This window comes from Paraflavitalea pollutisoli, from assembly GCF_029360705.1.
Classification (GTDB): Bacteria; Bacteroidota; Bacteroidia; order Chitinophagales; family Chitinophagaceae; genus Paraflavitalea; species Paraflavitalea pollutisoli.
This window is the reverse complement of sequence record NZ_JARKMX010000008.1, coordinates 1,560,003-1,617,673: the sequence shown is the minus strand read 5'-3', so window position 1 is coordinate 1,617,673 and position 57,671 is coordinate 1,560,003. Positions and strand designations below refer to the sequence as shown.

Sequence of the window (57,671 nt, the reverse complement as noted above, 5' to 3'; positions counted from 1 at the left end):
GGTCGATCACCACGACCGTGTTGTAATCCGCTACATACAGTTTGTTGCCGGATATGCCCAGGCCTTTGGGGCAATGGAGGCCTTGTAACCAGTTGGGGTTATAATGCTTGCCATCTTCGCTCAGCGAACCAATGCCGCCTTTCCCATCTGCTTCCCAGGGTTGACCATCGATCAGTGACACATACAAAAAGGGCTTACCGGCTGAATTCAGCGCAGGAAGCACCGATTCCGGTACCGCTACTACGGTATCTGTTTCCCAAATCTTTTCGAGTGAATGGGTTTGGGTCCGGGCACTGATGGCCAACAAGGACAACAGGGCAGCAAAAGTCATTTTCATGTTGTTAGGTTTTAAGTGGGCCTAAGATACGGTATGCAACCAAAAGTTCATCCCCTTTGTGCGCAATGGTTGAACCGGCACAAAGGGGATGATGTATAACGCGAACTGTAAAACGAACAATAAGAACCGGATCAGGAAATGAATTCCTTTTGGTAGCTGAGCGGACTTTTACCCGTGATCATTTTAAAATACTTGTGAAAGCTGGTGAAGTTGTTGAAACCGCTTTCATAGCAAAGCTGTTTGATGCTGAGGTTGTTTTCGATCAGCAGTTTACAGGCCTGGCCTACCCGGATCTCGATCAGGAATTGCGAATACGTTTTACGCGTCCTGGATTTGAAATACCGGCAGAAGGAATTGGGACTGATGTTGGCGACAGCCGCAATCTCTTCCAGTTGTATCTTGCGTTTATAGTGTTTCAGGGAGTATTCGTAGATGGCATTCACCCGGTCATTTTCGGCGTCGACCATATCGTGTTTGAAACCGATCGATGAAAGCGTAGTCAGTTGCTTGCAGTCGGCAATGACGTGTAATGCTTCCATCAATATGATGATACGTTCGGGGCCATCCGTCTTGAGGAGGCGTTCCAGGAGTTCTCCCACTTGTTGACGCGTTTTGCCCGTGATCTGCAGCCCTCTCCTCGATTTTTCCAGTACAGTACGGATGCCGACATTCTCAGGCAGGTGCAGGAACTGCTCGCCCCAGAAGTTTTCGCAAAAATGCGCTACGCGGATATCGGCCGGAGCAGGCATTTCTTCTTCAAAAAAGTTATCGTCAAACCGCCAGTAATGCGGCAGGTGAGCGCCTACCATGACGATATCGCCCGATTTGAACCGCTTGATACTGTCGCCGATGAATTGGGTGCCTTCTCCCTTTTTAAAGTGGATCAGCTCGATCTCGGGATGATAATGCCAGCGGTTGTTGATATAGGGAACCAGGTCGCGGCGTACGCTGAAAGAGTGGCGCGGGCCGGTAGATACTTTAAGGAGTTGCGGTCGCATGCAGTGTGTGTTTGGAGTTCGCGGTTTTTTAGTCGATCCGATCAGCGTAGTAACGCAGTCTGCCGGTCGGAAAATACGTTTTCGGAAAAAGAAAGCGCTATTTCCGGAAAAATGTTCGAAACTATTGCGGGGGAGGCGCCGTGGAATCGCCCTGTCGCAGCAGGTGGTAATGGGTGCCCGGAAAGGAGATACTCCTGGCATGAACAACCCGTCGCGGGCGTGAAAGAGGTAGGTTTTCAGTAAGGAAAACAGCAACCTGGTAATGGCAGTATACCATGGCAAGCAAATTTTGATGAACAGAATACAGCATTTACTATCCTGGTACAAATTGCCCAATTTTTCTCAAAGCGGTATCAGCGCATAATCACTTTATTTATGCAAACGTTTTCGAAAATCAGGACGGAACAGGATACTTATTTTCGTTGCAAAAACATCGATCCGGGACGTTTGGAAAGGATAAAACTCCTTGATAACAGGCTTTTTATATAATTTAACCATGCCAATCCAGCTTATTGAATTGACAACCTGATGGGGTTTTATACTTGCCGACATATATTTATTTGTACTAAAGAATATTGGCATCAAAAAAATTATGGAACATACACACAAATACCTCCAGATACATCCCGGCGACAATGTGCTGGTGGCTTTACAGGACCTGCCCAAAGGGACGCTGATACAACACAAAGGCAGGCAATTTCCGCTGACCGATCAGGTTGCTGGAAAACACAAGTTTACCCTGCAACCCCTCAACCCGGGCGATAAGATCTATATGTATGGGGTGCTCGTGGGCAAGGCAGATACTGCCATTCCCGAAGGTGGCCCCATCACCACCCAGAATATACACCATGCGGCAGAAGATTTTAGCCTCGGTCAGCGCCGGCTCACGTGGGATCAACCAGATGTTACCAAATGGGCCCATAGAACGTTCAATGGCTTCCACCGGGCCGATGGTACAGTGGGTACAGGGAATTATTGGATCGTGATCCCCCTGGTATTTTGCGAGAACCGCAATGTGGAGGTATTGAAAGAAGCACTGATCGATAAACTGGGCTACAGCAAAACAAAGGCATTCGAAGCTGATGTGGAAAAGCTCGTAAAACTGTACCAGCAAGGGGCCGATGATGTCTCCATACTGGCCACGCCCTTCGAAGAAGTATTTACCGAGCGGAAGCCGCAGCGCGTATTTCCCAATGTAGACGGCATCAAATTCCTCAACCATGACATGGGTTGCGGCGGCACCCGCCTCGATGCCAACACCCTTTGTGGCTTACTGGCTGGTTACATCACCCATCCCAATGTAGCCGGCGCTACCGTTTTGAGCCTCGGCTGCCAGCATGCCCAGGCATCTATCCTGCAGGACGAGATCAGAAAACGCGATCCGCAATTCAATAAGCCCCTCGTGATCCTCGAGCAACAAAAAGAAGGTACGGAGCAGCAATTGCTGAAAAAAGCCATCAAGCAAACGTTTGCGGGATTGATGCAGGCCAATGCCATCGTTCGTCAACCAGCTCCGCTGTCCAAATTGTGTGTGGGCCTCGAATGCGGTGGCTCTGATGGATTCTCCGGCATATCGGCCAACCCGGCACTGGGATATGTTTCGGACATCCTCGTTACGCTGGGTGGATCGGTGATCCTCGCTGAGTTTCCCGAACTCTGTGGGGTAGAGCAGGAGTTGAGCGATCGGTGTATAGATGAAGCTACCGCGCTGAAGTTTATGGACCTGATGCGTGTTTACAATGCGAAAGCAGAAGCAGACGGTTCCGGCTTTTATGCCAACCCTTCACCCGGCAATATACGGGACGGATTGATCACCGATGCCATCAAGTCGGCGGGAGCTGCCAAAAAAGGAGGCAACTCGCCCGTTACCGATGTCGTCGATTATCCCGAACGTGTTACCAGGCCAGGACTTAATCTTCTGTGTACGCCCGGTAACGATGTGGAGAGCACCACAGCAGAAGTAGGCTCAGGGGCCAATATCGTCTTGTTTACTACCGGGCTGGGTACACCTACCGGTAACCCTATCGCACCCGTTGTTAAGTTGTCGACCAATACGAAAACGTTTTCGAAGATGCCAGACATCATCGATATCAATTGCGGCACCATCATCGAAGGCACTGAGACCATACCCGAAGCGGCCGACCGCATCCTGGAGTATATGATCGAAGTGGCCAGTGGCAACGTACAACCCAAGGCGGTATTGCTGGGGCAGGATGATTTTATTCCCTGGAGAAGAGGCGTAAGTTTATAAAGCATTCTGTTATCTTCGTTCCCTCAAACAATAAACCAGATCAATATTCATGAGTAACACCGCAGTAAAGCCGACGCCCCTGATGGAACAATCTTTTAGATGGTTTGGTCCCAAAGATCCCGTTGGACTATGGGATATTCGTCAGGCAGGCGCAACAGGCATTGTAACCGCTCTGCACCATATTCCCAATGGAGAGGTGTGGCCGGTAGAAGAGATCATGCAGCGTAAAAACGAGATCGAGGCCGCCGGATTACGCTGGAACGTGGTAGAAAGCATACCGGTGCATGAGCACATCAAGATCCAGCAAGGTGACTACAAACAGTATATCGAGAATTATAAGATGAGCATCCGCAACCTTTCCCGTTGTGGTATAAAGATCGTTACGTACAATTTCATGCCCGTGCTGGACTGGACACGTACCGATCTCGCCTATACGGTCGAAGATGGATCGAAGGCCCTGCGTTTCGAACGTGCTGCACTGGTAGCGTTCGACGCATTGCTGTTGAAGCGTAAGGGAGCACGCGGTGAATATTCGGATAAAGAACTGGCCGCCGCCGTAAACCGGCTGGAGGGCATGAGCGACTCCGAAAAGACATTGTTGCAGCGCAACATCATTGCCGGCTTGCCGGGTTCCGAAGAAAGTTTCACCCTGGCACAGTTTCAGCAAGCCCTCGATACCTACGATGGGATCGATGCGCAAAAGCTGCAACAGCACCTGATCTATTTCCTGCAACAGATCACCCCGGTGGCAGAAGAGGAAGGTGTAGTATTGGCCATTCACCCCGACGATCCTCCCTATGCGATCTTTGGATTGCCCCGTGTGGTCAGCACAGCCGCTGATGTACAGGCCCTGTTCGATGCAGTGCCCTCTAAGGCGAACGGACTTTGTTTCTGCACCGGCTCATTTGGGGTACGCGCAGACAATGACCTGCCAGGCATGGTAAAGCGTTTTGGCGATCGCATCAACTTTATCCACCTGCGCAGCACGCAACGCGATGCAGACGGCAACTTCTACGAAGCCAATCACCTCGAAGGCGATGTAGACATGTACAGTGTCGTAAAAGAAATATTACAGGTGATGAATAGCCGTAACCTTTCCATACCCATGCGGCCCGATCATGGACACCAGATGCTTGATGACCTCAAGAAGAAGACCAATCCAGGTTATTCTGCCATCGGCCGCCTGCGCGGCCTGGCCGAACTGCGTGGTCTCGAATTAGGCATATCACGTAGTTTACCACGATAAATGAATGGAACGATGTAAAAGATCAAGGCGGCAGTAATGCTGCCTCTTTTTTGTGCCTTTTCGCCACAAAACATGGATACTGCGGCAGTACCTACCTGGCTTATCGGGATCTTCATAGCACCCACGGCCAGCGATACGATAACGGCCACCGACAATAAACCCGCCGTCACTACGAAAACCAGTCTCTTTTTCAACAAGTAATAAGTTTATGCTGCATCCTTAAGGATGAAGCTTGTCATGCAAATCTTTGATGGCTGCCGGCAGTCGGGTAGAAAAATTCACCATCAACGGACCATACACTTCCACGATGCGTTGGCGCTTACCAGCCGTCGTCAGTGACATCAGTGGAGGCGCCCGCGCCACCGGTATTCAGATGCAGGGCTTCTCCTCAGAATACATCATGGTACTCATCAACGGGCAACCCATGACCGGACGCAACAGCGGCAACTTCGATCTTTCGCGTATCAGCGTAACCAATATCGAACGGGTCGAGATCATCAAAGGTGCGTCCTCCTGCCTGTTCGGCAGCGACGCCCTCGGCAGGGCCATCAACATCGTCACCCGCCACGGCGCCAAACAACCCCAGGCAATGGTATCTATATTATATGGTAGCCTCAATACCGTCGATGCTATCCTGGAAGGGGAGACCCCTTTCTCACTACTTCACCCACTACCAGTCGGATATGAGCGTGGCCTGGCAACAGCAAAGCGGTCCTGTCAGCAGCGAAACCTTTACCCAAACCCTGCACCGCCTGGAGCAGCAGTTTGCCTGGGCAATGGAGGACCGGTTGAAATTTACCGGTGGATTGGGAGGAAGCGTCGAGATCATGAACACCAGTTCCTACAAGACCGGCAACAACATGGCGGCGGGATTTGCCTGTCTGCAAACCAAGTATAACCCGACCCCCACCACCGAACTGACTGGCGGCCTTCGCAATGACCGCCACAATACCTACGGCGGCAAGTTGAACCCAAGCATCGGCCTGCAGCAGAAGATCTACTCCCAATTTACCTTTCGGGTGTCAGCCGGTACCGGATTCAAGGCGCCGGATTACAAAACTCGCTACCAGGTATTTGTCAACCCACTGAGTAACTATATGGTTGTCGGCACCGAAGTGCTGGCAGCCACCCTTCAACAATTGGAGAAGGCCGGCGAGATCAGCGAGATCCGGCAGCACCTGCTCAGGCAGCAGGCCGGCATCAACCTGTCTTGCCGCGTCAACTACCGCGGCAAGTATCCCTTCGGAGATGCCAATAACAACTATTTCATTGACCGTTACGATGCCTTTGTGGACGGCTACTTCCTCCTGTATGCCACCAGGGAAAATCCTTTTTACAAAGACCACCTGAGTGCCCACGCCACGGTCGATAACCTGCTCGACTACACCGATCGCCTCATGCCGGCTCATCCCGGACGTATCCTGCTGGTCGGCGTCCAGTATCGGTTTTTGAAAGATTGACCGGTATACAGGCATACTACTTTTCTACTACAAGGCGGGGTATTTTAAAAAATACCGATGCGCGAATGATTGTCAATCAGCCTGTTTCATTTTGTGTGGAAAGATTATAAGCTGCGGCCAGCTTAAAAATGAGGATTTGCCCCCTCTATTATGTTTCTTTGCCCCCCTGATTTCGATTGCGCACTTATAATTTTAGGATTGATAGGATCGTTTTCACTCTCCAAAAATTAACGAATATGACTGTTGACTTGCCATGGATGGTGCTGCCATCCCCAACTGCTTTTATACCACCACCCGGCAAAACCCGGAGATCGAAGCTTCCATCAGCTACCAACCGATCAACAACGAATACCCTCTTTTCACCGGCTTAAATCACATCGCGTCTTTCCAGGATTGCGCCTCGTCCGCGTAGCCTGATATTATACTTTTCGAAATACTTAATGATTCCAGGGGACCGCAAACCAGGCTCCCGCTGCTGTATTAAAAACAAAAATTGCTGCTGTTATGCAAGAAATTGACATCTGGGGACGGACCGGCAAGGCTGACCGGTCGCCCCTACTAACCAAGTTGCTATTATCCCTAACTTTTTTACTGTTGACAACATTCGCCTTTGCGCAGGAGGCCGTGACCGGTCAGATCCGTGTCGCCGAAGGCCCTGCAGTAGGCGCCACCATAACCGTAAAGGGCTCTACGGTGTCGGCGCAAACCGATGCAGAAGGAAAGTTCAAGATTGCCGCCAAACCTGGCGACAGACTCGAAGTGACCTATGTAGGTCATGAAACCCAAACGCTGACGGTTCCATCCAGTCGTCTGGTATCCGTATTACTGTCTGCCACTTCCAACAACCTCGACCAGGTGGTGGTAATTGGATACGGACAGGCCCGTAAGAAAGACCTGACCGGCGCCATCACACAGATCAAGCCCGATAAACTGGCTGATCAGAACCCCAACACCGTACAGGATGTACTGCGTGGTACACCCGGGCTCAGCGTAGGTCTCGATCCCAATGCCAAAGGCGGTGGTTCGATCCAGATTCGCGGCCAGCGTTCCGTGTACACGGATGGTGGACACAATGACCCTTTGATCGTATTGGACGGTATGATCTTCTATGGGGAATTGTCTGAGATCAATCCCGACGACATCGCCCAGATCGACGTACTGAAAGACGCGTCGGCTGCAGCTGTATATGGTGCCCGCTCTGCCAACGGCGTATTGATCGTGAGCACAAAACGTGGTCAGAAAGGAAAACCCAAGATCAACTTCACCAGCAACTTCGGGGCAACGACCATGGCTGCCAATCGGAAAGTGTTTGATGCTGCCGGCTACATGCGTTATCGTGAAGACTGGTATACCGCAGCCACCTATGGCCCCAACACTGCTACAGGTACTTACGACGCTTACCAGACACCCTTGACACAATGGAGTGGCAACAAAAGACCTGGTTACTATGCCCAGGCCACCGCTGAAAACCTGGCCAAATACGGTATTACCATCGACCAGTGGAGAGCCTATGATGCTGCACCGGTTGCCAATAACGATGGAGTATGGGCAAGACGCCTGAACATGGCCGACGTTACGCTGAAAAATTTCCTGGATAATAAAACTTTCGATTGGTACGATCAGTCATTCCAGACCGGTACCAACCAGGACTACAATATCAGTGTATCCGGCGCCAACGACAATGCCAACTATTACCTGTCTGCCGGCTACCTCGAAAACAAAGGGATTATCGTAGGCGATAATTACCGCGCGATCCGTTCCAATCTGAAGGTGGAGAACAAAGTGACCAAATGGCTCGAGATCGGCGCCAACGTCAACTTCCAGAACCGAACCGATGGAAGTATCGCTACGGATTGGCAAAAGCAGGTAATCCGCAACTCACCTTATGCGCAGTATTATGATGCCACCGGTAAACTGGCAGTACACCCACAGGGCGACGCCATGCTCAATAACTATGGTTACAATTATGACTTCGACAAGCAATACCTGACGCTTGACAAAGGTTATACAGTCATCAACGCGATCATCAACGCCAAGGTGAAATTGCCTTTCGGTATCACCTATTCGTTCAATGCATCGCCCCGTTACCAGCAGTTCCGCGATCGTTACCATGAGTCGGCCAGCCACCCCGACTGGAAAACCACCAATGGTCTCATCAATCGGGAGCAGACCCAGCGTTTCGATTATTCACTTAACAATACCATCAACTGGGAGAAGACATTCGCGACCAAACACCGCGTAGCAGTCACCCTCGTACAGGAAGCGGAAAAACGCCAGGGTTGGAAAGACAGGATCGAAGCCCGCGACATCCGCCCGAGCGATATCCTGGGTTACCATGAAGTGCAGAACGCCGACAAAGCGAAAAGTAACTTCGACTCGGAAGACATTACGGAAGCGGCCGATGGTTTGTTAGGACGCCTGTTCTATTCGTACGATGACCGCTATATGTTCACCGCTTCTTTCCGTCGGGATGGATACTCTGCCTTCGGATCGGATAAAAAACGCGCCAATTTCCTGTCTGCTGCCGTAGCCTGGACCTTCACCAATGAAAAGTTCTTCAACTGGGAGCCCATGACCTCCGGTAAATTCCGCTTCTCTTATGGTCAGAACGGTAACCGTTCACTGGCGGATGTGTACCTCGCATTTGCCAACCTGACGGCAGGTACCGGTGCTACACAAGGTTACCTCGACAACAACGGCAACCTGGTGCAATACAAATACCTGTTCATGGACCGCCTGGCCAACACCCAGCTTTCCTGGGAGAAAACAGAGTCTGCCAACTTTGGCCTGGACTTCGGATTCCTGAATGACCGTATTACCGGTTCATTTGATTACTACATTACCCCAACGGTAGACATGATCATGAACCGTACACTGCCCGGTTATTCTGGTGCTGCCCGCATCGCTTCCAACCTCGGTAAAGTCGTGAACAAAGGTTTCGAGATCACGATCAATACCACCAACATCAAGACCAAAGACTTTACCTGGAATACTACCTTTGGGTTCTCCAAATACAGAAGCGAGATCCAGCACCTGTATTACGAGTACACGACGCCTATCTATGATGGTGCAGGTAACATCACCACCTACCGTGAGCGCGACGACGTAGGCAACAGGTGGTTTATCGGTCAGCCGATCGGTGTGATCTGGGATTACAAGGTGACCGGTATCTGGCAGAAAGAGGAAGAGGCTGAAGCAAAGAGGTATGGTCAGCGCCCCGGTGATCCTAAAGTGGAAAATTCTTACACCGCGGATGATATCAAGAACCCCAACGGAACTGTTACACCACAGTACAACGATAATGACAAGCAATTCCTCGGACAGTCTGCTCCTCCGATCATGTGGTCACTGCGCAACGACTTTACGTGGAAGAACTTCAACTTCGCTTTCAACCTTTATTCCTATATGGGGCATAAGAGCCTTGCAGGTATTTACCTCAACCAGGACAATGGTACTTCTCTCGTGACCAACCTGGCCAATACCTGGAAAAAAGATTACTGGACCGTCGATAATCCAACTACAACGGTAGCCCGTCTGGACGCGAAGGGCGTTACTGGCGTAGGCGCACCCGGTATGCTCTATGATCGTTCTTTCATCCGCCTCGAGAATATCTCGATCGGTTACACGCTGCCCCGTAACCTGGTGGGCAAAGCCGGCATTGAAAGAGTGAAGGTGTTTGCGAGTGTACGCAACGTGGCCGTATGGACCAAACAAAAGAATTGGGAGTATGGTGATATCGAGACGTTCAATACCAGTGGCGACGCCAATCAGATGTTCCGCTCCGGAATGGCGCCCAGGGCTTTCAACTTTGGTTTAAATGTTACTCTCTAAAAACGATTGAGCATGAAAAAGACAATTCAAACGATCATCAATAGAAAAACAGCGGTGGCCATGATACTGGCCAGCACGCTGGCCACTCAGTCAGGGTGTAGCAAGGAGTTTTTATCACCCGAGCCTACCTCTTTTTACGAGCCGGATAAGACCCTGGTCAATAAGGCAGGGCTCGATGCGGCGCTTGCAACGGCCGACCGTCACCTGCGTACCTACTGGTCTTATTTCAACTACCAGGACCTGAGTTTGCCGATCAGTACTGAATATATGTTTACGGATATGGCGGTGGCCAGTAAGACCGACGACGGCAATATCCTGGCAGATATCGCTACCCGGGTTACTCCTACTGAAATGCCCGAAAGAATGATGTGGTATTGGGATGAGACATATAATGGTATCAAGTATGCCAATACAGTGATCAACTATGTCGATAACGCTACGGATGTTAGCGACAATGACAAGAATATTTACAGGGGCCGGGCTTTCTTTCACCGTTCGTTGCGTTACATGGACCTGGTATTCAAATTCAAAGATGTTCCCCTCGTTACCAGGATGCTGAAGCAGCCAAAGGTAGACTACAAAAGCACCAAACGTGAAGCCATCCTGCAGATGATCACTGCCGATATGGAGAAAGCGGTAGAGTGGGTGCCCGATCAGAAGAATATGAGCCTTGTCGGGATGATCAATAAGGCTGCCTGCCGTCAATTGCTCATTAAGTGTTATATGGCAACCGCGCAATGGCAAAAAGCCATCGATCAGGCCAATATCCTGATTGACCAGTCGGGCTATTCGTTGATGACGGCACCTTTCGGTTCTTTCATCAATCCTTATCCCCAGACCTGGCCCATCACCCGTAACGTGATCTGGGACCTGCACCGTCCGGAAAATAAAGGCATTGGTGCCAATAAAGAAACCATCCTGATGATGGTGAACCGCAACGGTACAGATGCCGGTACTAAAATGAACACGATGCGCAACTGGCTGCCCTGGTTCGATGCAACCGGCACCACGATGCCTACCGGAGGACAGGCACTGCTGTATGTGGCTACTTCCAATGCCAACTACCGTGTTGCTTATGACTACACGCATGCATTGGGACGTGGTATCGCGCATATTCGTCCTACGTATATGGCCACCAACGAACTGTGGACCAATATCAGTGATGCAGGTGACCTTCGCCACAACAGTACAGTAGGAAACTGGGTACGTGTCGATTCATTGAAGTACAATGATCCCAGAAACACAGCCTGGTATGGTAAGAACCTGCGCTTGTACAACGATGCCGGAGCCATTCTTTGTAATGACACCATCCGTCAGTGGTTCGACTGGCCACATTACAAGTATTACATCGAAGATCCGTTGGAAACGGGTAATGCCAACGAAGCCAACCACCGCGGTGGAGCCGGCGACCTGTATTGCTATCGCCTGGCCGAAACCTACCTGCTGCGTGCAGAAGCTAAGTTCTATGCTGGCGATCCCGCCGGTGCTGCGGCCGACGTGAACAAGGTAAGGCAACGTGCAGGATGTACTACGCTGTTTACTACCGTAAGCATTGGAGACATCTTCGACGAGCGCGCCCGTGAACTGAACATGGAAGAATGGCGCTTTACCGAGTTGAGCCGTGCTTCGTATTGCCTGGCATTGAGTGGCAAGGCCGATGAGTGGGGTAATACCTACAATGTCGAAAACCTATCTACCAAGAGCTACTGGTTTGCGCGTGTATCCCGTTACAATAACTATTACAACAAGGGCAAAGCCGTGGTGAAAGGCCGCGCTTACACGATGGGTGCGCACAACATTTGCTGGCCCATACCACAAAACGCGATCAACGCGACAGGTGGCGCCAAACTGTGGCAAAACCAGGGCTACAGCGGCTACGATCCCGCAGTGGTAAGATGGGATAAGTGGGAAGATGCGGTGAAGGACGAATTACCTAAGTAATCCCAACCCAACAGTTTTTGGATAGCATATAGCATCTCCAGAGGGTGTATCAAACCGATACACCCTCTTTTTATGATAGCAATACCAAGTGGATGTAGTCAGGTGTTGAGCAGGTCAGGGCAGTTGAGGGCGGTAATGTGGCCGATGCAGTTTTTCCAGTGCTACCTGCTTGTACAACCGTCCGATAGGGATCTCCAAAGCACCCAGGTAAATAGAAAGCCCATTGTAACCGGATATCTTATCCGCCGGGACCATGTACGACCGGTGTACCCGCATAAATTGGTACTCCGATAACAGGCCCTCCATAGCAGAGATGGATTGCTTCACCAGCAGAAAATTGCCACCAGTCAGGAATACCTTTACATAGTCCTTCCAGCTTTCGATGTAAAGAATATCTTCCACAAATACTTTCTTCATGTCCTTATCGACCTTTAGGTACACATAAGGAGTATAGGGTAAGGTGGCCGGTATGGCTGGATGAGGATGCACCTGGGTTTGTATGCGGTTCAATTTGGAGATGGCTTTGAAAAACCGGTCGAAGGAAACGGGCTTGAGCAGAAAGTCAACAGCATCCAGCTCAAATCCTTCAGCAGCAAATTCCCGGTGGTCCGTCACGAATACCACCTTCGGTGGATGCGAGAGACTCTTCACGAAATCGATGCCCGAAATCCTGGGCAACTGAATATCCAGGAAGATCACATCCACGCGTTGCTGGTGTAAGATGCTCAGCGCTTCGATCGCATTATGGCATTGCCCCACAATGTCGAGGCCGTCAATGGCGTCAATGTGTTGCGCCAACAGCTTCATGGCAGCCGGATCCTCATCGATCAGCAGACAGCGCAGTTTCATGAGAGGCTGATTTGAGTGATCCAGCAGGATGCATACCGACATGGAAAATACTGGCTGTAACGGGAGCCACTGCCATTCCCTGCCTCGCAAAACGTTGTCAGTGATGGTGCAGGTGGTTGCGCCGGACCCGTGGCCTGCAAACAGACCAGGGGAGCAAAAATATCGTTGGAGCAGGTAGTCATGTTTTGTTACAAATTAATCGATTTGAGACAGCGCCGGGATCACTCATTCGGGTGATTTTGTGCATGCAAGGAAAGGCGAATTTGCAGCGCTCCATCGTTCGCTCGTACGCGATTCGGCTGGCCGGGAATTGATCATGCCCATGTCCACCCTCTATGCCGATGTCAACCCGCAGGCTACCTGGCGCCTTGCACATACCCTGCACGGCAGAGCGCTGAGCGACCAGTTGCTCGCCGATTTTCAACAACAGGAATTCACGCTCGTCGATTCGGGCCATTTCCGCGGTCTACAGGGAAATCAACATCGATATATGTCACCCCGATATCCCGGTAAAGTATTGTACACCAGTACCACCTACAAGCCCTGGTATTGGAAAGGGTTGTATAAGAACGTGACCTGGCCTTGTTATGTATTTGAGGTTCGGAATGGATGAAGCTAAGAACACATCGGTCGCTGAGATTTTCAGCGCTTTAGCTTGTTCGATAGCATGGTCGGTCACTTCGTTATCGCTGGCTTTTGGGAGAACTGGTAGGCCGCTGCTGGATTACAAATTTTTTGCTTGTTCAATGGCCCGAACGATCTCTTCGTTATCGGTGGCCTTCGGAGAGCCGGTAAGGCTAAGCAAATACAGTTTGTCGTGCCGCTGGAAAAAATAGTACCGCGCAAAGAACATCAACTTGGATCCGTTGATAAAGGTGAAAGCATTTTTCCTCACTTTCATGCCGGCGATCGTCACCTCAGATTGCTATACCGTTTGTTGCTCACCGATATCGATATTGGCCCGGTCTTTAAAACGCCGGATGATAAATTGGTTGGCGTCTTTAAAGGTCTTTGCTATAAACTGATCCGTGCTGCCATCCTGTGTAATTGCCTCTTTGACGGTGATGGCCGTCATCAGGATGCTTCTCTTCAGCGAATCCTGGAGGTTGACGCAAGCCGGTTGCCATCCTTGCAAAGTTTCCTTATTGAACGATTCTTTGACGGCTTTATCACCCCGTTGACTCAGCACATTCAATGGTGACGAATCCAGTGAACGGAACCCGACAGGAATCAGGAAGGAAAGGCCCAATTCGCGGCAACTGATTTTCACTTCCGGCATCTTGGTGCCAGTATTCGTAACATATAGTATACCTATGAGCAAAAGACTTTTGAGTAGATGGATCATAACCTATATCTAATTGGGCGGCAAATTTCGTGTTGTTGACGGGATCGAAAACAGGTGGTGTATTACCTTTTTATGAAAGTTCTTCGTTGAGGATGTCGGTTTGTTTTTGTAGATCGTTTACGCCAATGATTTGGAAAAAATCAAATCCTATCCGTTTTACCACGTCGATAGGCATTTTTGATCCATCAGAAAGTTCAACCAGGCCATTTGCATCTACTTCGTCAGTAGCCTCTTCTTCGTAGTTAAAGCCATAGTAGGCGGAAAGAATAACCGCAAACGTATCACAACCAAACTTGTCGATATAAACATGCTCGGCTGGCCTATTATTGATCTGTTCTTGTGTGAAGTCCATGCCAAACAGGGCGTCATACCCGTGCTTACAGCCATCAAAAAGCAGTGTTTGCTCGTGGGTGATTTCGCTATATGCGTACAGCAGAGGGCGCGATGTTTGACTGCCGAAGATCAACGATGACCCTTTCTGGCGCTCGCCATAAAACTTCAGCTTGAACCTGATTTCTCCCCTTGGCGAAACCAGCTTTCGCCGCCACTCACGCGGCTTCAAATTCCTCGGGTTATCGATATGCGCGGTCCAGCCATCGAGGTGTAAAGGACCCAAGACGCCATTGTCGGTGTTGGTGTTTTTGTTACTGCGAAACCTGTCGAATAGCCCCATTGGAAATGGTGGTTGATGTACAATCTGTGCCTGAACGTAATTGACCGTGTCGTGACGACCAATTCCACGACCAGGCTGTCGGGGTATAAAAATAGCACCTCCTGGTCATGTTTGCAATGGGCAAGCAAACTTGACGGCATGAATGTTTTCTGGTAAGAAAAGTTATGCGTACTATACGAGATGGCGGCGGCGTGTCATTGCGGGAATTCCCAATTAACCGTAGTTTTGCCACGCATGCAGCAAATCATTCATTACTTCCTGCACTTCGGTTTCCCGGTTTTCGTAGCCCTGCTGATCGACCGTTCGCGGTGGTTTCGGATCTATGTGGTATTGCTGCTGACCATGCTCGTCGACCTCGATCACTTGCTGGCTGTGCCGGTCTTCAACCCCTGCCGCTGCAGCATTGGTTTCCATCCCTTGCACAGCTATTATGCGATTGGCGTGTACATTCTGCTGTTGTTTCCGCGTAAGACACGTGTCATTGCGATCGGACTGCTGTTGCACATGCTCACGGATGGTATCGACTGTCTCTTTATTATCCGCAACACCGGTTGTTAACCAGATGGGCACCTGGCAGGCGCTGCAAAAGCGGCGGTCTGCTTTTCGTACAGGAATCACCAATGCCTGTGCTGCACACGCTGCCGATGGAGGTAGTCCGCCGGGGTTTGCCGCTTCGCTGGTCGCTGTGGCTGTACTGCGGGGAGGTGCTGATGCATGACTGGATGCGGGAAGCACTGCCGTGTTTTCGGCGCTTTTCTGCACGTCCCCTATCGCCATTACACCACCGGGCAACTCCGCAAAGGTTCCATCCGCCTGTTGCGCGTAGAAGACCACACCGATCGCTGTCAGCAGGATAGACGCCGGCAATACCGCCACCGTCGTGCTTATCGTCAAGGGAGCGTGCATCGTATTAACAATAGGCAGGTAGGGCGATGCTGTACATTCTGTGTTGAATTCCTGCTGGTCAAATTGCAGGCTGGCCACCTGCACGATTAACCGAATATGGGTGGTATTCTTCACGGCCTTCAGGTAACGCTTCAACCGGCAGGGCGCCAGTTGCAACGTAGCAGTACCTGTTATTGGGTCGAGTCGTTGTGTGATGGGCGCGCGGAATATCTTGTCAAACGCCTGCTCTTTCTCCTCCCGGAAAGCAAATGATTGCAACATCTCCAGTTGCCCCTGGCAAATGCGCCGTTCTCCACGTTTACTGGTGTGATCCGATTTCGCGACGGCCACTACGATCTTATTGAACCTTCCTGATAGGTTCCTGTCTGCAAGCGCATATCCCTTGATCAGGTTGTCGAGGCTATAGCGTACGAGTGCAGCTCCGCTCACCGCCCGCCCGAACTCCGTAAAGTTTTCGCGGGAACGCACGCAATTCTCGTTGTATAAGATCTTTTCGGCAGCACCTGCCGGCTTTTCCCGTGCTACCACGTCGCCATTCGGCTGGGGTGAATAAGTGATGTTTCCGATACTGCCGGAGAGCTTTCCGTTGGGTAAAAGTTTAGCCATTGATTTGATAAGGTTTAATAGTTGTAAATGTATAACGTACGGAAAAACAGGTAGGTTAGATGTGTTTTAGCAAAATAATTATATACCTGAAGACCTAAGCTCGTTCTAAGTCCTGCCTAAAAAAGGCCGCCGACCTAACAAGCTGCAAGAGGGGGTTTAGGCAATACGCAGAGCAGTCCCCGACCTATTGCAGGCCAGTAACCGAGCAGTAAGAGTGCAATAAATCAGGAGATAAGGAGCCCGCGCGGAGTAGTTGGCGAAGTCAGCAGCTGTAAAGCGTTTGCTGTGGCCATGGTGACCGAAAGTAGAAGATGGGTGAAAAGGATGCCATTGCCTGAAATGACCCGATGCAGGGCCTGGGAGGCCCCTCGTGGATGCCGTACCAACTTCTGACTAACTATAGCCCAACCGTAGCCCAGGTGTAGCTGAACGGTAGCCGTAGGCCGGGTGCCAACAAGCAACAACCCGGTCATTTGACCGGGTTGCAAACCAAAAATCGAATTATTTGAGCTGATAGGCATCATTCGGGTTGAATCGGGTGAAAACAGCGCAAGGCATCCTACATCAATGTTTTACACTTTTCTAAAGATACGAAATTGAGCCTTGGTCAGATTGATTTTGATGAAATTCAGGGGCATAAACTTTCCTAATTTCGATAATTGAACTTGGTCATCTGATGAATTCTCCTACCTTTGACTCGTCATATCATCTGATGAATACGGAACAAGGCATTACCCGGCGCTCCCTCGCGGATGAAGTAGCGGCCCGGTTACAACAACAAATCACATCCGGTCAATACAAGGTGGGCGATAAGCTGCCGGTAGAACCCGAACTCATGACCCAGTTTGGAGTGGGGCGTTCGTCCATCCGGGAGGCGATCAAGGTACTCGTCAACTCTGGTCTGCTGCGGGTACAGCAGGGCATTGGTACTTTTGTAGAAGAAAATACCGGTGCGGGAGAACCCCTGGTTCAACGGCTGAAACGCTCTGAGCTGCCCGAGATCGATGAAGTGCGGCAATTGCTGGAAATGAAGATCGCAGAGAAGGCGGCTGCCAACCGGACGGAGCAGCATATCGCTACCATCGGCTTGTACCTGGGCGAGCGCGAGAAAGCAGCGCTGGGAGGAGATATTACCGCCTGTGTGGAGGCCGATATCAACTTCCACAATGCCATCGCCGATGCCTCCGGTAACGGCGTCCTGGCGGACCTGTATAAATCGTTCTCCGCCCGTATCAAGCATGAATTTTTAAGCCGGTTTAAAGACACGTCGGATTTCGTGGAAACGATGCGGCTGCACAAAGAATTATTGAATAGTATCATCGATAAAGACCCCAAAAGAGCCTGGCTGTTTGCCGCCCGCATCAACGGACACATTACAGCCTAGTGATCAATTCGTGTAATATTAATCAAGTAAAATGAACACAACCACAGCAGCCGCCAACCCTAAGGCGGTGGTCAATGCCACTGTATTTCCCATCCTGTTCACGATCAGCTTTGCCCACCTGCTCAACGATATGTTGCAGTCGGTGATCCCCTCTATCTATCCGCTGATTAAAGACAACCTGCACCTGAGCTTCTCACAGATTGGGTTGATCACGTTTACGTTTCAGATCACGGCTTCTTTGCTGCAACCTTTCGTGGGACAGTATACTGATAAGTTTCCCAAACCTTATTCACTCGCGGTCGGCATGGGCTTCACCCTCACGGGCCTCATCGTATTGTCGATGGCCACGGGCTTTTATGCGATCCTCGCAGCCGTGGCATTGGTGGGTGTAGGTTCTTCCATCTTCCACCCCGAAGCCTCGCGTGTGGCGCACCTGGCGTCTGGTGGTAAACGTGGGCTGGCGCAATCCATCTTTCAATTGGGCGGTAACGCCGGTAGTGCCATCGGGCCGCTGTTGGCGGCTGCCATTATTGTACCACATGGACAGTCCAATGCGATCTGGTTTGGTATTGCAGCCATCATCGGTATCATTATCCTGGCAAAGATAGCCGTGTGGTACCGCGATCACCTGGCGCTGCGGGCTGCTAAAAAGATCACCGATGTCATGGACAATGGTTTGTCTACCAGCCGGGTCGTGGTATCTATTACCATTCTGCTGGTACTTATCTTTTCCAAGTATTTCTATATGGCGAGCATGAGCAGCTATTTTACCTTTTACCTTATCGATAAGTTTCACCTGAGTGTAGCGCAATCGCAGGTATACCTGTTCATCTTCCTGGGTTCTGTAGCGGCCGGTACCTTACTGGGCGGCCCCCTGGGTGATCGCTTTGGCCGTAAGTACATCATTTGGATATCGATACTTGGCGTTGCGCCTTTCACCTTGCTGCTGCCGCATGCCAATCTGTTCTGGACGGCGATCTTATCCGCCATCATTGGGGTGATCCTGGCTTCTGCTTTTTCTGCTATCCTGGTGTATGCCCAGGAGTTGGTGCCCGGTAAGGTGGGCATGATCGCAGGTCTCTTCTTTGGTTTCGCGTTTGGTATGGGCGGATTGGGCTCGGCACTGTTGGGCAAACTGGCCGATAACACCAGCATCAACTATGTATTCACGGTATGTGCCTACCTGCCGTTGATCGGTATCGTGACGGCCTTTCTGCCAAACCTGGGTGGGAAGAAGAAAACCGCTGCCTGATCGGTGGTCAATCTATAAAAGTAAAGCGGATGCATCTTTCGATACATCCGCTTTTTTTATTGTGAAGCCTTGTTCCTAGTAATGCCATCTTACAAAGGCCTCCATGGCTGCATACTTGGTAAGACCGAGTTGTGCATAGAGGTTGGCGGTATTGCTGTTGCGGTCTTCGGCCCGTTGCCAGAACTCGCGTGAATCGCTGCCCTGGAAGGGTACCATGTCTTTCTGCGACTGGTGAATGAAAATACCGTGACGTTTCTTCATCACCTGGTCGGGGCTCATGGGGATCGCCATTTCGATCTCGCTGATGTCCCACTCCTGCCAGGCGCCTTTGTACAGCCATACCCAGCAGTCCTTGATCCATTCGTCACCATCGGCCTTGATGCGGCGCAGTGATTCGAAGATGATGTCGAGACATACTTTATGGGTGCCATGCGGGTCAGCAAGGTCACCGGCGCAGAAGATCTGCTGGGGTTTCAGCTTGCGCAGCAGGTCGATGGTCAGGGCGATATCGGCTTCTCCCATCGGGTTCTTTTCGATGGTACCTGTTTCATAGAAAGGCAGGTTCTGGAAGTGATAGTTGTTATCGCTCAGGCCTACATATCGGCAGGTTGCCTTCGCTTCACAACGGCGGATAAGGCCTTTGATGGCGCGGATATCTGCGGTATCGATCTGGTTGTTCTTTTTCTTTTTGAGGTATTGACGTGCTTCTTCCAGAATCTCTTTGCTCTTGGTGCTGTCGATGCCGAACATATCCTCAAAGCCCACGGCGAAGTCCATGAAGCGGGTCACAAACTCGTCGGTCACTGCAATGTTGCCGGAAGTCTGGTAAGCCACATGTACATCATGGCCCTGGTCGTGCAGGCGCTGGAAGGTGCCGCCCATCGAGATGATGTCATCATCGGGGTGGGGGGAGAAGATCACACAACGTTTGGGATAGGGTTCGCTGCGCTCGGGATGGTTGGGCAGGCTGGCATTGGGTTTACCGCCGGGCCATCCGGTGATGGTATCGCGCATCATATAGTACACCATCAGGTTGGTCTCATACGCGTCACCTTTCTCTACCAGCAGGTCGCTGATACCATTATCGCGGTAATCGCTGTTGGTGAGGCTGAGGATGGGCTTACCTACTTTCAGGGCTACGTTGACCACCGCTTTGCGGATCATCGAGGGTGTCCAGTCGAGGTCGCCGGTCAGCCAGGGCGATTTGAAGCGGGTCAGTTCGGCAGCGGCGAGTTCATCGATCACAAAGGTGCAGTCGTTGTGTTGCTGCAGTAAAGAGGCTGGTACCTGCTCGTCTACATGGCCTTCAACGGATCGCAGTACGGCGGGTGCTTTTGCAGGCCCCCAGGCCATCAATATAATGCGCTTGGCTTTCATGATGGTGCTGATGCCCATGGTGAGTGCCAGGCGGGGAACTTGTGAAATGGTGGCGAACTCATACGCATTGGCGATGCGTGTCGAGTTGTCGAGCGTTACGAGCCGCGTACGGCTGTAGATGCTGGAACCGGGTTCGTTGAAGCCGATATGGCCATTGTTGCCGATACCGAGTACCTGCAGATCGATGCCGCCGGCCTCTTCGATCTTTTGTTCGTACTGCAGGCAATGGGCTTTGATATGATCTTTGGAGATCTCTCCATCGGGGATATGAATGTTTTCGGGTTCGATGTCGATGTGATCGAAGAGTTGTACCTGCATGAAGCGGTTATAGCTTTGCAGTGCATCCTTTTCAATCGGGTAGTACTCATCGAGGTTGAAGGTGATCACATTTTTGAAGCTGAGGCCTTCTTCTTTGTGCAGGCGTACCAGCTCTGCATACAGCGACTTGGGGGTAGAGCCTGTAGCGAGGCCCAACACACATTTTTCCCATTTAGCCTGCTTGCTGCGGATCAGGTTGGCAATTTCTCGTGCTACCGACTTGGAACCTTGCTTTAGATCAGAATAGATGTTAACGGGGATCTTCTCAAACGAATCGACCATGCTCATAGATACAATTTTGTATGCGCGAATGAATTGAGTGCACGAAATTAATAGCAATTTCAGTAATTCACAATGAAAAAATAAACAACTGTCTACTTGCTGCCTTTTGCAACCGGTTGCGCAATCGCTTGCTGATACTGCATTGCAGCCCTTATAAAGGCGCAGGAATGGCTAGGACAGTAAGAACAAAGGGAGCTTTTGCAGTATCTTTTTCATGGTCTTGATGGCTTGCGACAACAGGTTACGGGCCACCTGGTAATTGATGTTCATGATGTCACTGACTTCCTCATAGCTAAGGTTCTGGTAGAACTTCAGGTAGATGATCTCTTTCTGGCGTGCCGATAACTGATCCAGGGCGCGGATCACCTTGCTGGTTTTCTCGGCATGTTCCTGTTTATCAATGATAAAGGTTTCGTGGCTGATCTCGAATAACAGGTGTTCGTCCATATCGGCCTGCAAGCGGGTATGGGATCTTTTATGCAGTGCCTTCAGTAACTTATACTTGATGGCTTTCAGGAGATAAGCTTTGACGGAGATCGAGGGTGGCGGATTCTTGCTTTGCCAGATCTCGATGAACAATTCCTGGATACAATCTTCCAGTACTTCCACATCGGGGCAGATCTTGTTTCCATAACGAAAGAGGTCGGAGTAATGGCGCCGGAACAATTGGCCCAATGCCTCCCTGTCACCTTGAATAAAGGCTTGCCAACAGGCAGTGTCCTGGTTATGGTGGTGCAGTCCTTCTGGCATTCGTTGATAGCGAGCAAACGTAAACTACCCGATAAAATGTAAAAAATCAACCGTTAGCAAAAATATTTTTAAAATTGGCATTACAAAAGCTTTCAAACCGGAACTTGTTAACGGAAACACGCTGTGTATGGAACATACTTTTTCAACTATAGAGGATATAATAGCTGATGAGGCTTTCCAGGCCTGGTACCTGACGGGGCATGAAGTGGCCCGCGTTACCTGGCAGCAGCGCATGGAGGCCGATCCTGCCCTGGTACCATTGGTCAAAGAGGCCCAGGCCTGCATGGATGCCCTCGCTATCCGCGAAAAAGAGCTGCCCCAGGATCGACTGGCGTTGGCAGAAGCCCGCCTGATGCGTAACCTGCCTGCTACACCAGCCACACCGGTCGTGGCGATGCAGCGTCGCACCAGTCGCTGGTGGTGGGCCGCCGCTGCCGCAGTGCTGCTGGCTGCGAGCCTGGTGGTGATATTCAATAAGCCAACCGATCCATCGACGTTGCAAACGGCCTATGGCGAGATCCGGAAACAGCTGTTGCCGGATGGGTCTACCGTGATGCTCAATGCCAATAGTGAGATCAGTTATCAGGGCGGATGGAAAACCGGCAACACCCGTGAGATCTGGTTAAAAGGAGAAGCTTTCTTTCATGTGGCCAAAACACCGAATAAAGCCAAGTTTATTGTACATACCGACCGGTTTGATGTAGAAGTGACCGGTACCCAGTTCAATGTGATGAATCGTGCCGGTAAGACCAATGTGATGCTCACGGAAGGTAGTGTTACCCTGCATATGAAAGATGGCCGGGCGTTACAGATGAAGCCCGGTGATTTTGTAGAGTTCGATGACCTGCAGCCCAGTATCAAAACAGCTAAAGAAGAGAACGTACTCGCCTGGAAGGACAAGAAACTATATTTTGAGAAGACCCCCTTACGCATCGCCGCCAAACAGATCGAAGAATTGTATGGCGTAAAGATCACCCTGGCCTCTAAGCAGATTGGCGATAAGATCATCAGTGGTATCGTGATGAACGACAACCTCGATGCACTGCTGCAGGCACTGGAAGCTGCGACGGAATTGCATATTTCGCAGCACAATGATGAAATACTGATCCAGGAATAACTAATTGGAATAAGGCTCGTTGATTGGCTGGTGACGCTGCGCGCAGCGTACCGGTGATGAACTGTATGTATTGCTGCTGCTCCGGAAAGCAGCAAGCCATGCCATAGCCATACCATAACTATCACTAACTAAACTGCTATCATTTTAAATGGATTGCACTATGAGAGTTGATCACATCAAACCAATGCTGCTGGGCTGCTTGCTTGGCTGGCAACTGATCGCTTCTCCGGTAGTGTCTGCGCAGGACTCTTACGCTTACGCAGCCGGAAAACAACAAGTCCCCCCACAGGGTTCCGCCAACCGCAAACCGGAAGATGCTTCGGTCAGGCAACCACTTTTCAAAGTCTTAAAGGAACTGAATAAAACAAAAGGCGTTTATTTTCTCTATTCGGATGAGTCGCTGGGTGAAAAACTGGTGAACCCCGTGAAGAAAGATAATGCCGATATCGAGAAGATACTGAGTCAGGTACTGGACAATACCGGATTGAAGTATAAGAAGGTCAATGATAAAACCTTTGTCATCCTGCTGGCCAAAGAACTGGCCAAACAGGAAGCTGCCGGCACCACCGTGATTACGCCTGCGTCGAACGAAGCCGGCCGCCAGCAGGCCGACGAGGTGACCGGTAAGGTAACCGATGCCACCGGTGCGGGTGTGGCGGGTGTAAGTGTATCTGTCAAGGGCACGCAACGCGGTACCACCACCAATGCGCAGGGCAATTATACCCTGGCGGTTGAGCGGGAGGAAACCCTGGTCTTCTCTGCGGTCGGTTATGCCACGCAGGAAGTGGGGATAGCCGGGAGGACCGTAGTGAATATCTCACTGGCTGCTTCGGGGTCGCAAATGACCGAAGTAGTGGTAACGGCCCTGGGTGTAAGCCGTCGTTCGCGTAGTGTGACCTATGCCACACAAAAGATCACGGGAGAAGAGTTGACAGCGGTGAAAGACCCTAACCTGGTCAATAGCCTGAATGGTAAAATAGCCGGACTTACCGTGAACCGCAGTGCCTCTGGTGCCGGTGGATCGGTCAAAGTGGTGATGCGTGGCAACAAGAGTACGCAAAACAACTCACCCCTCTATGTGATCGATGGTATTCCGATGTTCAACAGTTCGGTGGCACAGCCCGAAAACCTGTTTGGCCAGTCATCCGGTACAGCCAGTGCTGGTCGTGATGGGGGCGATGCCATTTCGAATATCAACCCAGAAGATATTGAAAGCATGCAGGTGCTGAAAGGTGCGTCTGCCGCAGCCCTCTATGGCAGCCAGGCCGCCAACGGCGCCATCCTGGTCACCACCAAGAAGGGGAGGGCAGGATCGGCGCGGGTCAATGTGGCCAGCAGCATTATGCTGGACAAGGTGATGCTGAAACCCGAAGCGCAGTTTGGTTATGGACAGGATGGGGCCAACAATGAAAACGGCTGGGGCGCCAACAATGGTAAAGGCGATTATACCGATGACTTCTACCAAACCGGTGTTACCTGGATCAACAGTGTAGGCATGATGGCCGGCAGTGATCGTGCGCAAAGCTATTTTTCCTATTCCAATACCGACAATAAGGGCGTGATCCCTACGGCCAAATTCAACCGTCACACGTTTACCTTCCGCGAGAATGCCAAATTCTTCAACGATAAACTGACGGTGGATGGATTGGTGACGCTGACGAAACAGCAATCAACCAACCGCCCTTCTTCCGGGTTGTACAACAATCCACAGGTAGGCTTGTATTTCTTCCCCCGCAACCTTGACCTGGCGTCGTACAAAAACAACTTTGAAGTCTTTTCACCAGCACGGGCACTGATGGTGCAGAACTGGTGGAATGTGAAATACGATGCCGGCAGTTTTGGCAATGAATACTCACAGAACCCCTGGTGGATACTGAACCGCAATACCCGGGAGGACAGTCGTGACCGGGCTTTCAGTTCGTTGACGATGCGGTACCAGCTCAACAAAGCATTGTCGGTACAGGCCCGTGGTAGTTACGATGTCAGTGTGGACGATTACGATTCGAAGATGTTTGCGAGCACCAATCCCATTATCGCCGATCTCAATGGCCGGTATACCTGGGAGCGCGCCAAGAACAATGTAGCCTATGGTGATCTGTTACTCTTCCTCAATACCCGGTTGGGTACAGATATCTCCTTGTCGGCGACGTTTGGTGGCTCTATCACGGATGCACGCACCAACGACCGTACTTTTATCGACTCCTATGGCGCGGTGAATGCCGATGGGGTGAAGCAAGGCCTCAGTATCGCCAATATATTCAGTGTACAGAATATCCTTTCGGGCAATGCCACCAAACAGCAAGGCGTATTGCGTTCACAAACGCAGTCGGTACTGGGCAGTGCCTCGCTCGGTTATAAAGACATGTTGTACCTCGATCTTACCGCCCGCAATGACTGGTCGTCTGCCCTGACCTTCACCGATGGCCTCAGCTTCCTGTATTATTCGATCGGGGCCACCGGCGTGTTGAATGAAATGGTGCACATGCCCGAAGTCGTGGACCTCGCGAAAGTGAGGATCTCGTATGCGCATGTGGGTAATAGCGTACGTCCTTTTGCGACCAACCCGCCATTATACCGGGTGAATCCGGTTACGGGCGGTCTCATCAAAAATGTACGGGCGGGTTTTCCCAACAGACCGCTGAAGCCGGAGGATAACCGTTCTTTTGAGATCGGTACCGAATGGCGCTTCTTCGGCAGTCGCCTGGGGGTTGACCTCACCTGGTATAAAAACGACAACTACAACCAATACTTTGAAACTCCGGCCCCGAGCAGCAGCGGTTTCAATACCTATTTTCTGAATCTGGGGCAGATACGCAATACCGGTTGGGAGATCATGGTAACCGGTGCGCCGGTGAAGAGCCGTGACTTCGACTGGAATACATCTGTCAACTTTGCCACCAATAAAAATACGGTGGTCAACCTGAGTGAGGATGGCGTAACAGGACCGGATGGTATGTTCTTCCTGACCACCTTCGACAATACCTATGCTTCTATCGTACGGCAGGGAGGTAGCTTCGGTGATATCCTGTCGTTTGGTGCAGCGCGGGATGACAAGGGCAACCTGGCCCTGGCCGATAATGGTGCCCCTGTGCGCAATACGGCCGATCGCAAACTCGTGGGTAATCCCAATCCCGACTTTACGGCTGGCTGGAGCAACAACCTGCGGTACAAGAAATTCGACCTCAGCTTTCTCATCGATGGACGTTTTGGTGGAGAGGTGATGAGCATTACCCAGGCGGAGCTGGACCTGCGCGGATTTAGTGAAGCGACGGTAGACGCCCGCAACAACGGTGGTGTATTCGTGAGTGGTACCAAGAACGGAACGCCCTGGGAAGGGAAGGTGGACGCGAAGGCTTACTACAATGCGATTGGTGGCCGTGCCGGTATCGGGGAGTTTTACATGTATGATGCTACGGTGGTGCGCCTGCGGGAAGTATCGCTGGGCTACAATATACCGGTGAAGTGGAAAGGGGTGAACAGCCTCCATCTTTCGCTCATTGGCCGCAATCTCTTTTACCTGAAACGTGATGCGCCTTTCGATCCGGAGATCTCGATGAGTACCGACAATGGCCTGCAGGGCGTGGATGTATTTGGATTGCCCGCCACCCGCAGTTTGGGTGTAAACCTGAAAGTAGCCTTCTAATTGACCATTTTAAAGCATGCATAGTATGAAACCTATCGATAAATACTGTAACCGTTTCATCCCCGCCATCGCACTGGTTTGCGTGCTGGCCACAGGATGCACCAAACGATTCGAGTCGATCAATACCGATCCTTATGGCCTGAGCGAGCAAGACCTCAAGGGTGACTTCGCACTTTATGGCGCGCCATTCAGTCAAATGCAGTTGGGGGTACACTTATTTGCCCCGGAATGGCAATACCAGCTGATGCAGAACCTGAATGCAGATATCTTTTCGGGGTATATGATGACACCTACGCCGTTTGCCAACAACGTCAACAATTCCAGCTACGCGATGATGGATGGCTGGAACAACAATATCTGGACACTGGCTTACGACAATGTAATGTCGCCGGCACAAGCGGTCATCGACCGTGCCAAAAAAGACGGCTATCCCAACTTCGAAGCCTGGGCGCTGGTCCTAAAAGTGCTGTCGTTGCATCGCGTCAGTGATGTATTTGGACCGGTGGTATACACGAATTTTGGCAAGATCAATAGTGATGGTAGTGTTAGCTACGATTCGCAGCAGGAAGCTTACAATGCCTTTTTTAAGGACCTGGATGATGCGCAGGCTAAGTTAAAGCCTTATGCACTCAGTGCCGATTCTTCTAAAAAGTTCAAAAACTTCGACCTCTCCTATGCCGGAGATTATACCAAGTGGATGAAGCTGATCAATGCGTTGCGGTTGCGGCTGGCGATCCGCATTGTGGGTGCCGACGTGGCGAAGGCGAAGACGGAAGGGGAGAAAGCGCTCTCCAACGAATTCGGGCTGATCGAAACCAATGAAGATGATTATGTCATCAACAGCAAAACGCTCAACAATCCAATCTCGGTGATCTCCAATAGTTGGGGTGATATCAAGATGGGCGCTCCGATGGAATCATACCTGAAGGGATACAATGATCCCCGTCTCTCCAAATACTTTACCCCGGCCATCGACCCGGCGGTGGCTGGTCAATACAAAGGTATCCGCAACGGGATCGATCTGCCGAATGACCAATTGTACCGGAAGCTGTCGAGTGTGGCCAACCTGGGTACGCGTATGCCGATGCTGACATCGGCGGAGGTCTGGTTCCTGAAGGCCGAAGCAAAGCTACGTGGCTGGACGGTGCCTGGTGCGGCCACGGTGCAGGAGGCCTATGAGAAAGGTATACAGCGGTCGCTGGCACAATGGGGCGTGGAAGGTTCGTTTGATGCGTATAAGAACAGTTTGGCACAACCGGCTCCTTATACCGATCCTTTCAATGCGGTGAACAATGTGGCCGCGGGATCGCCGATCCTGAGTACGGTGAGCCCCAAGTGGAATGAGGGCGGCAGCACGGCCCAGAAAATGGAGCAGATCCTGACGCAGAAATGGATCGCTTTGTTTCCGGAGTCGCAGGAAGCCTGGACGGAATTCCGGCGCACGGGGTATCCCAAATTGTTTCCCGTGGTCATCAACAACAGCAATGGAGTGGTTCCTGCCGGGCAATTCATCAAGCGGATCAATTTCGCGATTTCCGAAAAAGAAACCAACAAAGCAGGCTACCAGGGAGCCGTGCAGAAGTTGGGTGGCACAGACAATATCAATACCCGCCTTTGGTGGGACAAGCCATGAGGAATATTGGGGAGCAACAGCTATAAATTGCAAACGGCTGACCATCGATGATAGGTCGGCCGTTTGCATTTAAATTCTAAGTGTATAATTTATCCGCTTGACGGATAAGTATTGTAGTGTATATTAATTCCTTTGTTCCTACCTTAGCCGCGCGCCGGCCTTTATCTATTGATATTGCTGGTGACATGATTTTCTGCATTAGTAGCATTTCCCATCTCCTGAGATCATTATCTAACACTGACCGGTAGTCCGTTTTCGAACTGGGTACACTTTCTTTTGATTTACTATTAGTTAATCAATACAACACCTATGTGTAAAATTTTACACCTGAAACTGCGCTTTCCCTCACAAAAGAGATTGAGCAGAAAAGTCCAGTGCACGCTTTTACTGTTACTGCTATCTGCTTCAAACGTCGTGCCGGTTATGGCAGGGCCCGGGTTTTCCGGCATGCTATGGCGGTCGAAGCAACAAGGGGCTACGGCGCCTACATGGATGAAAGCCGTAGCATTCGCACCCAATGCGGATGATGATAATGATGGGTTGACCAATCTGCAGGAGGGCAGGGGGTATGATCCGACGGGGGATGCCGACATCGACGGTATTCAGAATTACATCGATCCGACTCCGGGATTGCCGATTCTGGTGCCTGCTTTCACGGATACCAATAGCGACGGTATCAATGATTATTACGATGCTGACCTGGATGGTAAGCCCAATCACCTCGACATCGATTCTGACAACGATGGTATTCCTGACCTGATCGAAGCAGGCGGTATCGATACCAATGGCGATGGACATCGTGATGCACCAGCTTCTCCTTTGCCTCCTTCCAACTGGGATCAGGATGGAGATGGCGTTGTCAATGAGTATGATCTCGACAGTGACAATGACGGTATTCCCGATATCCTGGAAGCAGGTGGTACCGATCTCAACAATGACGGCCGGGCCGACCAGCTTGCAGACACCGACAACGATGGACTGGTCAACACCTATGATCCTGACGACAACAACGATGGTACGTTGGAGAACCCCGAGCAGGCGCTCATTCTCACCACGAACACGCTGGATGCCGCGAGCCAGGCCGGTGGTTATACGCGTGCCAACTTCGACAGCGATCGCTTACCCAATCCTTATGACCATGATTCCGATGGCGATGGTATTCCGGATGTGATCGAGAATGGCATTTTTCATGCACATGGCACTGCTACGACTTCGGGAACACCAAGCGCGGTTGATGGCTGGGACCCTGCAATCAATGCGCAGACGACTTTCATCTTACTGAATTCCGATAATGATATCCGTCCCAATTACCTCGATATCGACGCCGATGGGGATGGTATCACGGATAACGTAGAAGGATTGTACACCAATTATTACAAGCTTCCCCTTTATCTGGATACCGACAAGGATGGTATCGATGATGAATACGACAGGGATGATAACTTGCTGTATACAACAGAGGGCATCGATCCTGCCAACTTCCTCGGCGGTACGGATCCGGACGATTACCTGGATACGGATACCGATGACGATGGTTACCTCGATATCAACGAAGGGCACGATGGCAATGGCGATGGTTTCAATGATTATCCGCCTACCGGCATCGACATCGACAATGATGGTCTCGATAATGCTTTTGACCTCGATAATACAGGCCCCAATGTCATCATGCAGGGCATGAATGCAGTAACGACAATAGGTTTTCAGAATCCGCCCGCCAATCCGCCCGGAACGCTTGGCGCCCGCGGTCCATTGCCGTTGTCTGCATTGCCTGCCAGCCAGCTCGACCGGGCCTGGCGTACCATTAACCCGGCTGCGCTGCTGCCAATTACGTTGGTGAGCTTCAACGCACAGGTAACCGATGGCGGTGTTGCCCTTAGCTGGGAGGCCGATAACCAGGTCGACTTTGGCAACTTCGTACTCGAGAGAAGTGCAGACGGTACCAGTTTCACCACAGTGGCTACCATTGCAGCGAAAGAAGGCCTGAAAGCGAATTACGATTACCTGGATCATCCGGCCACGTCAGCTGGCAGGTTCTATTATCGCCTCAAACAGGTAGATCGCAACGGCTCATTTACCTACAGTCGTGTATTGATCGTTCGCTTCGAGATCTCCGGGCTTACGGTGGGTGTGGCTCCCAATCCGGCTGCTGAATTTGCCAACGTCAACATAAGTATCACCAAACGGCAACCGGTTGTGGTGCGTGTCATCGACAACATGGGTAGAATACTGATTGAAAAACGTACGATCATCGAGAAAGGTGATAATGTCATTCGCCTGGATAAGGTCAATGCCCTGCAAAACGGTCACTACACCGTTGTTGTCACTGCGGGTGCAGAAAGAGTAACCAAAAAGCTCATGATCCAGCAATAGGTGTTCATTTCGTGTTTCATAGTAAAACAAATGGGGCCCTCTTCACGGGGCCCCATTGCTTATTAGCTAGTTCTGCCGATTGATCAGTTCACCGAGATCTCATCCACAAATAACCAGGCCTTGCTGCCTGCACCGGGGTTGCCGTCGGCGATGGTGCCATGGTTCCTGGCAAACACTTTTACATAGCGGGCTTTGGCCGCAGCCGGTACTGTAATAGAAGCCATATTGTGGCTTTCTTTAACCGCTTGATTTGATTTGCCGGTAGATTGAAAGTTCTTACCATCTTCAGATACGAGCACTTCTACATATTCTGGCAGATATACCCAGCTCGGTTGTTGATCAAGGAGGTGGACTTTAACGGAGGAAATGGATTGTATTTTTCCGAGATCAATGATAGCTTCCATATCGGGGCCCTGCCAGCCTAACCATTCATCACCCAGGATGCCTTTTTCGGATTGGGCGCCATTCACCAGGCCAAAAGTGCCGCCATTGCCCCGGCGGTTTTCGGCAGTCGGTGTGGTGATCGATACTTTTCTGCCGGTAGCTTTGTTAAAAGAAAACTTCTGGTTCACTGGACTCAATTGCTGCCCGTTCACTTCCAGCATGGCACCGATCTGGTCGTCCATTTTTACAACCAGTGGCTTGCTATACACACTCACTTTGCTATCATAGCCGTTTAGCGTATAGAGTATCTTGCTGTTGGGCGCAGCTGTCTGCAGGCTGTACAGGATTGATCCATCATAGTTGGGAGTGGGGGCTATGCTGGCCTTCAGGTCAAAATAAGCCTTGCTATAGCTGGAACCCCACAGGTCGTACCGCTTGAATTGTGTTTGCAGGCGTTTCTCAAAACTGTTCCAGTCGCGCTTTTCTTTAGGGCTCCACAATACTTCACTCAAGGCCGTAGCGCGGGGGAAGATCATGTATTCTACTTTGCTGGGGTAAAGAATATATTCTGTCCACAGGTTGGCTTGTGCACCGAGGATGTATTTGCCTTCTTCTGCGGTGAGTTCCTTGGGGATGGGTTCGTAGCCATATACTTTTTGTAAGGGAATGAAGCCACCGATCGTTACAGAATCTTCACTTTTTGTTTGTGAGTAGTCGAAGTATACATAGGTGGTCGGTGTCATGATCACCTGGTGTTTTTGTTTAGCAGCTTCGATGCCACCCGCTTCTCCGCGCCAGCTCATCACTACCGCATTGGGGGCGAGACCGCCTTCCAGGATCTCATCCCAGCCAACGAGGGTTTTGCCTTTGCCATTGATGTACTTCTCCATGCGCTGGATGAAATAGCTCTGCAGTTCATGCTCGTCTTTCAGGTTGTGGTCCTTGATACGCTTTTGACATTTGGGGCATTTCTTCCAGCTGTCTTTGGGGCACTCGTCAGCGCCTACATGCACATATTTAGCCGGGAATAAAGGAATTACTTCGTCCAGTACATCCTGCATGAAATTGAATACGGTATCGTTGCCTGCGCAGAATACGTCGTTGAATACGCCCCAGGTTTGCTGCACCTGGTAGGGGCCACCAGTACAACCAAGATGGGGGTAGGCTGTCAACGCGGCGGAGGCGTGACCGGGCATCTCGATCTCGGGGATAACGGTGATATATCGTTTGGCTGCATATGCCACGATCTCCTTCGCTTCTTCCTGTGTGTAGAAGCCGCCATACCGTTGATGATCATTGCCCGTACCGGGATAACGACCGATGATGGTGCCATTACGGTAACCACCTACTTCGGTAAGTTTGGGATACTTCTTGATCTCAATGCGCCAGCCCTGGTCATCGGTGAGGTGCCAGTGGAAGTAGTTCATCTTGTGCATGGCCAGGTAGTCGATGTATTTCTTCACAAAGGAGATGGGGAAGAAATGGCGGCTTACATCCAGCATCAGACCACGGTATTGAAACCTTGGATAATCTTTGATATCGATATAGGGTACTTTGAGCGAAGCACTCTTTTCTACGGGTAACAATTGAAGCAAGGTTTGTACACCATAAAAGGTACCGGCCTCATTATCGCCGGCAATATAGACCTGACCCTTGCCGGACCGGAGTACGTAAGCGCCGGGATAGGTGTATTCCATCTTCTCATAATTGAGGTGGATACCGCCCGGGGTAGACTTATCGGTTACCTTGAGGGTGAACCCATACACCTGTTGCAGGTAGTCGTTGAGGAAGTTGGCGGAGTTCTCCAGTCCCGATCCTTCCAGTACGATGGGCGTATTTTTGGTGATTACAAACTGGCCGGCCACTTTGGGCATCTTCACTTCTACCGGCTGCGGAATGATGTTTACCTGGCTGAACAGGGCCGCATGGCTGCAGAGCAGAGCAATGGTCAATAGCTTTCGCATAGCGTCTTTTTGTAAAAGGTGATATAAGGTGGTCAAATGTAACCATTCCCCGACATGAAATTTCCTAATAGGATATCAAATTGTTGCGCAACCGGTTGATTCCGCAGAAATGCAAAAGCCGCCTCAAGGGATTGGTGAGGCGGCTTTTGCTATCGTGGTGACCGTATGTTATTGAGATGTTCGATGATCAACAGTACTGCCTTATCATTTCAACACTGGTAAAATGAGGTTGCTGCTATTGACCGCATCGTGGAAGAGATGGATCGTCGCTGCCTGGAAGTCGCTGTCTTGTGCGTCATAGATGTTGACAAACTTTTGCGGGTTGCGGTCGAAGAGCGGGAACCAGCTGCTCTGGACCTGTACCATCACCCGGTGGCCTTTTTTGAAGGTGTGCGCTACATCCGGCAATTCAAACTTTACCCGTTCTATCTTATTGGGCTTGAAAGCTTCGGGCTTTTCGAAGCTGTTGCGGAAGCGGCCACGCATGATCTCGCCACGTACCAGCATCTGGTAACCTCCCATGGGATAATCGCCACCGCCTGCACGACCTGCTGGTGCTACGGCGCCGGGATAGGCAAAATCATCGGGGAATACATCGATGACCTTAACGACAAAATCGGCATCTGTACCGGTGATGCTGGTAAGCAGGTCCGCTACCAGGGTGCCACCAAGCGTCAGGTCTTCTGTCAATACAGGGGTTTGAAAGGTGAGTACATCGGGCCGGCGGGCAGCGAAACGCTGGTCGTCGGTCATGTATTCGCGGGTTCGGCCCCAATGGATGCCATCTGCATACGGTACGGGAGTGGCGGGGTCGCTTACATACGTGCTGAAGCTGTTCTTTACGGTTGGTTTTTCCCAGGCCAGTCCGCCATTGGGCTGCATGTAGAGCGGCTGGTCGGTTTTATTGGCAGCAGGCCATTGGGGGAATTGCTTCCATTCGTTGGCGCCACTGAAGAAGATGGTGGCTTCGGGTAATTTGGAAATGTCTCCCTTGCCTTTCAGGAAATAATTAAAGAAAGGGATCTCGATATTGTTCTGGTACCAGTGTGAGGTATTGGCGCCGAACCGTACGTTGCCGAGTTTGGTGCCGTCGAGTGATGACCATTGTCCATGGTACCAGGGGCCCATCACGATCTTGTTGTAGGTGCTGGCCGGGTTCTTTTTTTCGATGGCTTCATACAAACGCCAGGCTCCATAACAATCTTCCGCATCGAACAGACCACCAACGGTGAGGATGGCTGGCTTCATGTTGTCGACGAAATTGCGGGGATTGCGTGCCTTCCACCAGTCGTCGAGGTTGGGGTGGGCGTAGAGGTCTTTCCAAAAAGAAAGGCTATCGCCGGTCAGCTTCATGAAATTGGGCAAGGCGCCGATGTTCAGGAAGGTGGCGTAGTTATCGTTGCGGGGGATCTGCAATTTGCTGGGGCTGCCTACTGTGGTGGGTTGAGGCCGGGGGAAACCAAATCCGCCGGTGTAGAAGTTGAAGCCGTCCATGAGGGCGAAGGCGCCGTTGTGGTGAAAGTCATCACCCAGGAACCAATCGGTTACGGGCGCCTGGGGGCTCACGGCTTTCAGGGCCGGGTGACCGCTGAGGGCTGCCATGGTCGAGTAAAAGCCGGGATAAGAAATGCCGAACACGCCGACATTACCGTTGTTGTTGGGCAGGTTTTTGACCATCCAGTCGATGGCGTCGTAGGTATCGCTGGCCTCGTCGTTCTCGGTGCCTTTTTTATTGGGGTTGAAAGGGCGTACATCCACAAACTGTCCTTCACTCATCCAGCGGCCCCGTACATCCTGGGTCACGATGATGTAGTTTTCGCGGGTATAGTAACGCAGGTGACCGATCCAGAGACTTGCCTTGTAGTTGTTTTCACCATACGGCGCACAGCTATAGGGGGTGCGGGTCATCAGGATAGGATGTTTTTCGGTAGCATCCTTGGGCAGGTAGATGGAAGTGAACAGTTTCACGCCATCCCGCATGGGAATGTATATTTCTTTTTTTGTATAGTTGTCACGCAACCAGGCCGAGTCTTGTGCTGTTTGCGGACTTAATTGCCCCTGGGCAATAAAAATAATAAGACAATTGGTCAGGAAAAGGAATAGTTTTCTCATGTAACCTTTAATTTTAATGTCCGAAAGTAACAAAAGTACATTAACCCGTAACAACCGCTTATGCATCCTCACCAACAACTCATCGAAAAATTCTACACCACCTTCGGCAGGCTGGATGCAAACGGTATGTTGTCCTGTTACCACGAAGAGGTCACTTTTTATGACCCGGTATTTGAAAACCTCAATGCGGCAGAAGTGGCTGCGATGTGGACGATGTTGTGCCGCAATGCCAAAGGTTTTTCGGTTGAATTCAAACACGTAGAAGCAGGCAATGAATATGGAAGTTGCGAATGGATCGCGACCTATACCTTTTCCGCCACCGGACGTAAAGTGGTGAATCAGGTAAAAGCTCATTTTAAGTTCCATGATGGGCTGATCATCGAGCATATGGATGACTTCGATATGTGGGCCTGGAGCCGCCAGGCATTGGGCCTTAAAGGGCTTTTGCTGGGGTGGAGTGGTTTTGTGATCAATAAAGTACGCAAGACGGCAAAACGCAACCTGCAAAAGTTTATGCAACTTGCCGCCAATGCCTGATGAACGGAGCGGGCCATATCGGCCGATTTACTGATATTGCAACCCGTAGCACCCCATTGGTGCTTTATTCACAAGAGAAACCTGCTATTTGTTATGTCTACCAGAAGAAAATTCCTCCGCTCCTCCGTCATGGGATCTGCGGCCGTTTTGGCTGGCCAATCATTGGCCGCCGCGGAACCTGCACTTCCTGCTGTTGTTAAAGGCAATCCGATCGTGATCTCTACCTGGGATTTTGGCAAGGCAGCCAATGCCGATGCCTGGAAAGTGCTGTCGGCGGGTGGCCGTGCCCTGGATGCGGTAGAGGCGGGTGTAAAAGTGCCCGAGGCCGATGAAAGTAACCAGAGTGTGGGGTATGGTGGCTTGCCCGACCGCGACGGTCGCGTGACGCTCGATGCCTGTATCATGGATGATCAATACAATTGCGGATCGGTCATGTGCCTCGAGCACATCATCCATGCGATTTCCGTGGCCCGGCTGGTGATGGAGAAAACACCCCATGTGGTGCTGGTGGGCGATGGTGCCCTGCAGTTTGCGCTGGCCAATGGCTTCAAAAAAGAAAACCTCCTGACTCCTTCCTCCGAAAAGGCCTGGAAAGAATGGCTCAAGACCTCCAAATATGAGCCGGTCATGAATATCGAGAACAAGTTATATAAGAAGGAAAACGATCCTATGCCCGGCGGTATCAATAACCATGATACCATCGGTATGGTCGCTATGGATACCAATGGCCTCTTGAGTGGTGCCTGTACCACGAGTGGCATGGCGTACAAGATGCATGGACGTGTAGGCGACTCACCGATCATCGGTGCGGGGCTGTATGTCGACAATGAGATAGGGGCTGCTACGTCTACCGGTGTGGGAGAAGAGGTGATCCGTATTGTGGGTTCACACCTGGTAGTAGAACTTATGCGGCAAGGACATAAACCGGAAGATGCCTGCCGCAAAGCGGTGGAGCGTATCATTGCCCGCAGCCCGGAAAAAGCGAAGCAGGTGCAGGTAGGCTTTCTGGCCCTGAATAAAAAGGGAGAATTTGGCGCTTATGCCTTGCAGCCTGGCTTTACCTATGCTGTGCGCAGTGGTAAGGAGGAAAAGGTGTACAAAGCCAAAAGCGTTTATCAATAACCCTACTGTTGCCTTCAAACAAAGAGCTATGGCCGATAATATTGTACTCGAAGTGTGTGCTTTCAATATCCAAAGCAGCCTGGTGGCTGCCAGGGTGGGGGCTACGCGGGTAGAGCTGTGTGATAATCCCGGGGAGGGCGGTACAACGCCTTCGCATGGTGCGATCCTGCGCGTGCGGGAGCAGATCGGTCTCGAATTGTATCCCATCATCCGCCCGCGCGGCGGCAATTTCCTGTATGACGACGATGAGTGGGCGATCATTAAGAAGGATATCCTGTTGTGCAAGGAGTTGGGGTGCGACGGTATCTCTACCGGGGTGCATTTGCAAAACGGTGAAATTGATATCGACAGGATGAAGCAGATCATGTCCTGGGCCTATCCGATGGGCGTAACCTGTCACCGTGTATTCGACCGTACGCCCGATCCTTACCAGGCGTTGGAGCAGCTGATCGAATTGGGCTGTGAGCGGGTGCTTACGAGCGGCCAGGCTTCCGGTGCACCGGAGGGGATCGACGTATTGGCCAAACTGGTTACCCAGGCCAACGGGCGGATCATCATCATGCCTGGCGCCGGTGTACGCGCTGCCAATATTGCCACACTGATCAAGGGCACCGGCGCCGTAGAGTATCATACTTCGGCGCGGGTGACTGTACCTGATACAGTCAGCTATCGCCAATCGGCCAACTTCGACTTCGGTGGTTTTCCCCTTGCCAATGAAGAAGAGTTAAGCTTGTTGCTGAGCAACGCACAACAAGCAATGAATGACATTTGATCGACTGTTTCTTACAGCACAATATTGATCCTGGCCGCCGGTAACAACCGGCGGTCTTTGTTTTTCAGGAAGTCCTGCAACAGGACTTCTCTATCGGATTGCAGGGTTACGGTATACGCTGGTTTTTCGTTGATGTAAAAGGTGACGGGTTTGGAGAGGTCTACCAGGTCGGGGTAGGCGTAAAATATGATTTCCTTTACGCGCGAGGTATGGATGTAGACCCTATTGTTGCTGATGTTGGCCATAATGGCGCCCGACCGGCGCCGGTTGTAGTTGAGTGTATCTCTTTTGTCGTTCTTGCCCGGTACGGTTGGGTTGTGGTTGACATGCCAGGAGGATGGGGTGGCCAGGGTGTCGAGTTGAGCGATCTGCATCCAATAATAACGTCCGTTCAGCGTATTGTCGGTTTGCCATTGCAACTGGCGGGGAAATGGATCGCGGCGTTGGTTGATGAGGCTGTCGTATATAAACCTGATGGGTGATGGTGTATTATAGGGCAGGCTATGGCTGCCGGGGACTAGCTGGTTGTACCAGTTGGCACCGATCTCCCGGCTGTAGTTATAGATGCTGCTGATCATTTCTTTTTTGAACAGATGGTCTTCAGTGCCACTGATCCCGTAAAAACGTTGTGTATTGCGCAGGTTGCCCAACGAGGTGTTACCCAGGATTATGGAAGGGAAATAGTTTAGCCCGAGGAAGGCTGCAAAAGGTGCGGGCCGGTTGATGGCTAGCCAGAACACACCGCGACCGCCATCGGAGTGACCGGTAGCATAAACCTTGTTGTCGTCGATGTTGTAGAGTGACTTCAGGAAGGCGATCTCGTCTTCGATGGCTTTGAAGGCGGCGGGATGGTAGAGCCAGTTGATGTCTTTGCGGGCGAAGGGGTAGAGGATAAAAGCGTTTTGCTCCATGGGCTTTTCGATCACTCCCTTTTCATAAATGGCGGGTTGTCCTTTTACGGCGAAGGACGACCGGTAACTCACCGCGCCCTGCAGGAATAGGTACAACGGTGTTGGTCGATTGGGACGGTAGGTAGCGGGTATGTAGACAAGGAAGGGGACCATCAATGTATCGTTGACACGGATATCATATAGCGTCCAATGCCCGGTTTTCGGTGGGCGCTGGTATTGGTTGAATTGCCTGATGGAGCGGTACAGGGCTGGGAATGGCATACCGGCTGCCCGCTTGCGCCAGGCAGCGGTGTCGGTCAACTCCGAACGATTGAGCCGGTTGGTGGTATCGGTGATGGAGGCGTAGTAAGCCTGTGTGGCAGCCTGTACGGAATCGTAGGGTATTTTGAAAGAAGCCATGGCGGCTTTCCAGTCGGGGGTAGCTTTGAGGCAGTTGGCGGCGGTGTCGTTGACAAAGAACTCGTAGTTGTAAAAGTCGCCGCCATGTTCCACAAACTCGTTGAAGTACTTGAGTGCTTTGGCCGGCTGACCGCACTGGCAGGCACACACGGCCGCCTGGTATAGCGGGTAGTTGACCTTTTGGTATTCGAAAGTTTTCTCGTACCACATAAATGCATTGCAATAATCGCCTTTCAGGTACAGGTCATATGCCCGGTTCGAAAAGGTGTTGGCCGAGTCTTTTTGTGCCTGGAGTGATCCGCTCAGCAAGATCGCTGCCAGGGTGAAAAGTCTTTTCATACTACTTGAAATGGTTGCTGCCGGGTTACCGGTCTGTACCGTTTTTCCGGCTGTTTATTGTTTATTGCCGACCAATGCAGCCAGCTTGTTGCTGATCTCTGCTCTTTCTGCCGCTTGCTCTGTTTCCGTAACAAAAGGATTGTTGCATTGCAGGGCTTTGTTGAGGCACTCTTTGGCTTGGGCGCTGTTGTGTTCCCGCTCGTACAACTCTGCCAGGCTGAGGTAAAAAGCTCCGAATTGCGGATACGCGCGACTAGCCTGCCGCCAGATGAATCTGGCCAGCTCGTATTTCTTATCTCCCAGTTGGTGCTTGCCATAGAGGTAATGGCTGGCGAGGGAATTGTAGAATGTAATATCGGCCTGCACGGGGTAGCCATACAGGTCCGATGTGGCGGCTAGTTCTTCCTGTATGTACTGCCGTAGCTGGGCGGTATCTGTCGTGAACGGTTTGGCGAATGTTCTGTTGAGTGTCAGCGTATGACGGCTGAAGAGGCTATTGAGCGCATCGGGTACGGTAAGACCCGGTGTCATGTTATGGGTGGCATTGGCGTGAAAGTAACTTTTCCAGATAAAATTGGCGGGTAGTTTTTTCGCGCGCAGGTATTGATCCAGTTTGGTGACAGTTGCCTGATGGCCATCGCCGCCGGGCAAGCCACTCAGTAGGGAGTCGCCGGTGGAGAAATAAAAAAAGCGCTGCTGCGGCAGGCGGGCAATGGTATCGAGCCCTTTTTCAAAGATCACCTGCTCCTGCGCACTGCCGAAATCGAACAGGCTGGCGCTGCTGGCGATGATGCCGTTGATATCACGCGGGCGTGCCATGATGGCGTGTTGGGAAAAGATAGCGGTACGGGAATGACCGATCAACAGTTTGAAATTGGCCGCCTGGTATTGTTGCTGCAGTACGGGAAATAATTCGTCGAGCAGGAAGGTCAGCATATCGTCTGCTTTGCCGCGGGTACCATTGTAGGCTGGCATGGTGCGGGGCGTGCGGTTGGCCCCGGTATACGAAATGCCAACGATGATGCAGGCCGGCATGCGCATCATCGCTGTGGTATAGTCAATGTTGTTGAGGGTGTTTTGGTAGATGAACCTATTTTGCTTGTCAAATACGAATACCACGGGATATTTCCTGTGCTTGCTGGTGCTTAATTCTTTGGGCAGTATCAGTTCTACCGTCTCCGTGTCTTTCATGGCGGGCGAAGGCACCCTGAGTTGAAGGGGCGCCTGGTACATGGATACGGACTGTGCGCTGGCGGGTGCTGCCTGCAACAGGAGGAATAAGAGGCAATAACCAGCTAGTCTTCTCGATGTGCTATGGTTCATGAAGGGGTGTTTTCTCAGTATGCAAAGTAACGTGAACCAGTTATCGCATAATTGTAATTTTCGGACAGATTACTACGGTAATGGAAACCTTGGGACAATCCCATTCCTGCTATCCCGGAAGTAAATCTTGGTCTACGAAAAAGCCCCGGCTGTCCGGGGCTGGTATCGTGCTGCTGCATCGCACTCTGGAGGCCTGGGGGCTGCTTGTCAACATTTATTGTTTGGGTACTGTGTACAACGTGGGGCCTTTGATCCCTCTTTCTTCCATATTGGCTTTGTTCATCTCAAAATGCATATTGGTCATCAAATTGAGGTATTCCTCGACTGTGGGCAGCCCCACAGCTTTGCGGCGGTCGTTGATATGGGTACTGTCATCCGTAGGCTTTGGATAGGCCTGGCAGATATCTCTGCGATAAATTACCTGCGTACCGTACAACTGCTTGCGACCGGTATTCAGGTACAGCCGATCGGTGAGGTACGCGAAGTTCTTCTTATCGGCATTGTTGCGTTGTACCTCTTTTTGCATGGCGTTGAGTACTTTTTCCTGAAAAGCGGGGTTGTGGTCGCTGTGCTGCACCATCAGCCAGAAGTCATGTTCACCTTCTTTACCCACGAAATCGATGCCTGGGTAGCCATGCTGGTCAAAAAATTTCTCCAGGATTTGCGCATGTGTTTTGAATACGCTGTCTTTGAAATGATCCCAGGCTTCCAGTGTGTAGTCTTTGTACTTTCCCTGGCGAATGTTGGCGGCTTCCTGGTCTACGATCGTCATGCGACGCAGCGAATCGGCCAATACTTTGTTGAAGGTGCGTTTTTGGGGTTGACTGTAAGCGGTGGGCGCTCCTGCACTCAGCAGCGCCAGTAAGACGATCCAGAATTGTTTTGTCATGCTGTTGAAATTGGTAATTGGCTATACGATTGGTACACGATGCCCGCGTCGGAGTGAGGGTGTCTCGGGGGAGGGCATGGCTATACGGCGTCGTTGGACACAAAGTAACTATCCCTTGGTGCGGTGGAATTGTATTTTTCGGACAAATGGGCTATTCTTTCACAAACCGGAAGATGAGGTGGTCATCGGCCAGTTTCTCGATGCTCTTGAAGAAAGCGCCGGGGTTGGAGCCCGTCAGTTTGTTGTAGACTTTGATAAAGTAAGACTGGTCGTAGAAATTGCTGTCGTAACCAATCTCGGTCAGCTTTTTGAACTGGGCGTTGAAGAGCTTGTTTTTAAGCGAATGCCGGAAGCGTGCGATCTTTTTCCAGGCCACCGGCGAAATGCTCATGTGTTTGTGAAAAAGCCGGTTGAAGGAGCGGGTGGTGAGGTTGAGGGTAGCGGCAACATTTTCGATGGAATATTGATCCTCAAAATCACTCAGCATCGCTACAGCTTTGCTAATCAGAGCATGTTCTGCCTGGGGATGGCAAATGGACAGCAGGAAAGTTTCGAGCAGCTTTACCCTTTCTTCATGCCCATCAGTGGAAAAAAAGGCCTGTAATAGTTGTTGGTAGGCGGGTAGTGTATCCCAGTCTGAAAAAGCCTGCGAATCGACGGAGGCAATCTCGCTGAAAGGTCGGCTGATAAAAGGAGCCATGCCAGCCGCGTTAAAACAGATGGTTACTTTGTCGACCGGACCTTGCAGGTTGACCAGCAAGGGCTGCTGAAAACTTCGTTGCAGTAGCGCGCCCGGTTTTCCGTCTTTGGTGGCCTGCACCGCCGTTGCATGTTCTTTGATCTCATATTGTATGGAACGATGGATGCTGAGCGGGACTGCGGTGTTGGGAAATGCGTAATAGGTAGTCTTGAAATCGGGCGAGTCGGCCTTCAGGAAATAATAGTAGTCGATGTAATTCCTGAGCGTGTCATTTTGTGGATAGAATGTAGAGATGTCCATAGTGTACTACAGTACCAAAAATACAATAAGAAAACCGAAAAATAATGCCAGACCCCGTACTGACCCAATTGCGCCCCAATATGCGCCTTTTGCGCAGTAAAGGCTGAAAAAAAACGGTTCGTGGCACTGTATTTTTAGCTATTGCAGTAAGATCAATTGTTCACTAAAAAGCATTAGTTATGAATTACGCACAGAATAATTGGAGATCGGTGTTTGCTGCACTGTCGATCGTGGCCGGTAGTTTATTGATCGGATGTCAAAGTAATAACAGCAGTTATGATAATGGACCTATCAATAGCGAAGCACCTGCAGGTGATGCGACCACCATGGATAGTACGCAAGGTACTGCCATCAATGAATCGCCCAATTCCGGGGATAATACTTCTGAACGCCCTATGGACAATACAGTAGTACCAGGTGCCGATAGAAGGACAGATAACAGCAATGTAATGCCAAAGAAAAAAGGGACACGCGGCAAAGCCTCGCTCAATATGAAGGACATGCCGGTCGTGAAAACATCTGTCGCTGTACGTGATGCAGATGGAGTTTACTCCCGTGCAGATGTAGCGCCTATGTATCCGGGCGGTGAAGATGCCCTGCGTCGTTACGTAGAAGACAATATCGAATATCCCGAAGACGCCATCGAGCAAGGCGCGGAAGGTGATATCCGTATTGCTTTTACAGTCGACGAAAAAGGTAATGTCATGGACGTAAAAGCCATGAACGAAAACAATACTGAATATACCTTGAAGCAGGAAGCCATCGACGTGATCAGCAAAATGCCCGACTGGACACCTGGTAAGGTGAAGGGTAAATCGGTTAAGACACGTATGTACATGCCGATCAGTTTTCAGATCATCGAGTAGATAGGCCTTTCAGGTTATTAACAATACTGACCTATGAAAAATGAAGCGGGACGCCGGAAGGTAGTCCCGTTTTTTTATTTAATGTAGGGGCAAATAAGAAAGCCCGCCGGGAAGGGCGGGCTTCGATATGGTAAGGGCATGCCCGTTGATTATTCGACTTTGGTGATCTTGAGGGTATTGGTAGGCAGGTGCAGGTGTACGGGCACGCTACCAGTGTTGACCACCACGCTACCGGGCTTGATGAAGCCGCGTTCTTTCAGGATGTTGATCTGGTCGAAGATGATATCGTCCAGGCTCTCTTCTTCGTCGTAGAAGAAGGCGCGTACACCCCAGCTCAGACTCAATTGATTGACCAGGGTTTTTTCCTTGGTAAATACATAGAGCAGTGATTTGGGGCGGAAGCTGCTGAGCACAAAAGCCGTGTAACCACTTTGCGTCATCCCTACGAGGGCGTCTGCATGGGTATCGTTGGCGAGTTTACAGGCATTGTAACAAACGGCGTCACTGAGGAACGAAGGAGAGTGAGGCTGTGGCTTCAGGTCTTCTTCGCGGTTGTAGCGGTATTCTGTTCTTTCTACTTCGAGAATGATCTTGCGCATGGTTTCTACCACCAGGGCAGGGTGTTTGCCGGTGGCTGTTTCACCGCTCAGCATTACGGCGTCTGCACCTTCCAATACGGCGTTGGCCACGTCGGTGATCTCACTGCGGTTGGGCTTTACGCGGTCGATCATAGACTCCATCATCTGGGTGGCTACGATCACGGGCTTGGCGCGGTGAATACATTTGCGGATGATATCACGTTGTGCCATCGGTACTTTTTCTACCGGCAGCTCGACACCGAGGTCACCACGCGCTACCATCACACCGTCGGACTCTACCACGATGTTGCGCAGGTCGACGAGGGCTGAAGGCATTTCGATCTTGGCGATCACTTTGGATTTGCTCTTGGCTTCGGCGAGGCGGCGCTTGAGGTCAACGATGTCTTCGGCCTTGCGTACGAAGGAGAGGGCGATCCATTCTACTTCCTGCTTGATGATGAACTCGAGATCGACGAGGTCTTTCTCGGTCATGGCGGGCAGTGATATTTCTGTATCGGGCAGGTTCACGCCTTTTTTGGGAAGGAGAGTACCGCCATAGGTAACCTGCACTTTTACGTCGCCTTCTTTGGTGATATCAACTACCACCACTTCAAGCTTACCGTCGTCGATCATGATCTTGTTGCCCACTTTCACATCTTCGTGCAGGTTGGGGTAAGAAACATAGATCTTCTCTTTGGTGCCTACTACCTTTTCTTTGGAGGTAAAGGTGAGGATATCGCCGGGAGCGATGGGCAGGGCGCCGTTCTCGATCTCACCAACACGCAGCTTGGGCCCTTGCAGGTCGGCCAGGATGGCAATATTATAGGGTTCTCTACGATTGATCTCTTTGATGTGGGCAATGATCTCAGCTTTGTTCTCATGGGTGCCATGAGAGAAGTTGAGACGGAAGATGTTAACCCCAGCTTTTACCAGTTCCAGCAATTTCTCGTACGTATCGCAAGCGGGGCCTACGGTGGCTACAATCTTGGTGCGGTGGTTGATGTGTTCAATACCGGCTTTTTTATCCATTTCATTGTGCAGGTATTTCGAAAGATCTCTGGCCATGTTTATTGGGATTACGTGATTTCTATTCTTGTTTCATATTACCAAAAAGCGCAACAATAGCAGGCTAACCGGTAAAGGCGGCGAAGGTACACGAATTGCCACCAAAATGATTAAACTCATTCGATTTAGCTGGCTAAGATCTTCACGATCTTCATCCATTCTTCGCTGATCTTCTGCTTCGACTTGACTGCTTTTTCAAGCAGGGTATACTGCATGCGGTTGTTGAGGATGCCCACCATCACGTTGTGACGGCCTTCCATCAGGCATTCTACAGCGCCATAACCCATACGGCTGGCGATGAGGCGGTCGAGACAGGTGGGGGCACCACCACGCTGAATGTGTCCGAGGATACAGAGGCGGGTGTCGATATTGGGCAGGCGTTCTTTCACCAGGGCGGTTACTGTTTCGCCACCACCAAACTCATCACCTTCTGCTACCACCACCATGTTCACCAGTTTCTTCCGGCGCTCTTTTTCCTGGAGCGATTCGATCAGGTGTTCCATATCGGTTTTGCGCTCGGGGATCAGGATGTGCTCTGCACCGGTAGCGATACCACTGTGCAGGGCAATATAACCTGCATCGCGGCCCATTACTTCAATAACGAAGAGGCGGTCGTGTGCGTCGGCCGTATCACGGATCTTGTCGATCGATTCTACGGCAGTGTTGACGGCGGTGTCGAAACCGATGGTGAAATCGGTACCGGCAATGTCTTTATCGATGGTACCGGGGATACCGATACAGGGAATGTCGAATTCGCGGCTGAATACATCAGCGCCACGGAATGATCCGTCGCCGCCAATGATCACGAGACCGTCGATACCGAGGGCTTTCAGGTTGTCGTATGCTTTCTGGCGGCCTTCCTTGGTCAGAAATTCTTTGCAACGGGCAGTTTTCAGGATAGTGCCTCCGCGTTGAATGATGTTGGCCACGCTGCGGGAATGCATCGGGATAATATCATTTTCCACCATGCCGGTATAACCGCGCATAATTCCAAATACTTCCAAACCGTAATAGATACCCGTTCTTACAACGGCGCGAACAGCGGCGTTCATACCGGGCGCATCACCACCCGAAGTAAGAACACCGATTTTTGTCACCTTTTGTGCCATGAATGTGTGCTGTTAGTTATTTTTTAAGAAAATCTCGAAAATAATGCAAGATATATTGATAATCAGCGCGTCTTTTTCAAAATCGGCCCAAAAATAAGGTTTTTAGTTTGATACACGAACGGTGGTCGTTGATGTCTGAAAATCAGTAATCTTGCCATAACAAACCGTGTGATATGATTAAAAGCTATATATTACCGATTATGAGTTTATTAGCGAGCAGCGATCTGATAGCCCAGACCAGCTATCCCAATTCCCGGAAATCGGACCAGGTTGATGACTACCATGGTGTTAAAGTTGCCGATCCGTACCGATGGCTGGAGGATGACAACAGTGCAGAAACAAAGGCCTGGGTAGAGGCCCAGAACAAGGTGACCTTCGATTACCTGAACAAGATCCCTTACCGGGCGCAAATGAAGAAAAGGCTGGAAGACCTGGCCAATTACCCCAAATATTCGGCGCCCAACCGCAAAGGAGACTATTTCTATTTTTATAAGAACGATGGCCTCCAGAACCAGGCAGTGTTGTACCGCCAAAAAGGGCTGGACGCGGTGCCCGAACTGGTCATGGACCCCAACAAGTTATCGGCGGAGGGTACTACCCAGCTGGCCGTATTCAACCTGTCGAAGGACGGACGTTACGCTGTATGGGGTATTTCAAAAGGCGGATCCGACTGGCGCACGCTGTATGTCCGGGATATGGCCACCAACAAAGACCTGACAGATTCGATCGAGTGGGTGAAGGTATCGGGCGCAGAATGGCAAGGCAACGGGTTTTACTACAGCCGCTACCCGGCACCCGAAGCGGGCAAAGAATTGTCGTCGAAGAATGAAAATCACCAGGTGTGGTACCATACCATCGGCACCAGCCAGGACAAGGATGAGCTGGTATATGAAGACAAGGCCAATCCCCAGCGCTTTCATTTCCTCAGTACGAGTGAAGACGAGCGGTTTGCCTATCTCTCCATCAGCGACCGCGGGAAAGGATTTGATGGTAACGCACTTTATTACCGCGACAGCAAGAGTGGAGACAACCGGTTCAAACCCATTGTGGCGGAAGTTGGCAAGTACAGCTACAGCCCTGTCGACAATGAGGGCGATAAAATTTTACTCTCTACCAACGACGGTGCGGAGAACAATAAAGTGGTGTTGTTTGATCCGGCCAGTCCTGCCAAATCCAATTGGAAGGTGATCATTCCGGAAGCCAAAGAGCCTATTCAAGGTGTTGGTACCGCCGGCGGCAGACTGTATGTAAGTTACCTGAAAGACGTAGCCAGCCGTGTGTATGAACACGATTACGCTGGTAAGCTGATCCGCGAGATCAAGTTGCCTGGTATCGGCACGGTTGGTGGTTTTGGCGGCTTGCAGGATGATAAATACTTTTTCTATACCTATACTTCTTTCACGTTTCCGCCAACGATCTATAAATACGAGATCGCGACCGGCACCAGTTCGGTATTCCGTCGTCCGGAAGTAGCTTTCAACCCGGAAGATTACGAAACCAAGCAGGTGTTCTATACCAGCAAGGACGGTACGAAGATCCCGATGTTCATTGTCCATAAAAAAGGACTGAAACTGGATGGCAACAACCCCACCATGCTATACGCTTATGGCGGTTTCAACATCAGTATGCAACCGTCGTTCTCCAGCACGCTGATTCCCTGGATCGAACAGGGGGCAGTGTATGCTGTGGCCAACCTGCGTGGTGGGTCGGAGTATGGCGAGTCCTGGCATGAGGCCGGTATGTTACAAAAGAAACAGAACGTATTTGATGATTTTATCGCAGCAGGTGAATACCTGATCAAAGAGAAATATACCTCCAAACAGCGGTTGGCGATAAGGGGAGGCTCCAATGGTGGCTTGCTCGTAGGAGCGGTGGCCAACCAACGGCCCGACCTGTTTAAGGTGGCCATACCGCAAGTCGGTGTGATGGACATGTTGCGCTTTCACAAGTTCACCATCGGGTGGAACTGGATCGCGGAATACGGTAGCAGCGACAGCGCAGCCGATTTCAAGAATCTCTATGCTTATTCGCCCTTGCACAACCTGAAGGCGGGTGTGAATTATCCGGCTACCCTGATCACCACGGCAGATCACGATGACCGGGTGGTGCCGGCGCATTCGTTCAAGTATGCGGCGATGCTGCAGGCCATGCACAAGGGCGCTAATCCGGTGATGATCCGTATCGACACCAACTCGGGCCATGGCGCCAGCAATATGGCCAAGGCGCTGGAAGGTATTGCCGATATCTATTGCTTCACTTTCACCAATATGAACTTCACGCCGAAGTTTACCGGTGGTGGTGTGGGGAATGGGAAGAAAGGGTTTTAGGAGGTTTCGAGGCAGAAAGGCAACTAGGCATTGAGACAATCAGGCAAGGTGCCTGCCATGTAAATACAGGAAATAGACTCTGACGCAGTTCGGAATAATTGTATACCAGAATGACCGGCATTATTTGCCGGTCATTCTCTTTTTGGCAAGGATGAACAAAGGGCCTTGGGGATTTTAAAGACGGCGGCTTATTTTTGACACATGAAAGTATTGGTAACTGGCGCAAACGGCTTATTGGGACAGCACCTTGTGCAGCAATTGCTCGACAAAGGATATACGGTAGTAGGAACCGGCAAAGGGGACGCCCGCCTGCACCTGGCTGGTTATGACGACCGGTACCAGTATCGCACCCTGGATGTGAGCGACGCTTCCGATGTACAGGAAGTCATGGATGAGGAAAAGCCGGAGGTGGTGATCCATGCGGCGGCGATGACACAGGTCGATGAATGTGAGCTGCACCCGGAACAATGTGAAAAGGTGAACGTGACGGGAACGGCGCTGATCGCGGCTGATGCGGAATTGTATGCCAAACACTTCATTTATGTATCGACCGACTTTGTGTTTGATGGCGAGCAAGGCAATTATAAAGAGGAGGATGATCTGAAGCCCATCAGTTATTATGGCTTTACCAAGATGCAGGCCGAGGCGATCACCGAATCCAGCACCATTCCCTGGGCTATTGTACGCACCTGCCTGGTGTACGGCAATATCCTGGAAGGTACGCGCAGCAATATCATTACCTGGGTAAAGGACAGCCTGGATCAGGGCAAGGATATCAAAGTGGTAGCCGACCAATGGCGTACACCCACTTATGTCGAGGACCTGGCAAAAGGCATTGTATTGATCGTCGAGCAACAGGCGACTGGTATTTATCACATCTCGGGCAAAGATCTTCTGACGCCTTACGATATTGCTATCCAGACAGCCGATCTGTTGCAGCTCGATAAAAGCAAGATCACCAAGGTTGATGCTGCTACGTTCAAACAGCCTGGTAAGCGTCCGCCGAAGACTGGCTTTGTGATCGATAAAGCGCGCAGGGAACTTGGCTACGAGCCTGTTACTTTTTCGGAAGGATTGAAGAAAATGTTATCCAGATAATCAACCTACATGTCGACCCTGTTTCGGATACAATACGGTTTTGGTAAAATGGTTTTGCTGATGGCAGTTGTTACAACGTTCATCGTTTCAACGAGTATGCGTCGGCTACGTATCTCGGGGGCTGATAGCCAGTTGGCCGGGAGGCGCAGGCTGATAACAGGAGTTGCGGAGGACACTGTACAGCTGCAATTGGCCCGGCGGTTAATCAAAGCCTATCCCGACTGCATTGCTGCCGTGCAGGGCAATCAGGTGATCTTTAAGAATGGCGTGAAGTTGCCGTTGGATGATGGGCGACAGAAGACGCTGATACAGGAATATGCGGAGGCGGATATTGAAGACCAGCTGCGTACCCGATACGTAAAGGGGAAGACACCGCGGCCAGCGGAGTTGGATGACCCGGGCAGAATCCGCAACGACAGTCTGTTTAAGGTAATGTATGGTGCCATGCCTGCAGCGGTACAACGTAATTTAGTGACCATTACCTGGTTGCCTAATACAGCACCACAACAACTGCGGGTCACACGAATCAATGGGGTAGATAAGAAGTTACAGGCAATTTCAGCAGAACTGGAAAAGCTACCGGCGATGTTGCCTTATGCCCGTGAGGCTGCGGGCACCTACAGCTGGCGGGTGATCAAAGGCACCACCCGGCTGAGCACCCATAGCTATGGCATTGCCATCGATATCAATACAACTTTCTCCAACTACTGGCAATGGGATAACAAGACGACGGATGAGCACCGTAAGATCCCGCAATATGTCAACCGCATTCCTCAACAGATCGTCGACATCTTCGAAAAGCATGGCTTTATCTGGGGTGGCAAATGGTATCATTACGATACCATGCACTTCGAGTACCGGCCTGAGATGCTGGCGGATTGATGGCCAGCTTCGCGACAGCGATTGCTGGTACCTGATGGAGCCTGATTACCTTATTTCTACCGGATCGTATACATCCAATTCATGAGCATGGTGAATGGAGGAGAGTAACCCGTTTTGCCCGTAGTCTTTGTAGCGGGTAAACCGGATCCTTTTGCCAATGATGCGCATGTCGGCAGGCAGGTTCCTCAGGTATACGGCATCGGTGCAGTTATATTTAGGTCTGCCTATATCCGTAGGAATCTTGCACAGAAAGGGCTGCGTGTCTGGATTGGGGTTTGACACGGTCGCCGCAAAGGTCGTGGCAGTGCCAGAAGTTGATTGAGCCACAATCGTTACGGTAAAGCTATCGTTGTGCTTTTTATCCTTTTTACAGCTTATGGAGGCCAACAGGCTGACGGTCAGCAATAGGTAGATGTATTTCATGTTGGGTTTTTGTGTGAGACAGCGCTGTCCGGGCCATCGTTGCACGATGGCTGCTCAAACGACTATTTTGACCTGCAAGGGTGTGGAAATAGCCGGATGGGCAGAAAACCCAGCCGGCATATTATATTATTCGGCTATGCGTCGTTCCAAAAACACTTCGGCCATCATACAGCGGGCGCTGCCACCGCCATTGGTTTCGATGGTTGACAGCGGAGCGTGGATGATGCGGTTGTAGCTGCGCAAGCGATTCAGTTGCTCGGGAGCCAGTGCGTGGTAGGCCTGTGAGCTCATGACCAGTAAGGTTTCACCAGGAATGGTCGCTACCTGCAGCATATTGCCGGCAAACTTGTTCATTTGCTCCAGGGTGATGGTAATGAGTTCCTTACCCGACTGGTCGATGGTATTGCGCAACAGTTCTTTTTCTGCTTCATTGGGTACTGCATCCAGGCAGAGCACGATATAACGGTCGGCCACACACATCACGACGTTGGTATGGTACACCGGCTGGCCGGTACTTCCCACGGCATCAAACACGATGGGTTGAAAGTCGAGTGCCCGGCACCATTCTTCCAATACTGCGCGGTCCGTACGGGGGCTCAGGCAGGCATAGGCGATCTTCAGGTCACGGTCGAGCACCATGCTGCCTGTACCTTCCAGGAACTTATTGTCGCGTTCATAATGCGTCAGGTCATAGGTCTGTTCTATGATGAAGCGTTCCTGTATCTTTTCGATGACATGGGGTTTGCGTTCCTGCCGCCTGTTTTCGGCAAACATGGGGTAAAGGCAAACCGTACCATCTGCATGGAAGGATATCCAGTTGTTGGGGAAGATAGAATCGGGCGTATGCGGTTCGGGTGTGTCGTTGACGACGGTGACATCCACGCCACTGTTGTGCAGCACCTGTACAAAGCCATCGAATTCTTCCTGTGCTTTTTGCTGGGCCTGGCCGTCGTGGCCGGCCACTTGAAACTCATTGTTGACGGCCGTTTGGGCATTGTAGCCAAAAAGCACGGGCCGAATCATGAGTATATAAGGCGTTACTGACATGGTATTGAGTTTGGATATGGTTTAGGCCTCGGTGTCGATCGGTTCGCGCAACAGCGGCATGCTCATACAATGAAACCCACCCCTTGCGCGCGACAATTCTGCCGAGGGCATCAGGATCAGGGTATTGGTCAGGTCTGCCGGTGTTGATTTGCCGGATTCAAATTGTTCGAGCAGTTCTTTGACGTTGACAATGTTGAAGCCGGCCTGGCGGAAAGCATCGACCGTTTTATCATTGCGGTCATAGCCCAACACGACGCCTTCGCGCAGGGCGAGCAGGTTACAGCTATCTGTCCACTGTTCGCGGGTATCGTAGGGAAACTGGTTGTTGCCGGAATAGATGAATTTGATCTTGCCTTCGGAACCAAGGTCGTTGCGGCTGATGTCGAACAGGAGGTCTTCGAGGCTGTCGAAATATTTGGGTTCTTCGATCGACTTCTTGCGAAACTGGATGATCTTGATCTTCTCATCTTTCTTCAGTCCCCCTTCGAGAATACGTTCTACGGCATCATCGTCTTCGTGTTTCATCACTTTACGGGAGAAAGCGCCCAGCATCACCCATACATCCCGCCTTACCTGGGTGAAGATGGTGTCGATGTGCATGTAGTCGCGTTTCTTGGGTATTTTGACTACGGTAATCTTTTTCACGATACTCTTTTCAAACAACATGTTGATGACCTGGTGGGCAGCTTCCATCGAAGTGCGTTCGCTGACGCCGATCAGCAGGTGGTCTTTGGTAACGACCATGACGTCGCCGCCTTCGAGGGTCACTTTCTTTTCGTCGCCGTCGCGGGGCAACAGGAAATGGTGGATGGTGTCAGGTATTTCGAGAATATGGTCGCGGTATCTCTCAAACAGGGGGTGGTTGAAGAAGATGTATTTGGCCAGCAGTGCTTCCCGGGTACGGGCTTTCTTGGCCGGCTTGTTGAGCAATACGTAATCGTTGATGACGATGCCGATATCGCGGGTAAAGATAAAATTGGGAATAGGCGGAAAGAGCAGATCATCGCCGGCGAGGGTACCGCTGATGATGACTTTCGACAATTGGGCCGGGGGCAGTTCCAGCAGTTGTGACTGGCGGGTATAAGAGCAGCCTTCCACGGCACAAACGGATGCAATGAGTTTGAGGCGGATCTCATGATCTTCCAGTATTTCTGCCAGCAACCATTCCAGTTCTACTACTTTGTCGCTTTTGAAGAAAGCGGCTTTCTCGGGTTTGTAGAAGTCGCGTTTGCTGTCGGGAGCGTCGATCTCGTGCAGGCGCCCCTGTATCTTCTCCGGATCGAGGAAATAGAGTAATATTTTGGTGTAATAATCGTACTCTTTGCGACGGATGGTGTCGAGGTGTACAATGTCTTCAAACAGCCAGTCCTGCGCTTTGGAGGGCACTACACGGCCGAGGCCGCTGTCGGGACTGTGCACCAGTAAACGTTTGAGGGTTCCTACTTCGGAAGTAACCTGCAAAATGGTCTTCTCTTTTTTGGTCATATAGGCGATATTGATCTGTACAACAGGATGAATAATGGAGCCGGGAATGTATCTACAGGGGGACGCTAACCAGGAATGTAGTGGTTAACCGGCAGCAACAACTGCGCAAACGGAGCGATGTATGACGAAATGGATGTCATTCGGGGATCAAATATACGGAAAAGGCCCTTGTCGCGCGACAAGGGCCTTTTTAATATGGTTATCGTCCAGGTTACGCGTACGTAACGCTGAGTGTGATGGGTACGCTGAGTGCTTTGGAGATGATACAGTTGGCTTTGGCGCCTTCTGCGATCTCGTTGAACTTCTCGGCAGAAACGCCTTCGATGGGCTCCGCTTTCAGTTCGAGGTGAATACCATTTACCTTGAGGCCTACCATGTCGAGGTCGAGGATGGCCTGGGTATCAAGGTTGCCAGCTGCAAAACCCGCCTGTGTGAGGGTAGCGCTAACTGCCATGGTAAAGCAACCGGCATGTGCAGCGGCCAGCAATTCTTCGGGATTGGTGCCTACGCCTTCTTCGAAACGGGTCTTGAAAGAATACTGGGTCTGGTTCAGGGTTGTGCTCTGGGTAGAGAGGGCGCCTTTACCTTCTTTTAAATTGCCGTTCCAGTGTGCGTTTGCTGTACGTTTCATAATTAAATGGTATTTGAAAGTTTAAAGATATCCAGGAATGAAAAATCCATGCCAGCCTTCTTGCCGGCTTCGATGATAAGAATAACATAAAGCTACGGGATTTAGTTCAACCGGGCGCTCGGCCGCGTATTATCTACCTAAGAAACCATGATCGGGACAAACGGGCAGTGCCAGGTTGTACCGTCTATTCCACTACTTTGAAAAAATGCCTGCCGTGGATGGCCCCGTCGCCGGTAACGCCCTGCAATACGCACACGAAGCGGCCATTGAGGTCATTGGTAGAGAAGGGGAGGGTGGCTTCGCCGTTCTCGTCCGTAAAGACCTGGTAGTTCCAGTAGATCGTCGACATCAGCTCGGGCTCGGTGGGGTTGAACTTTTCATAATCTGCTACATAATACTCTTTGGGCCATGCGATGCCATTGATTTGTAACAGAAATGCCGGCGGCTTGTCGTTGCCACAACCCTCATAGATCACCATCCGACCACGATAGGAATATTGCTGGCCACTCACCGGCATGGAGCCGGTAGGGTGGTTTTGACAATTGAGGATATTGTACATGCAAACCCAATCGTTGCAGGTAGTGCTCTTGTAAGCCATGCCGAAAGGCGTGTCTGTTTTCTTCGCCACCACCACCACGGCCTGCAGGGATTTGCGCAGGTGTTCCTGCTCCTGCACGGAGAGGACTGCTTTCATATAGCCGGTCGGGGGCCAGTATTGTTGGGCGACCGTGGTATCTGTTGTACTGCATTGGTTGTCGAGAACGATGCGGTAATCTGTTGTGTTCTTCGGGTCACTCGCCAGTATCATTGGCTTTTTGCCTTGCTCCGTAGCCAGCAACGTGTGGTCTATGGAAAAGAAGCCGGCTGAATCGGTGGAGAGCACATGGCTACCTGATGTACCAATGATGATGATGGGCACTGGCTTTTTAATGGTTTTTTCTCTAAACAACACATGACCAGTTTCGCAGGGTTGATCGACTGGCTGTACAAAGTCGGTGGTTTTGTTGAATGCCTCCCAGCGGTAGCGTGTCCAGTACCTTGTCAGCAGCAACTGTTCGATATTGGCATCACTGGTGAAATAATCTACGCCCGGCATAGCGGTTGCCGACGGCAGGAAACGGTCAAACTGTATGAAACGTACAATATCACCTGCACGGGTTGTATCGATGCGCGACGCGAGCACGCAAGCCAGTGAGAACATCGAGCGAACGGGTTGCCCTTTGTAGTCGGTGACCTTTACTTTCAGTTGTAGTTTGGACCGGTGGTGGTATACGGCCGAGTCGGTCGACAGCGATACCCTGACCGGTATTTTGCGCCGTATAAAGACGGCTCTCTCTGCCTGTGGGGTTCCAAAGGCATCGAATAAGGTGAGGGTGACGACGCCTTCCGGCATATCGGCGGTGGAAAGCCGGAGGAGTGAACGCTGTTTGCCGGTGCGGAACGTGCCGGAAAAAAATGCTTCGCGGTAGTTGTGTACCAGTATATGACAGGCGCCGCTGCCGGGTGATCCGATCTCAACGCGAAAGCTGGAGTCGGCGATCACCGATTCGGGCAGGTGAAGACTATAGCCAGTGGCACGTATCGTCGGAAACGTATACGACAATCGATAGCTGCTATCGTTCAGTCGTAGCATGTATACTAAGTCTTTGTTGGGTAGGAAGGGCAGGGTAGCAGTGCCCGACAGGCTGGTTTGAAAAGTGGTGATCAACTGGCCGTTGGCAAGCAGTTGACCGCTGGTGGCGATGGGGGTGCCAACACCATTCCTGATCTCAAGGGCGAATTTGGTCTCGTGTAAATGGATAAAGTCGCCGCCTTCGGGATATAGTTTGACCTGTGCTTCGTTGAGCAGGAGTGGAACATCGGCACGAAAGGTTTGTTTGTTCTTGTCCCTGGTGACGGTGGCCTGCAGTTGAATGCGTTTACCCTGTACGGCTTGTTTAGCCATTACAAAACTGACTTCGCCGAAGGGGTCGATCTTTCGTTTGCCGTTTTGCAGCTTGTGGCCATCCGCCAATAGCGTATAGACCATTTCGCCGCCGCTGGCCAATCCACTATACCCCGTGAGTACTTTGTAGGTGAAGTAGACCGAGTCGCGCCAAGCGGGGTTGTTGTCTGGTTTCAATTCCAGGCGGAAGATATTCTGTTCACCGCCTTTGAGGGTGATCGCCTGTTGAAAGATGGGTTGCTGCGGATAGCTCCGGTACTGGTTGGTGTAGGCCAGCAGCCTGTATTCTCCCATCGGCAGGCTGTCGGGCAAAAAGATGGCGCCACCGCTGGTACCTTGGGCGATGACAAAACGTTCGGTGTTGAATACTTTTTTACTGGCTTCTTCGATGAGGACCGTATGCAGGGTATGGTGTGTCAAAGCGGTATCGCCACCGAGGATATAGGCGCTGAACCAGATATTCTCTCCGTGAACGTACACCGTTTTGTCGAGGTGCAGGAAGAGGTCGGTGGGTTGCTCCTGGGCCGCACTGCGCAGGAAAACATCTCCGATGGAATCGAGTGTGCGGAGTTCTGGTGCTTCCTGGGCACGGGCAATAAACACCATGAAACAACTGATCAGGCAGGGTAGCAAAAAGGTTCTGGCTCGCATAAGTCGGGATGAATATACGAAGAAAGGGATAAAGGCATCGAGGCAACGAGGCAAAAAGGCAACGAGGCACGAGGGCATTCAGGTGAGGTAACGAAGAACCTTCAACGGCGCAGGCGTTGCAGCAACAGGCCGGTCATCACCTGGCAAATAATATTGGCGCCGGTGGCCCGTCGGTAGGTATTGATCCGGTCGGTGATGAAGGGGCCGCTACCCAAGAATGGTCTTACGTAAAGGCGTTTTTTTCTGCTGTAGGTAAGCCTGGATTGGGTCGTGATGCTGCGCAACCGATTGCTGCAACCGGTTGCGCGAATTTGTGCTGTAGTCCCCGTTGCTGCCTTGTATTGGCTACCTTTAAAGCGGTATTTGATCACCGCTTTTTACGCATGAAGAAACTGATGTTAGCGGGATGGTTTGTGGCAGCACCTGTGATGATGATCGCTCAATCCATTCCTTCGCCCCTGCAATCGCCCGAGATTACTTCCATTAACCGGCTACCCATGAAGGCGACCGCTTTTGCTTTCGAAAGCCGTGCCCTGGCCAACAGTGCCGACAAGTCACAATCCAATCATTTCATGTCCCTCAACGGTACCTGGAAGTTCAATTGGGTGCAGGACCCCACACAGCGTCCGACCGATTTCTACCGCAATAATTTTGATGATTCGAAATGGGACAATTTCAAAGTGCCTGCCAACTGGGAGGTCAACGGCTATGGATTACCGATCTATGTCAACCACCCCTATGAATTTACAGGCCGTCAGAAAACAGGTCGCAACCTGAACCCGCCCTTCGATATTCCCGAGCACAACAATCCGGTAGGTTCTTACAGAAAGAAATTTACCCTGCCAGCTGGCTGGAAGGGGCGCCAGGTATTCATTCACCTGGGGGCTGTGAAGTCGGCCTTTTTTATTTGGGTGAATGGCGTGCAGGTTGGTTATAGTGAAGACAGCAAGCTGGCTGCCGAGTTCGATATTACCCGGTATGTTCAGGAAGGAGAGAACGTGGTAGCGCTACAGGTGTATCGCTGGAGCGATGGCAGCTACCTCGAGTGCCAGGATATGTGGCGCATCTCGGGTATCGAGCGTGATGTGTACCTCTACAGTACTCCAAAACTGCACTTAAACGACTATAAGGTGATTGCTGACCTCAGCAATAATTATACGACTGGTGAATTGCGCATCGATGCGACGATCAACAACTATAAGATCGATCAGCGTACGTTGCACAGTAAACCCGATACTTT

At 51.1% G+C, this 57,671-nt stretch carries 44 protein-coding genes and 1 pseudogene (2 of these 45 cut by a window edge); 24 read left to right on the top strand and 21 right to left on the bottom strand.

Translation table 11 applies throughout. The features are described from left to right. Positions 1-337, bottom strand: partial view of an SMP-30/gluconolactonase/LRE family protein gene (locus tag P2W70_RS20170; protein WP_276483322.1) — the 5' portion only. It extends 494 nt beyond the left edge of the window; 337 of the gene's 831 nt are visible here — the first part of the coding sequence; its start codon is at positions 335-337; its stop codon lies off the left edge, out of view. Positions 338-468: 131 nt separating this feature from the next. Beyond that, positions 469-1,335, bottom strand: a complete 867-nt coding sequence (locus P2W70_RS20165; protein ID WP_276483321.1) for an AraC family transcriptional regulator — start codon at positions 1,333-1,335, stop codon at positions 469-471. A gap of 592 nt (positions 1,336-1,927) precedes the next feature. On the opposite strand from P2W70_RS20165, the gene P2W70_RS20160 reads away from it, so the two are divergent. The 8 genes and pseudogenes from P2W70_RS20160 (at position 1,928) to P2W70_RS20130 (ending at position 12,064) form a co-directional block, all read left to right on the top strand. Continuing rightward, on the top strand, positions 1,928-3,586 hold the full coding sequence (locus P2W70_RS20160; protein WP_276483320.1) for a UxaA family hydrolase: 1,659 nt from the start codon (positions 1,928-1,930) through the stop codon (positions 3,584-3,586). A 49-nt stretch (positions 3,587-3,635) separates the two neighbouring features. Beyond that, complete coding sequence (uxuA, locus tag P2W70_RS20155) at positions 3,636-4,832, top strand: mannonate dehydratase (RefSeq protein WP_276483319.1); 1,197 nt, start codon at positions 3,636-3,638, stop codon at positions 4,830-4,832. Positions 4,833-4,904: 72 nt separating this feature from the next. Continuing rightward, entirely contained in the window at positions 4,905-5,033 is a 129-nt protein-coding gene (locus tag P2W70_RS20150) for a hypothetical protein (protein WP_276483318.1), read from the top strand. Positions 5,034-5,082: 49 nt separating this feature from the next. Continuing rightward, positions 5,083-5,361, top strand: a pseudogene (locus P2W70_RS34470) (TonB-dependent receptor plug domain-containing protein); the annotation flags it as partial. Between the two features lie 76 nt (positions 5,362-5,437). Beyond that, positions 5,438-6,292: a TonB-dependent receptor domain-containing protein gene (locus P2W70_RS20145; RefSeq protein ID WP_276483317.1), complete on the top strand. Its 855-nt coding sequence runs from the start codon at positions 5,438-5,440 to the stop codon at positions 6,290-6,292. 253 nt (positions 6,293-6,545) lie between these two features. Beyond that, positions 6,546-6,704, top strand: coding sequence for a hypothetical protein (locus P2W70_RS20140; protein WP_276483316.1), 159 nt, complete (start codon positions 6,546-6,548; stop codon positions 6,702-6,704). Positions 6,705-6,796: 92 nt separating this feature from the next. Next, on the top strand, positions 6,797-10,123 hold the full coding sequence (locus P2W70_RS20135) for a SusC/RagA family TonB-linked outer membrane protein (protein ID WP_276483315.1): 3,327 nt from the start codon (positions 6,797-6,799) through the stop codon (positions 10,121-10,123). A gap of 12 nt (positions 10,124-10,135) precedes the next feature. Next, positions 10,136-12,064 (top strand): RagB/SusD family nutrient uptake outer membrane protein, encoded by a 1,929-nt coding sequence (locus P2W70_RS20130; RefSeq protein WP_276483314.1) that lies wholly within the window; start codon positions 10,136-10,138, stop codon positions 12,062-12,064. A 114-nt stretch (positions 12,065-12,178) separates the two neighbouring features. Here P2W70_RS20130 and P2W70_RS20125 read toward each other — a convergent pair whose 3' ends face one another. Beyond that, positions 12,179-12,913 carry a LytR/AlgR family response regulator transcription factor gene (locus P2W70_RS20125; protein WP_276483313.1) on the bottom strand — a complete coding sequence of 245 codons (735 nt, stop codon included), beginning with the start codon at positions 12,911-12,913 and terminating at the stop codon, positions 12,179-12,181. Positions 12,914-13,154: 241 nt separating this feature from the next. Here P2W70_RS20125 and P2W70_RS20120 point away from each other — a divergent pair, with 241 nt between their 5' ends. Next, complete coding sequence (locus P2W70_RS20120; RefSeq protein ID WP_276483312.1) at positions 13,155-13,526, top strand: hypothetical protein; 372 nt, start codon at positions 13,155-13,157, stop codon at positions 13,524-13,526. A gap of 312 nt (positions 13,527-13,838) precedes the next feature. On the opposite strand, the gene P2W70_RS20115 is transcribed toward P2W70_RS20120, so the two are convergent. After that, the gene (locus P2W70_RS20115) at positions 13,839-14,258 is read right to left on the bottom strand and encodes a hypothetical protein (RefSeq protein WP_276483311.1); all 420 of its coding nucleotides are present in this window, start codon (positions 14,256-14,258) and stop codon (positions 13,839-13,841) included. 70 nt (positions 14,259-14,328) lie between these two features. Continuing rightward, positions 14,329-14,931: a hypothetical protein gene (locus P2W70_RS20110; protein WP_276483310.1), complete on the bottom strand. Its 603-nt coding sequence runs from the start codon at positions 14,929-14,931 to the stop codon at positions 14,329-14,331. A 180-nt stretch (positions 14,932-15,111) separates the two neighbouring features. On the opposite strand from P2W70_RS20110, the gene P2W70_RS34465 reads away from it, so the two are divergent. From P2W70_RS34465 to P2W70_RS20095, 3 genes are all read left to right on the top strand, one after another. Further along, entirely contained in the window at positions 15,112-15,489 is a 378-nt protein-coding gene (locus P2W70_RS34465; protein WP_420832396.1) for a DUF6122 family protein, read from the top strand. A 1,666-nt stretch (positions 15,490-17,155) separates the two neighbouring features. After that, on the top strand, positions 17,156-17,827 hold the full coding sequence (locus tag P2W70_RS20100; protein WP_276483308.1) for a FadR/GntR family transcriptional regulator: 672 nt from the start codon (positions 17,156-17,158) through the stop codon (positions 17,825-17,827). Positions 17,828-17,858: 31 nt separating this feature from the next. Then, the gene (locus P2W70_RS20095) at positions 17,859-19,079 is read left to right on the top strand and encodes an MFS transporter (RefSeq protein ID WP_276483307.1); all 1,221 of its coding nucleotides are present in this window, start codon (positions 17,859-17,861) and stop codon (positions 19,077-19,079) included. A 75-nt stretch (positions 19,080-19,154) separates the two neighbouring features. On the opposite strand, the gene nagB is transcribed toward P2W70_RS20095, so the two are convergent. After that, positions 19,155-21,062 (bottom strand): glucosamine-6-phosphate deaminase, encoded by a 1,908-nt coding sequence (gene nagB / locus P2W70_RS20090; protein ID WP_276483306.1) that lies wholly within the window; start codon positions 21,060-21,062, stop codon positions 19,155-19,157. A gap of 165 nt (positions 21,063-21,227) precedes the next feature. Further along, the gene (locus tag P2W70_RS20085) at positions 21,228-21,806 is read right to left on the bottom strand and encodes an RNA polymerase sigma factor (protein ID WP_276483305.1); all 579 of its coding nucleotides are present in this window, start codon (positions 21,804-21,806) and stop codon (positions 21,228-21,230) included. A 127-nt stretch (positions 21,807-21,933) separates the two neighbouring features. Between P2W70_RS20085 and P2W70_RS20080 the strand changes: the two genes are divergently transcribed. The 4 genes from P2W70_RS20080 (at position 21,934) to P2W70_RS20065 (ending at position 30,572) form a co-directional block, all read left to right on the top strand. Further along, a complete protein-coding gene (locus tag P2W70_RS20080; protein WP_276483304.1) occupies positions 21,934-22,923 on the top strand; it encodes a FecR family protein in 990 nt (329 codons plus the stop codon). A gap of 160 nt (positions 22,924-23,083) precedes the next feature. Continuing rightward, positions 23,084-26,566 carry a SusC/RagA family TonB-linked outer membrane protein gene (locus P2W70_RS20075; RefSeq protein WP_276483303.1) on the top strand — a complete coding sequence of 1,161 codons (3,483 nt, stop codon included), beginning with the start codon at positions 23,084-23,086 and terminating at the stop codon, positions 26,564-26,566. A 25-nt stretch (positions 26,567-26,591) separates the two neighbouring features. After that, a complete protein-coding gene (locus P2W70_RS20070) occupies positions 26,592-28,199 on the top strand; it encodes a RagB/SusD family nutrient uptake outer membrane protein (protein WP_276483302.1) in 1,608 nt (535 codons plus the stop codon). A gap of 423 nt (positions 28,200-28,622) precedes the next feature. Further along, complete coding sequence (locus P2W70_RS20065) at positions 28,623-30,572, top strand: T9SS type A sorting domain-containing protein (protein WP_276483301.1); 1,950 nt, start codon at positions 28,623-28,625, stop codon at positions 30,570-30,572. A gap of 83 nt (positions 30,573-30,655) precedes the next feature. On the opposite strand, the gene P2W70_RS20060 is transcribed toward P2W70_RS20065, so the two are convergent. Further along, on the bottom strand, positions 30,656-32,920 hold the full coding sequence (locus P2W70_RS20060; protein WP_276483300.1) for a glycoside hydrolase family 20 protein: 2,265 nt from the start codon (positions 32,918-32,920) through the stop codon (positions 30,656-30,658). A gap of 204 nt (positions 32,921-33,124) precedes the next feature. Continuing rightward, positions 33,125-35,032 (bottom strand): CocE/NonD family hydrolase, encoded by a 1,908-nt coding sequence (locus tag P2W70_RS20055; RefSeq protein WP_276483299.1) that lies wholly within the window; start codon positions 35,030-35,032, stop codon positions 33,125-33,127. A 60-nt stretch (positions 35,033-35,092) separates the two neighbouring features. Between P2W70_RS20055 and P2W70_RS20050 the strand changes: the two genes are divergently transcribed. The 3 genes from P2W70_RS20050 to P2W70_RS20040 all read left to right on the top strand — a co-directional run bounded on the left by P2W70_RS20050 (position 35,093) and on the right by P2W70_RS20040 (position 37,463). After that, positions 35,093-35,569: a nuclear transport factor 2 family protein gene (locus tag P2W70_RS20050; protein ID WP_276483298.1), complete on the top strand. Its 477-nt coding sequence runs from the start codon at positions 35,093-35,095 to the stop codon at positions 35,567-35,569. Positions 35,570-35,662: 93 nt separating this feature from the next. Continuing rightward, positions 35,663-36,691, top strand: coding sequence for a glycosylasparaginase (locus P2W70_RS20045; protein WP_276483297.1), 1,029 nt, complete (start codon positions 35,663-35,665; stop codon positions 36,689-36,691). Positions 36,692-36,719: 28 nt separating this feature from the next. Continuing rightward, positions 36,720-37,463: a copper homeostasis protein CutC gene (locus P2W70_RS20040; RefSeq protein ID WP_276483296.1), complete on the top strand. Its 744-nt coding sequence runs from the start codon at positions 36,720-36,722 to the stop codon at positions 37,461-37,463. Positions 37,464-37,474: 11 nt separating this feature from the next. Here P2W70_RS20040 and P2W70_RS20035 read toward each other — a convergent pair whose 3' ends face one another. The 4 genes from P2W70_RS20035 to P2W70_RS20020 all read right to left on the bottom strand — a co-directional run bounded on the left by P2W70_RS20035 (position 37,475) and on the right by P2W70_RS20020 (position 42,324). After that, positions 37,475-39,112 (bottom strand): hypothetical protein, encoded by a 1,638-nt coding sequence (locus tag P2W70_RS20035; RefSeq protein WP_276483295.1) that lies wholly within the window; start codon positions 39,110-39,112, stop codon positions 37,475-37,477. A gap of 54 nt (positions 39,113-39,166) precedes the next feature. Then, the gene (locus tag P2W70_RS20030; RefSeq protein ID WP_276483294.1) at positions 39,167-40,435 is read right to left on the bottom strand and encodes an alpha/beta hydrolase-fold protein; all 1,269 of its coding nucleotides are present in this window, start codon (positions 40,433-40,435) and stop codon (positions 39,167-39,169) included. A gap of 214 nt (positions 40,436-40,649) precedes the next feature. Then, positions 40,650-41,324 (bottom strand): DUF6624 domain-containing protein, encoded by a 675-nt coding sequence (locus P2W70_RS20025; RefSeq protein WP_276483293.1) that lies wholly within the window; start codon positions 41,322-41,324, stop codon positions 40,650-40,652. A gap of 151 nt (positions 41,325-41,475) precedes the next feature. Next, complete coding sequence (locus P2W70_RS20020) at positions 41,476-42,324, bottom strand: helix-turn-helix domain-containing protein (RefSeq protein ID WP_276483292.1); 849 nt, start codon at positions 42,322-42,324, stop codon at positions 41,476-41,478. 179 nt (positions 42,325-42,503) lie between these two features. Here P2W70_RS20020 and P2W70_RS20015 point away from each other — a divergent pair, with 179 nt between their 5' ends. Continuing rightward, entirely contained in the window at positions 42,504-43,190 is a 687-nt protein-coding gene (locus P2W70_RS20015) for an energy transducer TonB (RefSeq protein ID WP_276483291.1), read from the top strand. A 149-nt stretch (positions 43,191-43,339) separates the two neighbouring features. On the opposite strand, the gene pyk is transcribed toward P2W70_RS20015, so the two are convergent. Together pyk and pfkA are read right to left on the bottom strand one after the other, a co-directional pair. Beyond that, complete coding sequence (gene pyk / locus P2W70_RS20010; RefSeq protein WP_276483290.1) at positions 43,340-44,833, bottom strand: pyruvate kinase; 1,494 nt, start codon at positions 44,831-44,833, stop codon at positions 43,340-43,342. A 125-nt stretch (positions 44,834-44,958) separates the two neighbouring features. Further along, positions 44,959-45,942: a 6-phosphofructokinase gene (pfkA, locus tag P2W70_RS20005; RefSeq protein ID WP_276483289.1), complete on the bottom strand. Its 984-nt coding sequence runs from the start codon at positions 45,940-45,942 to the stop codon at positions 44,959-44,961. A 200-nt stretch (positions 45,943-46,142) separates the two neighbouring features. Between pfkA and P2W70_RS20000 the strand changes: the two genes are divergently transcribed. From P2W70_RS20000 to P2W70_RS19990, 3 genes are all read left to right on the top strand, one after another. Continuing rightward, positions 46,143-48,269, top strand: coding sequence for a prolyl oligopeptidase family serine peptidase (locus P2W70_RS20000; protein ID WP_276483288.1), 2,127 nt, complete (start codon positions 46,143-46,145; stop codon positions 48,267-48,269). A gap of 201 nt (positions 48,270-48,470) precedes the next feature. After that, positions 48,471-49,367 carry an SDR family oxidoreductase gene (locus tag P2W70_RS19995; protein WP_276483287.1) on the top strand — a complete coding sequence of 299 codons (897 nt, stop codon included), beginning with the start codon at positions 48,471-48,473 and terminating at the stop codon, positions 49,365-49,367. Between the two features lie 9 nt (positions 49,368-49,376). Further along, positions 49,377-50,249 (top strand): M15 family metallopeptidase, encoded by an 873-nt coding sequence (locus tag P2W70_RS19990; protein WP_276483286.1) that lies wholly within the window; start codon positions 49,377-49,379, stop codon positions 50,247-50,249. A gap of 45 nt (positions 50,250-50,294) precedes the next feature. Here the strand turns inward: P2W70_RS19990 and P2W70_RS19985 are convergent, their stop codons facing one another. From P2W70_RS19985 to P2W70_RS19960, 6 genes are all read right to left on the bottom strand, one after another. Next, entirely contained in the window at positions 50,295-50,672 is a 378-nt protein-coding gene (locus P2W70_RS19985) for a hypothetical protein (RefSeq protein WP_276483285.1), read from the bottom strand. A 126-nt stretch (positions 50,673-50,798) separates the two neighbouring features. Continuing rightward, the gene (gene ctlX, locus P2W70_RS19980) at positions 50,799-51,719 is read right to left on the bottom strand and encodes a citrulline utilization hydrolase CtlX (RefSeq protein WP_276483284.1); all 921 of its coding nucleotides are present in this window, start codon (positions 51,717-51,719) and stop codon (positions 50,799-50,801) included. 21 nt (positions 51,720-51,740) lie between these two features. Then, a complete protein-coding gene (locus P2W70_RS19975; protein WP_276483283.1) occupies positions 51,741-53,204 on the bottom strand; it encodes an arginine deiminase family protein in 1,464 nt (487 codons plus the stop codon). A 211-nt stretch (positions 53,205-53,415) separates the two neighbouring features. Then, the gene (locus tag P2W70_RS19970) at positions 53,416-53,835 is read right to left on the bottom strand and encodes an OsmC family protein (RefSeq protein ID WP_276483282.1); all 420 of its coding nucleotides are present in this window, start codon (positions 53,833-53,835) and stop codon (positions 53,416-53,418) included. Positions 53,836-54,019: 184 nt separating this feature from the next. After that, the gene (locus P2W70_RS19965; protein WP_276483281.1) at positions 54,020-56,431 is read right to left on the bottom strand and encodes a hypothetical protein; all 2,412 of its coding nucleotides are present in this window, start codon (positions 56,429-56,431) and stop codon (positions 54,020-54,022) included. A 101-nt stretch (positions 56,432-56,532) separates the two neighbouring features. Further along, the gene (locus tag P2W70_RS19960; RefSeq protein ID WP_276483280.1) at positions 56,533-56,802 is read right to left on the bottom strand and encodes a hypothetical protein; all 270 of its coding nucleotides are present in this window, start codon (positions 56,800-56,802) and stop codon (positions 56,533-56,535) included. Positions 56,803-56,814: 12 nt separating this feature from the next. On the opposite strand from P2W70_RS19960, the gene lacZ reads away from it, so the two are divergent. After that, positions 56,815-57,671, top strand: the 5' portion of a protein-coding gene (lacZ, locus tag P2W70_RS19955; protein ID WP_276483279.1) for a beta-galactosidase, LacZ type. 2,299 nt of this gene lie beyond the right edge of the window; the window shows 857 of its 3,156 coding nt (coding positions 1-857); it begins with the start codon at positions 56,815-56,817; its stop codon lies off the right edge, out of view.

Excerpts from the sequence above, each read along its gene's own strand:
- P2W70_RS19965 (WP_276483281.1), bottom strand. The coding sequence starts at position 56,431 with ATGCGAGCCAGAACCTTTTTGCTACCCTGCCTGATCAGTTGTTTCATG.
- P2W70_RS20080 (WP_276483304.1), top strand. The coding sequence starts at position 21,934 with ATGGAACATACTTTTTCAACTATAGAGGATATAATAGCTGATGAGGCT.
- P2W70_RS20040 (WP_276483296.1), top strand. The coding sequence starts at position 36,720 with ATGGCCGATAATATTGTACTCGAAGTGTGTGCTTTCAATATCCAAAGC.
- pyk (WP_276483290.1), bottom strand. The coding sequence starts at position 44,833 with ATGGCCAGAGATCTTTCGAAATACCTGCACAATGAAATGGATAAAAAA.
- P2W70_RS20125 (WP_276483313.1), bottom strand. The coding sequence starts at position 12,913 with ATGAAACTGCGCTGTCTGCTGATCGATGAGGATCCGGCTGCCATGAAG.
- P2W70_RS20030 (WP_276483294.1), bottom strand. The coding sequence starts at position 40,435 with ATGAACCATAGCACATCGAGAAGACTAGCTGGTTATTGCCTCTTATTC.
- P2W70_RS20035 (WP_276483295.1), bottom strand. The coding sequence starts at position 39,112 with ATGAAAAGACTTTTCACCCTGGCAGCGATCTTGCTGAGCGGATCACTC.
- P2W70_RS19995 (WP_276483287.1), top strand. The coding sequence starts at position 48,471 with ATGAAAGTATTGGTAACTGGCGCAAACGGCTTATTGGGACAGCACCTT.
- P2W70_RS20015 (WP_276483291.1), top strand. The coding sequence starts at position 42,504 with ATGAATTACGCACAGAATAATTGGAGATCGGTGTTTGCTGCACTGTCG.
- uxuA (WP_276483319.1), top strand. The coding sequence starts at position 3,636 with ATGAGTAACACCGCAGTAAAGCCGACGCCCCTGATGGAACAATCTTTT.
- P2W70_RS19975 (WP_276483283.1), bottom strand. The coding sequence starts at position 53,204 with ATGACCAAAAAAGAGAAGACCATTTTGCAGGTTACTTCCGAAGTAGGA.
- P2W70_RS20165 (WP_276483321.1), bottom strand. The coding sequence starts at position 1,335 with ATGCGACCGCAACTCCTTAAAGTATCTACCGGCCCGCGCCACTCTTTC.
- P2W70_RS20075 (WP_276483303.1), top strand. The coding sequence starts at position 23,084 with ATGAGAGTTGATCACATCAAACCAATGCTGCTGGGCTGCTTGCTTGGC.
- P2W70_RS20095 (WP_276483307.1), top strand. The coding sequence starts at position 17,859 with ATGAACACAACCACAGCAGCCGCCAACCCTAAGGCGGTGGTCAATGCC.
- P2W70_RS20060 (WP_276483300.1), bottom strand. The coding sequence starts at position 32,920 with ATGCGAAAGCTATTGACCATTGCTCTGCTCTGCAGCCATGCGGCCCTG.
- nagB (WP_276483306.1), bottom strand. The coding sequence starts at position 21,062 with ATGAGCATGGTCGATTCGTTTGAGAAGATCCCCGTTAACATCTATTCT.
- P2W70_RS19985 (WP_276483285.1), bottom strand. The coding sequence starts at position 50,672 with ATGAAATACATCTACCTATTGCTGACCGTCAGCCTGTTGGCCTCCATA.
- P2W70_RS20045 (WP_276483297.1), top strand. The coding sequence starts at position 35,663 with ATGTCTACCAGAAGAAAATTCCTCCGCTCCTCCGTCATGGGATCTGCG.
- P2W70_RS20070 (WP_276483302.1), top strand. The coding sequence starts at position 26,592 with ATGAAACCTATCGATAAATACTGTAACCGTTTCATCCCCGCCATCGCA.
- P2W70_RS20145 (WP_276483317.1), top strand. The coding sequence starts at position 5,438 with ATGGTAGCCTCAATACCGTCGATGCTATCCTGGAAGGGGAGACCCCTT.
- P2W70_RS20130 (WP_276483314.1), top strand. The coding sequence starts at position 10,136 with ATGAAAAAGACAATTCAAACGATCATCAATAGAAAAACAGCGGTGGCC.
- P2W70_RS20055 (WP_276483299.1), bottom strand. The coding sequence starts at position 35,032 with ATGAGAAAACTATTCCTTTTCCTGACCAATTGTCTTATTATTTTTATT.
- P2W70_RS34465 (WP_420832396.1), top strand. The coding sequence starts at position 15,112 with ATGGCGGCGGCGTGTCATTGCGGGAATTCCCAATTAACCGTAGTTTTG.
- P2W70_RS20025 (WP_276483293.1), bottom strand. The coding sequence starts at position 41,324 with ATGACAAAACAATTCTGGATCGTCTTACTGGCGCTGCTGAGTGCAGGA.
- ctlX (WP_276483284.1), bottom strand. The coding sequence starts at position 51,719 with ATGTCAGTAACGCCTTATATACTCATGATTCGGCCCGTGCTTTTTGGC.
- P2W70_RS19990 (WP_276483286.1), top strand. The coding sequence starts at position 49,377 with ATGTCGACCCTGTTTCGGATACAATACGGTTTTGGTAAAATGGTTTTG.
- P2W70_RS20085 (WP_276483305.1), bottom strand. The coding sequence starts at position 21,806 with ATGCCAGAAGGACTGCACCACCATAACCAGGACACTGCCTGTTGGCAA.
- P2W70_RS20020 (WP_276483292.1), bottom strand. The coding sequence starts at position 42,324 with ATGGACATCTCTACATTCTATCCACAAAATGACACGCTCAGGAATTAC.
- P2W70_RS20140 (WP_276483316.1), top strand. The coding sequence starts at position 6,546 with ATGGATGGTGCTGCCATCCCCAACTGCTTTTATACCACCACCCGGCAA.
- P2W70_RS20160 (WP_276483320.1), top strand. The coding sequence starts at position 1,928 with ATGGAACATACACACAAATACCTCCAGATACATCCCGGCGACAATGTG.
- P2W70_RS20000 (WP_276483288.1), top strand. The coding sequence starts at position 46,143 with ATGAGTTTATTAGCGAGCAGCGATCTGATAGCCCAGACCAGCTATCCC.
- P2W70_RS20115 (WP_276483311.1), bottom strand. The coding sequence starts at position 14,258 with ATGATCCATCTACTCAAAAGTCTTTTGCTCATAGGTATACTATATGTT.
- pfkA (WP_276483289.1), bottom strand. The coding sequence starts at position 45,942 with ATGGCACAAAAGGTGACAAAAATCGGTGTTCTTACTTCGGGTGGTGAT.
- P2W70_RS20110 (WP_276483310.1), bottom strand. The coding sequence starts at position 14,931 with ATGGGGCTATTCGACAGGTTTCGCAGTAACAAAAACACCAACACCGAC.
- P2W70_RS20050 (WP_276483298.1), top strand. The coding sequence starts at position 35,093 with ATGCATCCTCACCAACAACTCATCGAAAAATTCTACACCACCTTCGGC.
- P2W70_RS20100 (WP_276483308.1), top strand. The coding sequence starts at position 17,156 with ATGAATACGGAACAAGGCATTACCCGGCGCTCCCTCGCGGATGAAGTA.
- P2W70_RS19970 (WP_276483282.1), bottom strand. The coding sequence starts at position 53,835 with ATGAAACGTACAGCAAACGCACACTGGAACGGCAATTTAAAAGAAGGT.
- P2W70_RS20150 (WP_276483318.1), top strand. The coding sequence starts at position 4,905 with ATGGATACTGCGGCAGTACCTACCTGGCTTATCGGGATCTTCATAGCA.
- P2W70_RS20135 (WP_276483315.1), top strand. The coding sequence starts at position 6,797 with ATGCAAGAAATTGACATCTGGGGACGGACCGGCAAGGCTGACCGGTCG.
- P2W70_RS20065 (WP_276483301.1), top strand. The coding sequence starts at position 28,623 with ATGGCAGGGCCCGGGTTTTCCGGCATGCTATGGCGGTCGAAGCAACAA.